This window comes from Pseudomonas sp. URMO17WK12:I6 (assembly GCF_003253625.1).
GTDB lineage: Bacteria > Pseudomonadota > Gammaproteobacteria > Pseudomonadales > Pseudomonadaceae > Aquipseudomonas.
The window spans coordinates 282,205-339,875 of record NZ_QKYZ01000003.1; the positions used below are offsets into that span (position 1 = coordinate 282,205).

The 57,671-nt window shown below is 60.8% G+C and carries 43 protein-coding genes and 2 pseudogenes (2 of these 45 only partly in view); 21 read left to right on the top strand and 24 right to left on the bottom strand.

What is annotated here, in order from left to right; translation table 11 throughout:
• From F475_RS07300 to F475_RS30220, 7 genes are all read right to left on the bottom strand, one after another.
• Positions 1–1,610: the 5' portion of a VWA domain-containing protein gene (locus F475_RS07300; protein ID WP_111453554.1), read on the bottom strand. It extends 127 nt beyond the left edge of the window; only the first 1,610 of its 1,737 coding nucleotides appear in the window; it begins with the start codon at positions 1,608–1,610; the stop codon falls past the left edge of the window.
• Positions 1,607–2,701, bottom strand: a complete 1,095-nt coding sequence (locus F475_RS07305) for a VWA domain-containing protein (protein WP_064618194.1) — start codon at positions 2,699–2,701, stop codon at positions 1,607–1,609. The genes F475_RS07300 and F475_RS07305 overlap by 4 nt, the downstream gene beginning before the upstream one ends.
• A complete protein-coding gene (locus tag F475_RS07310) occupies positions 2,694–3,188 on the bottom strand; it encodes a DUF4381 domain-containing protein (protein WP_019579298.1) in 495 nt (164 codons plus the stop codon). Before F475_RS07310 ends, F475_RS07305 begins: the two co-directional genes overlap by 8 nt.
• Complete coding sequence (locus F475_RS07315) at positions 3,185–4,129, bottom strand: DUF58 domain-containing protein (protein WP_018926162.1); 945 nt, start codon at positions 4,127–4,129, stop codon at positions 3,185–3,187. The genes F475_RS07310 and F475_RS07315 overlap by 4 nt, the downstream gene beginning before the upstream one ends.
• 5 nt (positions 4,130–4,134) lie before the next feature.
• A complete protein-coding gene (locus F475_RS07320; protein WP_007941298.1) occupies positions 4,135–5,094 on the bottom strand; it encodes a MoxR family ATPase in 960 nt (319 codons plus the stop codon).
• A gap of 247 nt (positions 5,095–5,341) precedes the next feature.
• Positions 5,342–5,695 carry a hypothetical protein gene (locus tag F475_RS07325; protein WP_086946140.1) on the bottom strand — a complete coding sequence of 118 codons (354 nt, stop codon included), beginning with the start codon at positions 5,693–5,695 and terminating at the stop codon, positions 5,342–5,344.
• Positions 5,696–5,816: 121 nt separating this feature from the next.
• On the bottom strand, positions 5,817–6,236 hold the full coding sequence (locus tag F475_RS30220) for a hypothetical protein (RefSeq protein WP_138867709.1): 420 nt from the start codon (positions 6,234–6,236) through the stop codon (positions 5,817–5,819).
• On the opposite strand from F475_RS30220, the gene F475_RS07330 reads away from it, so the two are divergent.
• A complete protein-coding gene (locus tag F475_RS07330; protein WP_018926160.1) occupies positions 6,211–11,118 on the top strand; it encodes an NAD-glutamate dehydrogenase in 4,908 nt (1,635 codons plus the stop codon). The two genes, F475_RS30220 and F475_RS07330, sit on opposite strands and share 26 nt — an antisense overlap.
• Positions 11,119–11,221: 103 nt before the next feature.
• Here F475_RS07330 and F475_RS07335 read toward each other — a convergent pair whose 3' ends face one another.
• The 3 genes from F475_RS07335 to F475_RS07345 form a co-directional block, all read right to left on the bottom strand.
• Positions 11,222–11,641, bottom strand: a complete 420-nt coding sequence (locus F475_RS07335) for a cupin domain-containing protein (RefSeq protein ID WP_018926159.1) — start codon at positions 11,639–11,641, stop codon at positions 11,222–11,224.
• Positions 11,642–11,815: 174 nt separating this feature from the next.
• The gene (locus F475_RS07340; protein WP_018926158.1) at positions 11,816–12,109 is read right to left on the bottom strand and encodes a putative quinol monooxygenase; all 294 of its coding nucleotides are present in this window, start codon (positions 12,107–12,109) and stop codon (positions 11,816–11,818) included.
• A 123-nt stretch (positions 12,110–12,232) separates the two neighbouring features.
• Positions 12,233–13,666: a PLP-dependent aminotransferase family protein gene (locus F475_RS07345; RefSeq protein ID WP_018926157.1), complete on the bottom strand. Its 1,434-nt coding sequence runs from the start codon at positions 13,664–13,666 to the stop codon at positions 12,233–12,235.
• Positions 13,667–13,873: 207 nt separating this feature from the next.
• Between F475_RS07345 and F475_RS07350 the strand changes: the two genes are divergently transcribed.
• The 3 genes from F475_RS07350 to F475_RS07360 all read left to right on the top strand — a co-directional run bounded on the left by F475_RS07350 (position 13,874) and on the right by F475_RS07360 (position 16,018).
• Positions 13,874–14,314, top strand: a complete 441-nt coding sequence (locus F475_RS07350; RefSeq protein WP_111453555.1) for a carboxymuconolactone decarboxylase family protein — start codon at positions 13,874–13,876, stop codon at positions 14,312–14,314.
• A gap of 92 nt (positions 14,315–14,406) precedes the next feature.
• A complete protein-coding gene (locus F475_RS07355; RefSeq protein ID WP_111453556.1) occupies positions 14,407–15,393 on the top strand; it encodes a LysR family transcriptional regulator in 987 nt (328 codons plus the stop codon).
• 106 nt (positions 15,394–15,499) lie between these two features.
• Positions 15,500–16,018, top strand: a complete 519-nt coding sequence (locus tag F475_RS07360) for a GNAT family N-acetyltransferase (protein ID WP_018926154.1) — start codon at positions 15,500–15,502, stop codon at positions 16,016–16,018.
• A 1-nt stretch (position 16,019) separates the two neighbouring features.
• Here F475_RS07360 and F475_RS07365 read toward each other — a convergent pair whose 3' ends face one another.
• Positions 16,020–16,712, bottom strand: coding sequence for an aspartate/glutamate racemase family protein (locus F475_RS07365; RefSeq protein ID WP_064618188.1), 693 nt, complete (start codon positions 16,710–16,712; stop codon positions 16,020–16,022).
• A 78-nt stretch (positions 16,713–16,790) separates the two neighbouring features.
• Between F475_RS07365 and F475_RS07370 the strand changes: the two genes are divergently transcribed.
• Together F475_RS07370 and F475_RS07375 are read left to right on the top strand one after the other, a co-directional pair.
• Positions 16,791–17,567, top strand: a complete 777-nt coding sequence (locus tag F475_RS07370) for a helix-turn-helix domain-containing protein (RefSeq protein WP_111453557.1) — start codon at positions 16,791–16,793, stop codon at positions 17,565–17,567.
• A 70-nt stretch (positions 17,568–17,637) separates the two neighbouring features.
• Positions 17,638–18,132: a hypothetical protein gene (locus F475_RS07375; RefSeq protein WP_064618184.1), complete on the top strand. Its 495-nt coding sequence runs from the start codon at positions 17,638–17,640 to the stop codon at positions 18,130–18,132.
• A gap of 111 nt (positions 18,133–18,243) precedes the next feature.
• On the opposite strand, the gene F475_RS07380 is transcribed toward F475_RS07375, so the two are convergent.
• Positions 18,244–18,465 (bottom strand): cbb3-type cytochrome c oxidase subunit 3, encoded by a 222-nt coding sequence (locus F475_RS07380; protein WP_111453558.1) that lies wholly within the window; start codon positions 18,463–18,465, stop codon positions 18,244–18,246.
• Between the two features lie 15 nt (positions 18,466–18,480).
• A pseudogene (ccoN, locus tag F475_RS07385) lies at positions 18,481–19,909 on the bottom strand (cytochrome-c oxidase, cbb3-type subunit I).
• 264 nt (positions 19,910–20,173) lie between these two features.
• Between ccoN and F475_RS07395 the strand changes: the two are divergent.
• From F475_RS07395 to F475_RS07410, 4 genes are all read left to right on the top strand, one after another.
• On the top strand, positions 20,174–21,847 hold the full coding sequence (locus F475_RS07395) for a nitrite/sulfite reductase (protein WP_111453559.1): 1,674 nt from the start codon (positions 20,174–20,176) through the stop codon (positions 21,845–21,847).
• Positions 21,844–22,338, top strand: coding sequence for a DUF934 domain-containing protein (locus tag F475_RS07400; RefSeq protein ID WP_018926147.1), 495 nt, complete (start codon positions 21,844–21,846; stop codon positions 22,336–22,338). Before F475_RS07395 ends, F475_RS07400 begins: the two co-directional genes overlap by 4 nt.
• A gap of 86 nt (positions 22,339–22,424) precedes the next feature.
• A complete protein-coding gene (locus tag F475_RS07405) occupies positions 22,425–23,393 on the top strand; it encodes a hypothetical protein (RefSeq protein ID WP_105342081.1) in 969 nt (322 codons plus the stop codon).
• Positions 23,394–23,513: 120 nt separating this feature from the next.
• Positions 23,514–24,185, top strand: coding sequence for a DUF3313 domain-containing protein (locus F475_RS07410; protein WP_018926145.1), 672 nt, complete (start codon positions 23,514–23,516; stop codon positions 24,183–24,185).
• 59 nt (positions 24,186–24,244) lie between these two features.
• Here F475_RS07410 and F475_RS30420 read toward each other — a convergent pair whose 3' ends face one another.
• A complete protein-coding gene (locus F475_RS30420) occupies positions 24,245–24,382 on the bottom strand; it encodes a hypothetical protein (RefSeq protein ID WP_018926144.1) in 138 nt (45 codons plus the stop codon).
• Positions 24,383–24,641: 259 nt separating this feature from the next.
• On the bottom strand, positions 24,642–25,067 hold the full coding sequence (locus F475_RS07415) for a YciI family protein (RefSeq protein ID WP_019579276.1): 426 nt from the start codon (positions 25,065–25,067) through the stop codon (positions 24,642–24,644).
• Between the two features lie 191 nt (positions 25,068–25,258).
• On the opposite strand from F475_RS07415, the pseudogene F475_RS07420 reads away from it, so the two are divergent.
• The 8 genes and pseudogenes from F475_RS07420 to F475_RS07455 all read left to right on the top strand — a co-directional run.
• A pseudogene (locus F475_RS07420) lies at positions 25,259–25,546 on the top strand (polyketide cyclase); the annotation flags it as partial.
• 149 nt (positions 25,547–25,695) lie between these two features.
• The gene (tpx, locus tag F475_RS07425; protein WP_018926141.1) at positions 25,696–26,196 is read left to right on the top strand and encodes a thiol peroxidase; all 501 of its coding nucleotides are present in this window, start codon (positions 25,696–25,698) and stop codon (positions 26,194–26,196) included.
• A gap of 180 nt (positions 26,197–26,376) precedes the next feature.
• On the top strand, positions 26,377–27,693 hold the full coding sequence (locus tag F475_RS07430; RefSeq protein ID WP_111453561.1) for an MdtA/MuxA family multidrug efflux RND transporter periplasmic adaptor subunit: 1,317 nt from the start codon (positions 26,377–26,379) through the stop codon (positions 27,691–27,693).
• On the top strand, positions 27,690–30,794 hold the full coding sequence (locus F475_RS07435; RefSeq protein WP_111453562.1) for an MdtB/MuxB family multidrug efflux RND transporter permease subunit: 3,105 nt from the start codon (positions 27,690–27,692) through the stop codon (positions 30,792–30,794). Before F475_RS07430 ends, F475_RS07435 begins: the two co-directional genes overlap by 4 nt.
• Positions 30,791–33,898, top strand: a complete 3,108-nt coding sequence (locus F475_RS07440) for an efflux RND transporter permease subunit (RefSeq protein WP_111453563.1) — start codon at positions 30,791–30,793, stop codon at positions 33,896–33,898. Before F475_RS07435 ends, F475_RS07440 begins: the two co-directional genes overlap by 4 nt.
• On the top strand, positions 33,895–35,376 hold the full coding sequence (locus F475_RS07445) for an efflux transporter outer membrane subunit (protein WP_111453564.1): 1,482 nt from the start codon (positions 33,895–33,897) through the stop codon (positions 35,374–35,376). The genes F475_RS07440 and F475_RS07445 overlap by 4 nt, the downstream gene beginning before the upstream one ends.
• Positions 35,377–35,637: 261 nt before the next feature.
• Positions 35,638–37,773, top strand: a complete 2,136-nt coding sequence (locus tag F475_RS07450; protein WP_111453565.1) for a bifunctional diguanylate cyclase/phosphodiesterase — start codon at positions 35,638–35,640, stop codon at positions 37,771–37,773.
• Positions 37,774–37,966: 193 nt separating this feature from the next.
• Complete coding sequence (locus F475_RS07455) at positions 37,967–38,713, top strand: SDR family oxidoreductase (protein WP_018926135.1); 747 nt, start codon at positions 37,967–37,969, stop codon at positions 38,711–38,713.
• A 75-nt stretch (positions 38,714–38,788) separates the two neighbouring features.
• Here the strand turns inward: F475_RS07455 and mapR are convergent, their stop codons facing one another.
• From mapR to F475_RS07470, 3 genes are all read right to left on the bottom strand, one after another.
• Positions 38,789–40,198 (bottom strand): GntR family transcriptional regulator MpaR, encoded by a 1,410-nt coding sequence (mapR, locus tag F475_RS07460; protein ID WP_018926134.1) that lies wholly within the window; start codon positions 40,196–40,198, stop codon positions 38,789–38,791.
• A 169-nt stretch (positions 40,199–40,367) separates the two neighbouring features.
• The gene (gene ccoG / locus F475_RS07465) at positions 40,368–41,798 is read right to left on the bottom strand and encodes a cytochrome c oxidase accessory protein CcoG (RefSeq protein ID WP_111453566.1); all 1,431 of its coding nucleotides are present in this window, start codon (positions 41,796–41,798) and stop codon (positions 40,368–40,370) included.
• Positions 41,799–41,993: 195 nt separating this feature from the next.
• Positions 41,994–42,227, bottom strand: a complete 234-nt coding sequence (locus F475_RS07470) for a DUF3203 family protein (protein ID WP_018926132.1) — start codon at positions 42,225–42,227, stop codon at positions 41,994–41,996.
• A gap of 279 nt (positions 42,228–42,506) precedes the next feature.
• On the opposite strand from F475_RS07470, the gene F475_RS07475 reads away from it, so the two are divergent.
• From F475_RS07475 to glgB, 3 genes are all read left to right on the top strand, one after another.
• On the top strand, positions 42,507–44,504 hold the full coding sequence (locus tag F475_RS07475) for an alpha-1,4-glucan--maltose-1-phosphate maltosyltransferase (protein ID WP_111453567.1): 1,998 nt from the start codon (positions 42,507–42,509) through the stop codon (positions 44,502–44,504).
• Between the two features lie 178 nt (positions 44,505–44,682).
• A complete protein-coding gene (gene treS / locus F475_RS07480) occupies positions 44,683–48,024 on the top strand; it encodes a maltose alpha-D-glucosyltransferase (RefSeq protein ID WP_111453568.1) in 3,342 nt (1,113 codons plus the stop codon).
• 2 nt (positions 48,025–48,026) lie between these two features.
• Entirely contained in the window at positions 48,027–50,258 is a 2,232-nt protein-coding gene (glgB, locus tag F475_RS07485) for a 1,4-alpha-glucan branching protein GlgB (protein WP_111453569.1), read from the top strand.
• 108 nt (positions 50,259–50,366) lie between these two features.
• On the opposite strand, the gene F475_RS07490 is transcribed toward glgB, so the two are convergent.
• The 6 genes from F475_RS07490 to F475_RS07515 all read right to left on the bottom strand — a co-directional run.
• Positions 50,367–51,431 carry an autotransporter outer membrane beta-barrel domain-containing protein gene (locus tag F475_RS07490; protein ID WP_111453570.1) on the bottom strand — a complete coding sequence of 355 codons (1,065 nt, stop codon included), beginning with the start codon at positions 51,429–51,431 and terminating at the stop codon, positions 50,367–50,369.
• 426 nt (positions 51,432–51,857) lie between these two features.
• Positions 51,858–52,658 (bottom strand): endonuclease/exonuclease/phosphatase family protein, encoded by an 801-nt coding sequence (locus F475_RS07495; protein WP_018926127.1) that lies wholly within the window; start codon positions 52,656–52,658, stop codon positions 51,858–51,860.
• Positions 52,659–52,909: 251 nt separating this feature from the next.
• On the bottom strand, positions 52,910–53,668 hold the full coding sequence (locus F475_RS07500; protein ID WP_018926126.1) for a PIG-L deacetylase family protein: 759 nt from the start codon (positions 53,666–53,668) through the stop codon (positions 52,910–52,912).
• 286 nt (positions 53,669–53,954) lie between these two features.
• Complete coding sequence (glgX, locus tag F475_RS07505; protein ID WP_018926125.1) at positions 53,955–56,111, bottom strand: glycogen debranching protein GlgX; 2,157 nt, start codon at positions 56,109–56,111, stop codon at positions 53,955–53,957.
• A gap of 93 nt (positions 56,112–56,204) precedes the next feature.
• Positions 56,205–56,546 (bottom strand): DUF2934 domain-containing protein, encoded by a 342-nt coding sequence (locus F475_RS07510; RefSeq protein ID WP_111453571.1) that lies wholly within the window; start codon positions 56,544–56,546, stop codon positions 56,205–56,207.
• Positions 56,547–56,567: 21 nt separating this feature from the next.
• A protein-coding gene (locus F475_RS07515; protein WP_111453572.1) for a malto-oligosyltrehalose synthase crosses the window boundary here: on the bottom strand, positions 56,568–57,671 show its final stretch. 1,683 nt of this gene lie beyond the right edge of the window; the window shows 1,104 of its 2,787 coding nt (coding positions 1,684–2,787); the start codon falls outside the window, past its right edge; the stop codon is at positions 56,568–56,570.

Genomic DNA, 57,671 nt, shown 5'->3' on the forward strand with positions numbered 1-57,671 from the left:
AGCATGTCGCTGGCGGGGCGCCGTGGTGGCGTGGTGCTTTGTTCATCCCCCAATTCGCTGTCCGGAACTTCATTGGCGCCCGATTGCGGTGGTGCCGTGGGCGGCTGCTCGGCGTCCGGCGTGGCCTGTTGGGCGTCGGTTTTCGGCTCGCCATCACTCGGCTGGGTGGCGCTGCCCGGTGGCGGTTCCTGAGGCATGGTTTCGGTTTCGCCCTCGGCGGTTTTGTCCGGCTCGACGGGCGGTGTAGCGGTTTTCTGCTTGAGCAGCGTTTCCACCAGTGCCTTGTTGGTCAGCGCCGGGCGCAGGTCTGGCTGAAGCTCCAGCGCTTGCTCATAAGCATCCAGCGCCGCTTCCAGTTCACCGCTTTTGGCCAGTGCGTTACCCCGATTGTAGTGGGCGTGGGCGTCGTTGCCTTGGGCAAACCGCTGGGCGGCGCCACTGTAGTCGCCGGCTTCATAGAGCGCCACACCTTGCCATTGCGGGTCTTCGAAATGCTGCGCGGCTTCGGCAGGGCGCTTTTGTTTGAGCAAGTGCAAACCCTGCTGATCGGGCCGCAGCCACAGGTCTTCGAAATCGAAGGCGTAACTCGGTTGCGGCAGCAGGAACAGCAGCGGCAAGCAGAACAGCCAGCCGCGACGCCCGGCACAGGCGGCCAGCAATAATAACGGCAGCAGCAGCCAGTAACCCTGATCGGCCCAGGTGTCGAGGCGCAACGTCTGGCCGTCGTGGCGCAGGTCCCGTGGGCCGTCGAGCAGGCCGAGGTCGCGCAGGTCGGCATCGTCCAGGCGTGCCTGGGCGTAACCTCCACCCAGGCCATTGGCAAAGGCTTTCAGGCTGGGGCCGTCCAGATGCGGCACCAGAATCGCGCCCTGATCGTCCTTGAGGAAACTGCCGTCGTCCTGTGCGACCGGCGCACCTTCGGCGGTACCGATGCCGAGCATCAGAAATTGTGTGGACTTGGCGTCCAGCGCCTGACGAATCCCTTGGCGTTCGTGTTCCGTCAGCGACGAACCGATCAGCAGGATTCGCCCCTGGCCAAGGGCTCCCTGATCCAGCAGCGTCAGGGCCTTGGCCACCGCCAGATCGGCGCGATGACCGGCCTGGGGCATCAGCGACGGCTTGAGCGCATCCAAAAGATTGCGGCTGGTCGACAGGTCATCCGACAGTGGCACCAGCGTATGGGCGCTGCCGGCGTAGACGACGATGGCGGTCTGCGCGTCGCTGCGGTTTTGCAGCAGATCCAGCAGTTTGCGCCGGGCCTGTTCCAGCCGGTTTGGCACCACGTCGGCGGCAAGCATTTCCGGGGTCAATTCAAGCAGCACCACCAGCGGGTCAGCGGGTTTCTGGCCGGTTTGCTCAACGCGTTGCCAGCTCGGCCCCAGCAGGGCCAGCACGGTCAGCACCCAGGCCAGGCCCAGGGCGACCCACGGCAGTTTGCTCTCGCGACCGCTGCCACCACTGAGCAAGGCGGCATGGAAGGCCGGTGGCAGAATCATTTGCCAGCGACCCGCGCGCTTCTGCCGGTGCCAGAGTTGCCAGAGCAACCAGCCCAGCAACGGCAGCAATAGCAGCCACCAAGGGCGGAACCAGTATGGCCAGAGAGCGATCATCGGCGCCTCCGCAGACGCAGGCGTTTGAGGCGCTGACGCCAGTCGGGCAGTTGCGTATGCAGAAACCGCTCTTTGGTAAACAGCTTCTTGGTGAATAGACGTTGCAACGGGTTATCCGGCCAGCGCTCACGGATCACCAGCAGCATGCTCAACAGCAGCGCCATCGCCAGAGGCCAGTGATACAACGCCTGGGCCGGACGGGCCTGCGTAGGTTGCTGGGCTACCGGTTCCAGTTTGTCGAGGGTGGTCTTGATCGCCTGCAATTCCTGGCCGTCGCGGGCGCGGAAATACTGGCCTCCGGTGGCTTGGGCAATGGCTTTCAAGGCCGGCTCGTCGAGGTCCAGGCTCGGGTTGATGCCCAGGAAGCCCAGGGTGCCGCTTTGTTCCGGGTCGGCGCCAATGCCGATCGGGTAGATTTTTACGCCTTCATTCGCCGCCAGGCGTGCGGCGGTCAGCGGATCGATTTCGCCGCCATTGTTGGCACCGTCGGTGACCAGAATCAGCACGCGGCTTTGTGCCGGGCGTTGGCGCAGGCGTTTGAGGGCCAGGCCGATGGCGTCGCCGATGGCGGTGTTCTTGCCGGCAATACCGATTCGCGCTTCGTCGAGCCAGACACGCACGGTATGGCGGTCGAAGGTCAGCGGCGCTTGCAGATAGGCCTGGCTGCCGAACAGGATCAACCCGACCCGGTCGCCATCGCGACTTTCGAGAAAATCACCGAGCAAATGTTGCACCAGTGACAGTCGGCTGACGTCTTCGTCCTGCCACTGCATGTCGGGGAAGTCCATTGAGCCGGAGACGTCCACCGCCACCAGCAAATCGCGGCCACTGGCGGCAATCGGTAGCGGTTCGCCGAGCCATTGCGGGCGCGCCGCGGCGATCAGCAGCAATAGCCACATCAGAATGAACGGGGCTTGCTGGCGCCAGGTCGGCAGGTTGGCCCGGGCGCGGCGGCGAGCGAGGCCTTCGAGGTCGCTGAGGAAGCTGACCTTGAGCGCCGGTTCGCCACTGTCGGCCACCGGCAACAGCACCCGCATCAGCCACGGTAGCGGCAGCAGGGCGAAAATCCACGGCCAGGCGAACTCAAACATGTTTGCGAATCCAGGTGTCGACGGCTTGAGTCAGGCCGGCGATGGCCTTGTCGTCGAGTTTGCATTCGGGCTTGTAGGCACCTTCCACCAGCACCATCCAGCGCGTGAGGCCGGCAGCCGGGCAGCGGTTATCAAGGAACGCCAGCCATTGGCGGCCGTTGAGGGTGTGGCTCTGGCTGTAGGGGTAATGGTTGCGGCACAGGCGTTTGAGCAAACCGTTGAGTTGCTGCAGCCAGGCACCGGCCGGGGCGCCGTCGTAGGGTTTGGGCATCAGCGCGAGTTCGGCCAGGGCGGCGAGGCGCACCGGGTCCAGCGGTTGTTCAGCGCGCACGACAGGGCGCTTGTCCGGAATGAAGCGTCGCAACTGCCATACGCCGAAACCGATCAGCGGCAGCAACAACAGCAGCAGCCACCAGCCCGGTGCCGGCGGCCAGAAGCCGATCGGTGGCGGGGAAATCAGCGGTTGCAGTTGATCGAGGCTGCTCATCGACCTTTCCCCGGACGTTGTGGGTTCAGGTATTCACGCAATTGCTCGACCATTTCGCTTTGGGTGCTCAACGGCATCAGCAACACCCGCAGCTTCTGCGCCAGCAGCTCCCAGCGGTCAATGCGTGCTTCCGCTTGGGCGCGATAGGCCTGGCGCAGGTCGAAATTCAAGGTGTCGAGTTCCAGTTGCGCGCCGTGTTCGGCAAAACGAAGCAGGCCGGCGGCGGGCAGGGCGTGATCCAGCGGGTCGGACACCGGCAGCAGCAACAGGTCGCAATGGCGCGACAACAGGCTCAGTTGCTGCTCGGCACTGTCGGACAAGGCGCGTTCGTCGCAGATCACAATCACCAGGCTGCCGGGGCGCAGCACTTCCCGGGCGCGGCGCAGGGCAATGCCGAAGGCATCGCGGTCCGGTTCGCGCTCGGTGTGCAGCGATTGATTGACCCGCACCAGCCGGTTGAGCAGTTGCAGCAGGCTCTGCTTACTGCGTCGCGGCTTGATTTCGTAATGCTCGTTGTCGCCGAACACCAGCCCGCCGACCCGGTCGTTATGCCCCAGCGCGGCCCAGCCAATCAGGCTCGCGGCCTGGGCGGCCAGCACCGACTTGAACATCAACCCGGAGCCGAAAAACAGCCGACGGCTCTGTTCAACCATGATGAAAATCGGTCGTTCGCGCTCCTCATGGAACAGCTTGGTGTGCGGTTCCTGGGTCCGGGCGGTGACGCGCCAGTCGATGCTGCGCACATCATCGCCGGCCTGATAGACCCGCACCTGATCGAAGTCCACCCCGCGCCCGCGCAGTTTGGAGTGGTGCAGGCCGATCAGCGGGCTGCGCTGGCTCGGCGTGGAAAACAGCTGCACTTCGCGCACGCGATGGCGCATCTCGATCAGCTCGGCGAGGCTGATGCGGATGCCTGGCTCGGGCGGCAGAAGGGTGTTCATCGGGGTCAAGCGACGGCTACGACGTCGAGAATCCGCTGGACCACCCGGTCCTGGTCGATGCCAGCGGCTTCGGCTTCAAAGGAAAGAATGATGCGGTGACGCAACACATCGAACAGCACCGCTTGAATGTCTTCCGGGCTGACGAAGTCGCGACCGGCCAGCCAGGCGTGGGCCCGGGCGCAACGGTCGAGGGCGATGGAACCGCGTGGACTGGCGCCGTAGGCGATCCATTCGGCCATTTCCGGGTCGAACTTGGCCGGGATCCGCGTGGCCATGACCAGTTGCACCAGGTATTCCTCCACGGCGTCGGCCATGTACAACCCGAGGATTTCCTTGCGCGCGGCGAAGATCGCCTGCTGGCTGACCCGGCGTTCAGGTTTGGTTTCGCCGTGCAGTGCTTCGCCACGGGCCTGTTGCAGAATCCGTCGTTCGACGGTGGCGTCGGGGAAGCCGATTTTCACGTGCATCAGGAACCGGTCGAGCTGGGCTTCGGGCAACGGGTAGGTGCCTTCCTGCTCGATGGGGTTTTGCGTGGCCATGACCAGAAACAGCGGCGACAGCTCGTAGGTGCTGCGCCCGACGCTGACCTGGCGTTCGCCCATGGCTTCGAGCAGGGCCGACTGGACCTTGGCCGGGGCTCGGTTGATTTCGTCCGCCAGCACCAGGTTATGGAAGATCGGGCCTTGCTGGAACACGAAGCTGCCGGTTTCCGGGCGATAGATTTCCGTGCCGGTGATGTCGGCCGGCAGCAGGTCGGGGGTGAACTGGATGCGATGGAACTGTGCTTCGATGCCTTCGGCGAGTTCTTTGATGGCCTTGGTCTTGGCCAGCCCCGGGGCGCCCTCGACCAGCATGTGACCGTCGGCGAGCAAGGCGATGAGCAAGCGCTCGATGAGTTTTTCCTGGCCGAGAATCTGCGTTGAAAGAAAGGTTCGCAGCGCGAGCAGCGCTTCACGATGTTCCATCGATGACTGTTCCTGGAAAGGGTGACCGAAGACGTTCGAATAACGCCAGGGCTGGGGGCGTTACTTTAATCCATCGCGGGGGGCGCCGACTAACGGCATTTTGTAGAAATGTGCGGATTAACGCTCGTTCCCACGCTCTGCGTGGGAATGCATCACCGGACGCTCTGCGTCCCGCTTTAAAATCGTGACGCAGAGCGTCACAGGCTGCATCCCCACGCAGAGCGTGGGAACGATCACTAAACCGCCATCAGATTTCGCTGATGTAAGTACCAATCCCATTGAGGATGTTCTGCAAGGTTTCTTCCACCTCAGCCAGATCGCTGGCATCGGTACTGTGCAGGATTTCCAGCGAATCATTGCCACCCAGCGCATCGGCGTCCACGGCGGCGATTTCGATCAGCAGACGGTCAGGGCTGAGGGTGACTTTCACGCCATCCAGGGCCGAAGGCTTGTCGTGGAAGATGATCTCCAGCTCGTCCTCGTCCGGAAAGCGGCTCATCAGGAACATTTCGCCCTCGGCACTGGTGCAGCAGAGCATGGCCAGATTGTCTTCTTCGTCATCGCACGGGTTGACGATCAAGAGGTCGGTTGTGATTTGCATGGGAAAAATCCTGGCTCGGCGAGCGTTGTGAACACAACAAACGGCAATTCTGCCAGCCCTCGGGAATTTCTGCTTGGCTGAGTGTCTGAGGATGTGTCGTGAACATCCGATGCATCTCGAGTCATTTCTGGTACGAAGGTGCCGTAAAACCGGGCATAAAACGCCCATTTTTCTGCACGGCTGCTAGTGTTGTTCGAGGCGCATGCCACGAGTTACGTGCCGATGACCGAATATGTCGCAGCGCTGCAAGCACGGCCCTTGCCGCACTGGTTAAGCTGCGCAACGGATGAGCACCCGTAAAGGCATTGACGATGGCTGCGATGGTAGCCCCGCCAGTCGTTTTTGCAGATGCCCATTCAATGGAAGGTGAATGTGACCTGAGTGTCTCGTCCAGCTTCACCCAACTGTCGTCCTGTTTCCTCTGCCCGAGAATCAGGAACAGGGTGACGGATTGCCCCGAAAGGGGTTTGCACGCGACGCTTCCATCAATAACAAGCCCAAGCGGAGTACCACAGATGGCGTTCTTCACCGCAGCCAGCAAAGCCGACTTCCAGCACCAACTGCAAGCGGCACTGGCGCAGCACATCAGTGAACAGGCACTGCCACAAGTGGCGCTGTTCGCCGAACAATTTTTCGGCATCATTTCCCTCGACGAGCTGACCCAACGTCGGTTGTCCGACCTCGCCGGTTGCACCCTTTCTGCATGGCGCCTGCTTGAGCGCTTTGATCACGCTCAATCGCAAGTGCGTGTCTACAACCCCGATTACGAACGCCACGGCTGGCAGTCGACCCACACCGCGGTCGAAGTGCTGCACCACGATCTGCCATTCCTGGTGGATTCGGTGCGTACCGAGCTGAACCGTCGCGGCTACAGCATTCATACCCTGCAAACCACTGTGCTGAGCGTGCGTCGCGGCAGCAAGGGTGAGCTGTTGGAAATCCTGCCGAAAGGCACCCAGGGTGAAGGCATTCTGCAAGAATCGCTGATGTACCTGGAAATCGACCGTTGCGCCAACACGGCCGAATTGAATGTCCTGACCAAAGAGCTGGAGCAGGTTCTCGGTGAAGTCCGCGTTGCGGTCGCCGATTTCGAACCGATGAAAGCCAAGGTCCAGGAGCTGATCGAAGGCATCGACAATAGCCAGTTCGCCATCGACGCCGAAGAAAAATCCGAAATCAAGAGCTTCCTGGAATGGCTGGTGGGCAACCACTTCACCTTCCTGGGCTACGAAGAGTTCGTGGTGGGCGAGGATCAGAACGGCGGTCACATCGACTATGACCAGAGCTCGTTCCTCGGCCTGACCAAGCTGCTGCGCGCCGGCCTGACCGTCGATGACCTGCGCATCGAAGACTACGCCGTCAACTACCTGCGTGAACCGACGCCGCTGTCGTTCGCCAAGGCGGCACACCCAAGCCGTGTCCACCGTCCGGCCTACCCGGACTACGTGTCGATCCGCCAGATCGATGCCAACGGCAAGGTCATCAAGGAATGCCGCTTCATGGGCCTGTACACCTCGTCGGTGTATGGCGAAAGCGTGCGGGTCATTCCTTACATCCGTCGCAAGGTCGAGATCATCGAGCAGCGCTCGGGCTTCCAGGCCAAGGCTCACTTGGGCAAGGAACTGGCCCAGGTACTTGAAGTGTTGCCTCGCGATGACCTGTTCCAGACGCCGGTGGATGAGTTGTTCGCTACCGTGATGTCGATCGTGCAGATCCAGGAACGCAACAAGATCCGCGTATTCCTGCGCAAAGACCCGTACGGTCGTTTCTGCTACTGCCTGGCCTATGTGCCGCGTGACATCTACTCCACCGAAGTGCGCCAGAAGATCCAGCAAGTGCTGATGGATCGTCTGAAAGCCTCTGACTGCGAGTTCTGGACCTTCTTCTCCGAATCCGTGCTGGCCCGTGTGCAGCTGATTCTGCGGGTCGACCCGAAGAACCGTCTGGACATCGACCCGGTTCTGCTGGAAAAAGAAGTGGTGCAGGCCTGCCGCAGCTGGCAGGACGACTACGCCAGCCTGGTGGTCGAGAGCTTCGGCGAAGCCCAGGGCACCAACGTGCTGGCCGACTTCCCGAAAGGCTTCCCGGCTGGTTACCGCGAGCGCTTCGCCGCCCACTCGGCTGTGGTCGACATGCAGCACCTGCTGAGCCTGAGCGAAAAGAATCCGCTGGTGATGAGCTTCTATCAGCCGCTGGGTCAGGTATCGGGCCAACGTGAGCTGCACTGCAAGCTGTATCACGCCGACACGCCGCTGGCGTTGTCCGATGTGTTGCCAATCCTGGAAAACCTCGGCCTGCGCGTACTGGGTGAATTCCCGTATCGCCTACGCCACAACAGCGGTCGCGAGTTCTGGATCCACGACTTTGCGTTCACGGCTGCCGAAGGCCTGGAACTCGACATCCAGCAACTCAACGACACCTTGCAGGACGCTTTCGTCCACATCGTGCGTGGCGATGCAGAGAACGATGCGTTCAACCGTCTGGTACTGACCGCCGGCCTGCCATGGCGCGACGTGGCGCTGCTGCGCGCCTATGCCCGTTACATGAAGCAGATCCGTCTGGGTTTCGACCTGGGTTACATCGCCAGCACCCTGAACAACCACACCGACATCGCTCGCGAGTTGACCCGGTTGTTCAAAACCCGTTTCTACCTGGCGCGCAAGCTGGCCAGTGACGATCTGGAAGACAAGCAACAACGCCTGGAACACGCGATTCTGAGCGCACTGGACGATGTTCAGGTGCTCAACGAAGACCGCATCCTGCGTCGTTACCTGGACCTGATCAAGGCGACCCTGCGGACCAACTTCTATCAGACCGATGCTCACGGTCAGAACAAGTCCTACTTCAGCTTCAAGTTCAACCCGCACCAGATTCCAGAGCTGCCGAAGCCGGTTCCGAAGTTTGAAATCTTCGTTTACTCGCCGCGCGTCGAAGGCGTGCACCTGCGCTTCGGCAACGTGGCTCGCGGCGGTCTGCGCTGGTCCGACCGTGAAGAAGACTTCCGCACCGAAGTCCTGGGCCTGGTAAAAGCCCAGCAAGTGAAGAACTCGGTCATCGTGCCGGTGGGGGCGAAGGGTGGCTTCCTGCCGCGTCGCCTGCCACTGGGCGGCAGCCGTGACGAGATCGCGGCCGAGGGCATCGCCTGCTACCGCATCTTCATCTCGGGCCTGTTGGACATCACCGACAACCTGAAAGACGGTGCGCTGGTACCGCCGGCCAACGTCGTGCGCCATGACGACGATGACCCGTACCTGGTGGTGGCGGCGGACAAGGGCACTGCGACCTTCTCCGACATCGCCAACGGTATCGCCATCGACTACGGCTTCTGGCTCGGCGACGCGTTCGCATCTGGCGGTTCCGCCGGTTACGACCACAAGAAAATGGGTATCACCGCCAAGGGCGCGTGGGTCGGCGTACAACGCCACTTCCGCGAACGCGGTATCAACGTCCAGGAAGACAGCATCACCGTGGTGGGCGTCGGCGACATGGCCGGTGACGTGTTCGGTAACGGCTTGCTGATGTCCGACAAGCTGCAACTGGTCGCAGCCTTCAACCACCTGCACATCTTCATCGACCCGAACCCGGAGCCTGCCAGCAGCTTCGCCGAGCGTCAGCGCCTGTTCGACCTGCCGCGTTCGGCCTGGTCGGATTACGACACCAGCATCATGTCCGAAGGCGGCGGTATCTTCTCCCGTAGCGCGAAGAGCATTGCCATCTCCGAGCAGATGAAAGAGCGCTTCGACATTCAGGCCGACAAGCTGACCCCGACCGAACTGCTCAATGCCTTGCTCAAGGCACCGGTAGACCTGTTGTGGAACGGCGGTATCGGCACGTACGTCAAAGCCAGCAGCGAAAGCCACGCCGATGTCGGCGACAAGGCCAACGATGCACTGCGCGTGAACGGTAACGAACTGCGCTGCAAGGTTGTGGGCGAGGGCGGTAACCTCGGTATGACTCAGCTGGGTCGCGTCGAGTTCGGCCTCAATGGCGGCGGTTCCAACACCGACTTCATTGACAACGCCGGTGGCGTGGACTGCTCCGACCACGAAGTGAACATCAAGATCCTGCTGAACGAAGTGGTTCAGGCCGGCGACATGACCGACAAGCAGCGTAACCAGTTGCTGGCGAGCATGACCGACGAAGTCGGTGGCCTGGTGTTGGGCAACAACTACAAGCAGACCCAGGCATTGTCGCTGGCGGCCCGTCGCGCGTTGCCACGGATCGCTGAATACAAGCGCCTGATGAACGATCTGGAAGCCCGTGGCAAGCTGGATCGCGCCATCGAGTTCCTGCCGTCGGAAGACGCGATCAACGAGCGCGTCGCGGCAGGCCATGGCCTGACCCGTGCCGAGCTGTCGGTGCTGATCTCCTACAGCAAGATCGACCTCAAGGAGCAGTTGCTGGGCTCCCTGGTGCCGGACGACGACTACCTGACCCGTGACATGGAAACCGCTTTCCCGCCGACGCTGGTCAGCAAGTTCTCTGCCGCCATGCGCCGTCACCGCCTGAAGCGCGAAATCGTCAGCACCCAGATCGCCAACGATCTGGTCAACCACATGGGCATTACCTTCGTTCAACGGCTCAAAGAGTCGACCGGCATGAGCCCGGCGAACGTGGCCGGCGCTTACGTGATCGTGCGTGACATTTTCCATCTCCCGCACTGGTTCCGTCAGATCGAAGCCCTGGATTATCAGGTCTCGGCCGACGTACAACTGGAGCTGATGGACGAGCTGATGCGTCTGGGCCGTCGCGCTACGCGCTGGTTCCTGCGTGCCCGCCGCAACGAGCAGAACGCCGCCCGTGACGTCGCGCATTTCGGTCCGCACCTGAAGGAGTTGGGCCTCAAGCTTGACGAACTGCTCAGTGGCGAGATTCGCGACACCTGGCAGGCTCGCTATCAGGCGTACGTCGAAGCCGGTGTGCCGGAGTTGCTGGCACGCATGGTGGCTGGCACCACGCACCTGTACACCCTGCTGCCGATCATCGAGGCTTCCGACGTGACCGGCCAGGATCCAGCAGATGTGGCCAAGGCCTACTTCGCCGTGGGCAGTGCGCTGGACATCACCTGGTACCTGCAACAGATCAGCGCCCTGCCGGTTGAAAACAACTGGCAAGCCCTGGCCCGTGAAGCGTTCCGCGATGACGTCGACTGGCAACAACGTGCGATCACCATCTCGGTCCTGCAACAGGGCGACGGCACCCAGGACGTGGAAACACGCCTGGAGCTGTGGATGGAGCAGAACGAAGGCATGATCGAACGCTGGCGCGCCATGCTGGTGGAAATCCGTGCCGCCAGTGGCACTGATTACGCCATGTACGCGGTGGCCAACCGTGAATTGCTGGATGTCGCGTTGAGCGGTCAAACGGTAGTACCTGCCGTTATCACCGCTACTGCGGGTGCCGAGCTGGAACCGGCTGCCTGATTGAGCGTTGAATGAAAAAGCCCCGTCTCGAGAGAGACGGGGCTTTTTTTTTGCCTGACGGTTTTTTTTGGGGGGGGCTGGTCGGGCCTCTTCGCCTCAGCGATCAGTTCTGCAAAGGAATCAACACTTTCTCATCCGGGGCCAACACCATGAACACCAACAGCTTGGCGGGTTGGGTGGCGCTGGCATTTTTCGAGACCAGATGTTCCGAACCGGCCGGCTCATACCAGAATTCGCCAGCCTTGTAGGTAATCGCTTTTTCGCCTTTGACTTGAGAAGTGATCTCCCCCGAAAGCACATAGGCCATGGCCGTACCCTGGTGTTTATGGGCAATGGAAGATTGGCCCGGCTGGTAATCGACTTCGATCATCAAGGCTTTTTTGCCAGGTGCGTTTTTTAGCATCTGATCTTGCAGGATGGTGACATTTTCCGAAGGGGCGGCGGTTTTGTCGGCGAATGCCGAGGCTGAAACGCTCAGGGCCAGGGCGGTGAGAGAGGCGGCAAAAAAACGAAGTGCATTCATGGTGGATTACCTGTGGTGGTGAGTCGTCAGGGACCACGGTAAGCCGCGCCGTCGGGCAATCAAACGGCCAATTTGCCGGAAGGTGAGGGGACCAATCACTGATGTTACGTTCCCCGTAGCAGCAGCCTCGCAGGCTCGACAGCTGCTACGGGGCTGCGATCTTTTGATCTTGTTTTAGACGATAGGAAAGCTGTTGAAGTCGACGGCATTGGCCAGTCGGCTGTCGATCAGGCCGATAAAGCCTTGCACTTCGGGGCGATTGAAATGCGCTTGCATGGCCGCCTCCGATTGCCAGCGGGCGCTGACCGTCCAGCGGGTGTCGTCTTCGGGGCAGCGGTCGACCATATAGCCGTCACAGCCCGGAAGTTCGCGCAGGGTGTCGACAATCTTTTGCAGTTGTTTGCCCAGTTCGTCCGAGCGACCGGCGGCAGCTCGTATCTTTACGGTGTTGAACACTTGGTTGGACATTACTCACACTCCTGAATCAGGCCGGACGAATCCTGCTCATTGAGGGATAACGCTCATGCAGGATAGGCCTGCCTCCTTGGGCCGCCAATAGCCAATCACCGGATAAAACCGCAGACCAATCCCTCAACCAACCTGCTGCAAAATGTCCCGCAAACGGTCCAGGGCGATGTCGATGTCCAGGGTTTCGATCGCCCCGAATCCCAGGAAAAGCCCGGCCCGTGGCGTTTGCTGGTAAAAAAAATCGTCCAGGGTATAGAGCCCCACTTCGACTTTTTTCGCGAGTTCGATCACCAATGGAATATCGACCGGCACCTTGCACAGTACCGCCATGTGAAACCCGGCCGTGGTCGGCACCGCTTCGAACCATGGCGAAAGGTCGCCCGCCATCCTCGCCAGGATCCGTTCGCGGCGCCCGGCGTAAATCGTGTGGCAACGCCGGATGTGCTTGAGCAGACAGCCTTCGGCGATGAACTTGGCCAGCGCCCATTGGGGCAGGGTGGAGGTGTGCCGGTCGGTGAGTTGCTTGGCGCTGATCACCGCTTCGAGAATCGCCGGCGGCAAAATCGCATACCCCAGCCGCAACTCCGGCAACAGGGTCTTCGAGAAGGTGCCGACGTAGGCGACGATGCCGCGTTCATCCAGGCTTTGCAGCGAGTCGGTGGGCCGTCCTTCATAGCGGAACTCGCTGTCGTAATCGTCCTCGATGATGATCGCCCCCAGTTCGTGGGCCCGCTCCAGCAGCGCCAGCCGACGCTCGTGGCTCATGGGCATGCCCAAGGGGAACTGGTGCGAGGGGGTGACATAAATCAGCCGCGTGCCGTCGGGAATGTGCTCGACCTGGATGCCTTGCGCATCGACCGGCACGCCGACCACCGTTGCGCCATGAGTCCCGAACAACAGGCGCGCCGGAGGATAACCGGGGTCCTCCATGGCCACGAGGCTGCCCGGTTGGGTCAACACCCGGGAAATCAGGTCCAGCGCTTGCTGCGCGCCATTGCACACCACCACGTCTTCGTCCCGACAATTGACCCCGCGGGAAAATGCGATGTGCTGTGCGATTGCATTGCGCAGCGCCGGCAGGCCTTCGGGCTGGCTGTAGAAACCCTTGGAGCCGGCGATCTGGCGCAAGGCATGGGAGGTACAACGGCGCCAGTCGTCCTGCGGAAATTGGCCCTTGCTGGTTGCACCACCGATAAAGTCGTAGCGCAGCGAGCCTTCCAGCGTCGGGTGGCGCAAGAACGTCGGCAACTTGCGCCAGCTCTCGATGACATCGAAGCTGGCCAATTCCGAATGGCTCTGTTTACGGACGACTTTTGCCGCCCGGGCATTGACGTAGGTGCCTTTGCCGATCACCCCGGTGAGGAAGTTTTCGTAGGTCAGTTGCGCATACGTGTCGGAAATGGTCTTGCGCGAAATCCCCAGTTGTTCGGCCAGCAAACGGCTGGGCGGCAGCTGCGTGCCGGCTGCCAGGCGCCCGGATTCAATGGCGCTGCGCAGTTGCCGGTACAGCTGGCCTGCCAGATCCTTGCGGCCGTTGATGACAACGTGAAGTTCCATACCGGCGGGGCTCCTGGGCGATTGTGAGGCGACTGTGCGTCGCGCCAGATTACCTGCATGAGTGACTGCACAGAAGTTGTGTGGGTGAAAAACCGGCGATTGGTCTTCTGTCGGGCGGTCCATGGCTTTTTCGCTGAATTGGCTCTGTAACGCTCGTGCATCAGCGCCTAACGTGGAGATACCGATTCGCGCCACGAGGCCGCCGCCATGACCGTTCGCCTGGATTACTACAGCGCATCGCCCAAGGCGATGAAAGCCATGATCGCCATGGAGGCCTTGACCCGTGATCTGAGCATCGAACCGGCGTTGCTGAACCTGATCAAGATCCGCGCCTCGCAGCTCAATGGCTGCGCCTTCTGCACCGACATGCACTCGGTGGACGCGCGCCGCTTCGGCGAGACCGATCGGCGGCTGTATGCGATCGTGGTCTGGCGCGACAGTGGCTTCTTCAGCCCTCGGGAGCGGGCGGCCCTGGCCTGGACCGAAGCAGTGACCCTGCTCGCGCAAAGCCATGTGCCGGACGATGTTTATGCACTGGCCCGGGAGCAGTTCGGTGAAGGGGAACTGGTCGACCTGACGATGGCCATCAGCGCCATCAACAGCTGGAATCGCCTGGCGGTGAGCTTTCGGCAAACGCCCAGCGGTTGATTATTGGTTTGGTTTTTACCCGTTTGTCACATCAGATTCATGAACGATCAGCAGGATGAAACGGTCAAGGACAGATCGACAGGGAGTCATCGATGTCATTCATGGAATCCGCCGGGCGTCAGGGCGTGGCCGAGTACCGTTCGCCCGTAGAACACAGCAACGCCTCTCACGCACGGATAGCCGGAATCGATCCGGTGTTACTGCTGGCCTTCAGGGTCAGCGCCCGCTGTGGCTGTTTCATGCAAGCGGCCCGCAGTCTCAACATCAAGTCGACCCAGTTGCGTAAACAATTGGCGCAACTTGAAGCACAACTGCAGCGCTCGCTGTTCTGCCACTCGGGCAATGGCTTTGCCCTCAGTCGTGACGGGTTGCAGCTTCAGGCGCAGTTGATGGCCTTGGCCCGTGAGCGCGATTTGCCAGTGATCGAACAGCCGTTGGTGCGCCTGGCTGTGGCCGAGTCGATCCTGCACGACATCCTCGGTCGCGACCTGGTCGCGCTGCTACGGCGCAACGCCAGTGTGCGCCTGGACATCATTTCCCTCGACAGCGAGTTGTCCCTGCGGGCGATCAGCGCCGATGTGGTGGTGTGGCTGGCGGGCACCGATTCGCCATCGCCCGGCCCCAGTTTCGCCATCAGCGAGCCCCAGCGTCTGGCACGGCTGGACTATCTGCCGCACATTGCCAAACGTTACTCGCGGGTCGCGGCCCGCCCGGACAGCCTGGGTGACCTGGCCGACTTCATGCTGGTGCAATGGCAGCACGACCGCCAGGTCGAGACCTTTGGGCCGTGGAACCGTCTGGTGGAGCAGCGCCTGGCGGGGGTGGTGCAGTTGCATTCCTATGAGTTGATGCTGGAGATGATCCGTTGCAGCGCTTGCATCGGTTTGTTGCCGCACTACATGAGCCGATTCGATCGAGGGCTGCTGGCGTTGCCCGGGCTGTTCAACCAAACGATGCAGCGCCAGGTGTGGATGGCGGTTAATGCCGACTCCCGAAATGAGGCCGAGGTGCAGGGAGTTGTCGAGCTGATCCGCAATACCTTCAACGAGCGGCGGGAGTGGTTCGAGCAGCTCGACTGAGCTTCTGGCAAGAACACTTATGTGGCTAGGGGGCTTGCCCCCTCGCCACATAGGTTTGCACCGTTATAGAGTAAGCGGCCATGTACGCATCAAGGACGAAACTTTCATGCCCGCCGACTCCGTCATTACCCTCGAACGCTTCAACGAATCCCACATCGAGGGTGTCACCGCCCTCTACAACGACCCGGCTGTGGCCCGTCAGGTGCTGCAGATGCCGTTTCAGTCCACCGAGGTCTGGCGCCAACGCCTGATGGCGGACAATGAACGGGCGGTGAAACTGGTGGCGCTGCACCAGGGAACGGTCATCGGCAACATCGGTCTGGAACAGTTTTCGCGAGTTCGCCGCAGCCACGCCGGCAGCTTCGGCATGGGTGTCGCCGTGGCTTGGCAAGGCAAGGGTGTCGGTTCGAAGCTGCTGGCGGCGGCGCTCGATGTCGCCGACAACTGGATGAACCTGCAACGGGTCGAACTCTCGGTGTACGCCGACAACGAAGCGGCCATCGGCCTGTACCGAAAATTCGGCTTCGAGACCGAAGGCCTGTTCCGCGACTATGCCGTGCGTGACGGTCGCTTGGTCGATACCCTGAGCATGGCGCGCTTGCGTCGCACGCCCAAGGAAGGTTGAGTTAGTCGCCCAAGGCAAACGCCACCGCCGCCTGCGCATGCAGTTCGGTGGTGTCGAACAAGGGCAGGGCGCTGTGCTCGGGTTTGATCAGCAGGCCGATCTCGGTGCAGCCGAGGATGATCGCCTGGGCGCCGCGTTCGGTCAGCGCTTCGATCACCCTTTGATAGACCTGGCGCGACGCCTCGCTGATGACCCCGACGCACAACTCGTCATAGATGATCCGATGCACCGCCTGACGCTCTTCAGCCTCCGGCACCAGCACCGTCAGGCCCTTGGCCGTCAGACGTGCCTTGAGAAAGTCCTGCTCCATGGTGAATGCAGTACCGAGCAGGCCCACCCGCAGCGCACCGGCGTCCAGCGCCGCCTGAGCGGCCGGGTCGGCAATGTGCAGGAACGGAATATCAATCGCAGACTGAATCTGCCCGGCCACCTTGTGCATGGTGTTGGTACACAACACCACGCAGTCGGCGCCGCCAGCCTCCAGGCGTTGCGCGGCATCCACCAGAATCGCCGCCGCATCGTCCCAGCGCCCGGCATGTTGGGCCTGTTCGACAGGGCCGAAGTCGACGCTGTACATTAGCAATTTCGCCGAACGCAACGGCCCGAGGCGGTCGCGTACCTGCTGGTTGATAAGACGGTAATACTCGGCGCTGGACTCCCAGCTCATGCCGCCGATAAGGCCGATGGTGCGCATGTCATGCTCCTGTGAATGGCAAACCCTTGCGAGAGAGTGTCCAGTGGATCCTTGTTCCGATCTATCAGGAAATTTCACATGCCCGGTGTGCTGAGCGAGAACCTGTTGGGCGGCAGACTCTGCCTGCAACTTTTGCCCCGTGCGCCGTACAGCGCGCGGGATCCGGCGCAGTCACAAACCCTCGGGGTGACGCTGGAACGTCAGCAGGGCGTGCATGCGATCGATTCTGACCGGCGGACGGATTTCGATACCTGGCCGGGCGTATTGGCGTACACGCCGGTCGGCGTGGAGGTGTTTTCCGAATCGGCCAGCGGTGGCGAGTATCTGCTGATGCGGCTGGACGAACAGTTCGCCAGCGAACAATTACCCAGTGTCGCCCACCGTGTGCAGTCTTGCGGCAATCGACGTGCGCTGACCATCGCACGTGAGATTCGTCGTCAGTTGCTCGCCACGCAGCCCGACCTGCTGGCGCTTGAGCAATGTGCCGCGGCGCTGGTTGGCGTCGCGGGTTCGATAACCGATACAACGCAGCGTGCCACGCCCAAGGCCTTTGCCCGAGTCATGGAACAGATCGCCGAGCAGTTCCAGCACCCCCTGACGCTGGAACAATTGGCTGTCACCTATGGGCACAACGAACTGCGCTTTCTGCGCGATTTCACCCAGGCTATTGGCCTGACGCCTCACGCCTACCTCATTGAAGTGCGGCTTCAGGCCGCACGCAGGCTGATCGAGCGCACGGCTCTGCCCTTGGCCAGCATCGCTCTGGATGTTGGCTTCGCCCATCAGTCCCACATGGGCAGTGCCTTTCGCAAATACCTGGCCATGACCCCCAGCCAGTACCGCTCGCGCTTTTAGTCGTACGCCGGCAGCGCGCATCTGCCATGCTCAAAGTCCGCAGCACCGCTTCAACCAAAGGAACACCGCAATGGACGACGTACAGCAACTGGGCGAGATGCTTCGCCACTACGCAGAAAGCGAAGCGCACAAGAAGCAACTGTTTGAAGCGCAATCGGCCGTGTGGGCGACGCGCATCGGGGAGTTGTTCGATCAGATCCAGCAGTGGCTGGCACCGGTCCTGGCACCGAACCTGCTGGAAGTGAGCCGCGAGGCGTATGTCGCATCCGGGCCGAGTGTGCCGGTGGAGACGTCGACGTTCAAGACCGAGAAACTGAGCGTCGTTATCGCCGGCAAACCGGTGGAGTTTGTGCCGGACGTGATGGGCGTTGGTGGGCAGATTTCCCTTGCCGTGATGGGGTTGACCGCGGCGCGCTATGGCAGTATTTCGCTGGTGTGCCTGCCACCGTCCAGCGCCTGGCAATGGCGCAAGACCAACGGCCTGAAAGACCCGGACACGTTTGCCTTCGATGCAAACTTTTTGGCGCAGCAACTGCAGAGCCTGATTCCCCGCGAGCGCAACTGACGCGATGATCGTTTCCATGCTCCGCGTGGGAATGCAGCCGGGACGCTCTGCGTCCCATTGGAACGCGGAGCGTCCCTTGAGGCATTCCCACGCAGAGCGTGGGAACGATCATCAAACTTCTAGGTTGCCCCAGCCAGGTTTCAACTCTTGCGGCGCTACCGCTTTCACTCTCTTGCCGGTAGCCAACTCCACCCGCCGCGCCACCTCGGGGTCATCGGCAAACGGAATCAGGCTGGCATCGTCCAGGCTCTCGGGCGTCTGCTGTTTCAAGCAGTATTCGATCGCCAGCCAAAGCCCCAGCGCGCCCAATAGATTCAATGCCATTTCGATCATGTCAGGCTCCTTGCCTCAGGCATACTGCGCTTCAAGTTCGGCCATCTTCACATCCGCAACCCGCACCGTACGCCACACGTTATACGCCATCAGCAGCATGCCGCTGAGGAAGAACACCCCGCCGACAAACCGCACGATGAAGCCCGGATGACTGGCCTGCAACGCCTCGACGAACGAGTAGGTCAGCGTGCCGTCGTCGTTGATTGCGCGCCACATCAAGCCCTGGGTGATGCCGTTGACCCACATCGAGGCGATGTACAGCACGGTGCCGATGGTCGCCAGCCAGAAGTGCAGGTTAATCAGCGGCACGCTGTGCATTTGCGTGCGGCCGAAGACTTTCGGAACCATGTGATAGATTGCGCCGAAGGTGATCATCGCCACCCAACCGAGGGCGCCGGCGTGCACGTGGCCGATGGTCCAGTCGGTGTAGTGGGAGAGGGCATTGACCGTCTTGATCGCCATCATCGGCCCTTCGAAGGTCGACATGCCGTAGAAGGCCAGGGACAGCACGAGGAAGCGCAGGATCGGGTCGGTACGCAACTTATGCCAGGCCCCCGACAGCGTCATCATGCCGTTGATCATACCGCCCCAGCTCGGCGCCAGCAGAATCAGCGACATCGCCATGCCCAGGGACTGCGCCCAGTCCGGCAGTGCGGTGTAGTGCAGGTGGTGGGGACCGGCCCAGATGTACAGGGTGATCAGCGCCCAGAAGTGCACGATCGACAAGCGATAGGAATACACCGGCCGACCCACCTGTTTCGGCACGAAGTAATACATCATCCCGAGGAACCCGGTGGTGAGGAAAAAGCCCACCGCGTTGTGCCCGTACCACCACTGCACCATGGCGTCGGTGGCCCCGGAGTACACCGGATACGACTTGAACCAGTCCACCGGAATCGACAGATGATTGACCACGTGCAGCATGGCGATCACCACGATGAACGCGCCGAAGAACCAGTTGCCGACGTAGATATGCTTGGTCTTGCGGCGCACCATGGTGGTGAAGAACACGATGGCATAGGCGAGCCAGACCACCGTCATCCACACCGCGCCGAAGAACTCGATCTCGGCGTATTCCTTGGTGGTCGTGTAGCCCAGCGGCAGGCTGATCAGCATCACCACGATCACCGATTGCCAGCCCCAGAAGGTGAATGCAGCGAGTTTGTCCGAGAACAGCCGAGCCTGGCAGGTGCGCTGCACGGCGTAGTAACTGGCGGCGAATTGCGCGCTGCCGGCAAAGCCGAAAATCACCAGGCTGGTGTGCAGCGGACGCAAGCGGCCGAAGGTGGTCCACGGCAGGTCGAGGTTCATCTCGGGCCATACCAGTTGCGAGGCGATCCATACCCCCATCGCCATCCCGACGACGCCCCATACCACGGTTGCCACGACGAATTGGCGGACGACCTTAGTAGTTATAGGCCAGTCCGATTGTTGCTGTGCTCATGGTCAGTTCTTCCACGGTTGCAAAGTCTTGCCAGGCCACCCGGTCTGGCATGCGATGAACTGTAGAAACCCTGCCGGAAACAAAACAGTCTCAGGAAACTTTCATTTATACGGATCAGATACGGGGCACGCCTGCGGCCATCAGTCGCGTCCTGATACGGTTTTTTAGTGTTTAGCTGAATCTGTAACGTGCTGTGCCGCAGGTTCATAGTCGCTACCTCGAGAGCGAGCCGCAGAGCCCGATCAATCCTGATGAGGTAGCCACATGTATCAATACGATGACTATGACCGGGCCCTGGTGTTCGAGCGTGTTGCGCAGTTTCGCGATCAGGTCGAACGTTTCATGGCCGGCGAATTGAGCGAAGAAGAGTTCCTGCCCCTGCGTTTGCAGAATGGCCTGTATATGCAAAAACACGCCTACATGCTGCGCGTGGCGATTCCTTACGGCACCCTCGGCGCACAGCAGATGCGCACCCTGGCGAGCATTGCCCGGGACTACGATCGTGGTTACGGCCACTTCACCACCCGGCAAAACATGCAGTTCAACTGGATCGAACTGGCCCAGGTCCCGGACATCCTCGAACGCCTGGCCCAAGTGGAAATGCACGCGATCCAGACCTCCGGCAACTGCGTGCGCAACATCACCACCGAAGCCTTCGCCGGCGTTGCGGCGGACGAGCTGATGGACCCGCGTCCGCTGGCGGAGATCCTGCGGCAATGGTCGACCATCAACCCGGAATTCCTGTTCCTGCCGCGCAAGTTCAAGATCGCCATCTGTTCGGCGAAACAGGACCGCGCGGCGATCATGATGCATGACATCGGTCTTTATCTTTATTGCGACGACAGCGGGCAAATGCTCTTGCGGGTGATCGTTGGCGGCGGGTTGGGGCGTACGCCGATTCTCGGTCTGCAGATTCGCGAAGGCTTGCCGTGGCAGCATTTGCTGTCTTATGTCGAGGCGGTGCTACGAGTCTACAACCGCCACGGACGGCGCGATAACAAGTACAAGGCGCGGATCAAGATTCTGGTCAAGGCCCTGGGGATCGAAGCGTTCGCCAAGGAAGTGGAGGAGGAGTGGCAACACCTCAAGGACGGCCCGGCGCAGTTGACCGACGTCGAGTATGAGCGTGTCGCCAGCGCCTTTGTGCCACCCGATTACCGTTCACTGGCCGGCACCGACCTGGACTTCGGCACGCGCCTGGCCGAGCACCCGGCGTTCGCCCGTTGGGTGGCGCGCAACGTTCAGCCGCACAAGGTGCCGGGTTACGCCAGCGTGGTGCTGTCGACCAAGCCGGGTATCGCCGCGCCGCCGGGGGATGTCACGGCCGAACAAATGGAAGCGGTGGCGCTATGGTCCGAGCAGTTCGGTTTCGGCGAAATCCGCATCGCCCATGAACAGAACATCGTCCTGCCGGACGTGCCCAAGGCAGACCTTTACGCGCTGTGGTGCCTGGCCTGCGAGCAAGGCCTGGGGAGTGCCAACATCGGCTTGCTGACTGACATCATCGCTTGCCCCGGCGGCGACTTCTGCGCCCTGGCCAACGCCAAGTCGATCCCCATCGCGCAAGCGATTCAGGCGCGTTTCGACGATTTGGATTACCTGCATGACCTGGGCGACATCAGCCTGAACATCTCCGGCTGCATGAACGCCTGCGGCCATCACCACATCGGCAACATCGGCATTCTTGGCGTCGACAAGAACGGCAGCGAGTGGTACCAGATCACCCTCGGCGGCGCCCAGGGCAAGAACAGCGCGTTGGGCAAGGTCATCGGCCCGTCCTTCAGTGCCGCCGAAGTGCCCGATGTGATTGAACGGATCATCGGCACATTCGTGCGCTACCGCGAGAGCGAAGAACTGTTCGTCGATACCCTGGCGCGCATCGGTCTGGAGCCATTCAAGGAACGGGTTTATCCAAAGGTGCTGGAGGTGTCGGCATGAACAATCTGCTGCGTTTGCGAGAGGGCGGTGCCGAGTGGGTGCGCGATGACCCGTGGCAGTTGATTCGTGAAACGACCGGTGAACCGCCGGCCGGGCCGCTGATCCTGCCGTTACCCCAGTGGCTGGCCCTTAACGCCGACACCACAACCGCGCTCGAAGGTGTCTGGCTCGGTCCTGACGACGAAGTGACAAATCTGATTCCGTGGTTCCCCGACCTGCCGCTGATTGCCCTGGACTTCCCGAGTTTTCGCGACGGACGTGCCTACAGCCAGGCCTATCTGTTGCGCACGCGATTCGGATGGCAAGGCGAATTGCGCGCGATTGGCGATGTGCTGCGCGATCAACTCAGCCACATGCGCCAATGCGGTTTCGACAGCTTTGCCGTGCGTGAAGACAAGTCTGCCGAAGATGCGCTGAAGGGACTGGCGGGGATGAGCGTGTTGTATGGGCGTTCGGTGATCGAGCCGCGGCCGTTGTTTCGGCGGCGGTAGGGCATCGAGATCTTTTGCTTGGGCCAATGATGGCATTTTGATAGAGTCCGCGTCTCATAAGGAGTTGGTGAAGAAAGGAGTCTGGTTTGGGCGCAGGCAAGAAGATTTTAGGGTTGATAGCGCTGTTGCTGATGGCGGCCCTGTGGGGCAGTTATTTTTATGTGTTCAAAGAGAACCGTAACGGCCAGCTCGGGGATGCGTTCGACAGCTACGCCTGGTGCGGCACGCCGCCGGCCAGCGATAGCGGCGGGTTGGGCAAGGATCAACTGTCGCTGCGCATCACCAACAACGTTCGCGGCGAGTTCATGCTCTCGGGGGCGGTTGTCGTTTCCGAGCGAACCTTTGATCGCTACGACCTGGGCCGCAACGAACTGCGGCTGCGCATGGAGCCGCTACAGTGGTCCTACGGCGTTGCGCCGATTTTCATGGAACAGGTCAAGATCAAACCCCTGAGTCGTAACCTGTCTTCGGTCAACAAAAGTGCCTACGCCGAACTTGAGTCCCGGCCCATCGACGTCCAGGGGCGTGCGACCGATTTTCCGTTCGACACCTACCGCTACGGTTACAAACCGGTGTTGTACTACCTCAAGGGTAACGAGCGCGTCGACCTGCGTTTCAAAAACGTCACCACCAGCATGCAGATGTCCAACACCTTTACGCCGATCCAGAAGTACAACCGTGTCGAGTACATCAACGAGAAAAATTCGCTGATCAGTGAGCAGGACTACAAGCCCTACGGCGCCAACGAATGCGCGTTCAGCGTCGAGCGCAAGGGCTCGTTCAAGGTGATTGTGTTGCTGTTGTTGCTGGTGATGTGCCTGCCGCTGCTGCACGTGTTCTATCGCGACGAGCCGGGCATCGACTTTCTCGCGACGCTGGTGAGTATTGGCGCGATCCGGGTGTTCCTGGTGGGGCCGTTGAACGATTTCCAGTTGTACACCATCGATTTCCTGTTCGGCGCGGTGATCATCCTGGTGGGTACGGTGTCGTTGATCAAGGCGATGCGGGCCAATAGCCGGCGGGAGTTGGCAGCGAAAAGCGGGTCTTCGTGGTGATTATCGCGACCGTGGCGAGAGCTGAAAATTGTGATTTTCGATACAAAAGCGCCGGGCATTAGCTATACCTGTAACTCTCGTAGGCAATACCGTTGCCGTCCTTCTGACAGGAGTTAAAGCATGAAGCTTGCGTTAATGATGAGCACACTGTGCATCGCCTCTCTCGGGGTGGCGGGTTGCGCCAGCAAAGTCGTCGAGCCAGACCAGTACTCCGGCTTTCTCAAGGACTACAGCCAGCTCAAGGAAGCCAAGTCGCCATCGGGCGCCGTGGTGATGCGCTGGGTCGATCCCAAACTCGACGTCAACAAATACACCAGTGCCTACATCGAGCCGACTCAGCTCTATCCCAAACCGCAACCGACAGCGAAAATCCCTCAGACCACGTTGAACGGCATCACCAGCTACTACGATCAAGCGCTCAAGCGCGAACTGGGTAAATCCCTGCCACTGGCCAGCGGCCCCGGCCCAGGCGTTATCGTGGTGCGTGCGGCGATCACCGCCGTCAGCAGCAAGACCGAAAGCCTCAAGCCATATGAAGTGATCCCGATCGCCCTGGTGGCAGCGGCCGTCACCACCGCCAGCGGTGCTCGCGATCAGCAAACCGATCTGGCCACCGAAGCGGTGTTTCTCGATGGCGGCACCAACAAAGTCATCGCCCAGGTGGTGCGCAAGGGCACCGGCAAACCGCTGGAAAACGAAGCTCAGGTGATGAAAGCCGATGACGTGAAAAACGTGATCGATGGCTGGGCTTCGGACATGAATCAGTCGTTTGTAAAATTCAAGTCCAAGTAACGCGGGTTCATTGTTCGCCCAAGATCGTTCCCAGGCATGGGAACGATCAATCCCCTTGGCTATTCCCCCGGGATGTCGGCCGGTATGACAGTGAGCGCAACCGGCGCCGCATGACTTTGCATTGTCTGGGCACCGACACCACAACTGGCGAAAAGCGCCATCAGGCTGAATCCCGCAACGCGAAGCAAACCTTTCATAGACGTTTCCTCATTTTCCGAAGATGACATTCGGTATGGCCTGCATGAAGGCTTTTTTTTACTCTAGCAGGTGGTTGTCGCGTCAACGGGTTTGCTTGTTGAATTGAAGGTCCATTCGCGGGCAAGCCGCGCTCCCACAGGTATTGAGTGAGCCTTGGCTAATTTGCCAACCACAATCACCTGTGGGCATGGACTTGCTCGCGAAGAAGGATTGTCAGTCAACATCATTGTTGAATGCTGAGTCGCGTGTGGGTGTGCTTCAGTGCTTCTTCGCCTGTGCCCGCACGCGCTCTTCCTGCTCACGCAGTTCCGGGGTGAACTCGGCACCGAAATCTTCGGCCTCGAACACCTGGCGAATCTCGATCTCGGCCTCTGTACCCGGCATCGGGTTGGGGCAGCGCTTGACCCACTCGATCGCTTCTTCTTTCGACTTCACCTGCCACAGCCAGTAACCGGCGATCAGCTCTTTGGTTTCGGCGAACGGGCCGTCGATCACTGTGCGTTTATCTCCCGAGAAGCGCACACGGGCACCTTTACTGCTGGGCTGCAGGCCATCGCAATCGATGAGGATGCCGGCCTTGGCCAGTTCCTCGTTGTAATTGCCCATTGCGGTCATCAGTTCTTCGCTGGGCATCACGCCGGCTTCGGAATCGGGGCTGGCTTTTACAATGATCATGAATCGCATGGTCTTGTCTCCGTTGAAGTTGAGTGATTCATTGCATAGTCGAATGGGCGTGACTTGAATCGACAATGCACCTAAACAAAAATTGTCCTTTTCGTTTTAGTCGATGTTGTAGAGAACAGATGTATTTTCGACATCCTCCTCGCGATCAAATATTCCTGTGAGACCCATCCAACGACCAACGGAAGGTGCCCCCCCAGTTCCGCTTCAGGCACTGGATGTTCAACCTGATCCCGTCGAACTGGACGGTGGTGATCCGGGAGGTCGGCGATACGCATTTCATCGATGAAATGCTCAAGGGGCCGCTGCGCGTCTTTCGTCATGAACATCGGGTGGCGGCGGGAGAGGGCGGTACGCTGTACACCGACCGCGTGACCTATGCGGCGATTGGCGGTGCTTTGACTGAAGGGCTGCTGGTGAATGCCTGCATGCGGCGGATTTTCGCGGCGCGGCACCGCAATATGCTGCGGTTGCTCGGGTAGTGCACGTGCATCCAGCCCTGTGGAATTGCAGGTTTGCCTCTCCCGCTACTCATGACAATTTGTGTTTTTGCATAGGTCCCCGGCTCATTTCGTGGTTAACTTCGGCCTCGTCAAAATTCTCTACATCAACGTTCAGAAGGACTCCGTTCATGGCTCAAGTCACTCTTAAAGGCAACCCGGTTCAAGTCAACGGCCAACTGCCACAAGCCGGTTCCCAGGCGCCAGCCTTTTCCCTGGTTGCCGGCAATCTGTCCGACGTGACCCTGGCGAGCTTCGCCGGCAAGCGTAAAGTGTTGAACATCTTCCCAAGCGTCGACACCCCGACCTGCGCCACCTCCGTGCGCAAGTTCAATGCCCAGGCCAATGACGTGGCCAACACCGTGGTGCTGTGCATCTCGGCTGACCTGCCGTTCGCCCAAGCCCGCTTCTGCGGCGCCGAAGGCCTGGAAAACGTACAGAACCTGTCGACCCTGCGCGGTGCCGAGTTCAAGGAAAACTACGGCGTGGCCATCGCCGATGGTCCACTCAAAGGCCTGACCGCCCGTGCCGTCGTGGTTCTGGACGAAAACGACAAGGTCCTGCACAGCGAACTGGTCAAGGAAATCGCTGAAGAACCGAACTACGACGCAGCGCTCGCCGTTCTGAAGTAAGCAAAGTTTTACAATTGTTAACGGCCTGGCCCTGTCCAGGCCGTTTTCATTTGTGCTTCAGTGTTTTAGCTATACCTCCTGTTCCGTAAGCCAAAGGTAAATTGCCGGTAAAGGCGCTTTGCTTAATACCCGCCAGTGCTTATCGTTCAGCCTCCCGTAGAAAAAAAGCGCACGCGCCCAATGGTTGATCATTCCATGCAATCCTCCGCTTCCCGCAATCCTCGTCGCTGGCTGTTCGGCCTGCTTGTCCTGTTGGTCATCGTCGGCCTGTGCTGGAAGTTCTGGCCCGCTGGCAGCAGCCCGAAGGAGGGCGCAGGGCAGAAAGCCGTTGCCGGGCATACCGGCCGGTCGGGGGGGATGCGTCCGGGATTCGGCGGGGCGACGGGACCGGTTCCGGTGCGCGTGGCGCCGGTGGTCAAAGGCGATTTTCCGCTGTATTACAAGGCGCTGGGCACGGTCACGGCGCTGAACACCATCAATGTGCGCAGCCGCGTCGGTGGCGAACTGGTCAAGGTCTATTTCGAAGAAGGGCAGATGGTCAAGGCGGGTGACCTGCTCGCCGAGATCGATCCACGTCCTTATCAGAATGCCTTGCTCCAGGCCGAAGGCACCTTGCTGCAGAATCAGGCGCAATTGAAAAACGCCCAGGTCGACGTCGAGCGTTATCGTGGCCTGTACCGCGAAGACAGTATCGCCAAGCAAACCCTGGACACCGCCGAAGCGCTGGTCGCCCAGTATCAGGGTACGGTCAAGACCAATCAGGCGGCGGTCAACGACGCCAAGCTCAATCTGGAATTCACCAAGATCCGCGCTCCGATCACCGGGCGTGTGGGTCTGCGGCAGCTGGACGTCGGCAACCTTGTGGCGGCCAACGACACCACGGCGCTGGTGATCATCACCCAGACCCAACCGATCAGCGTGGCGTTTACCTTGCCGGAAAACAGCCTGGACACCGTGCTGACCCGCTATCGCACCGGCGCCAAGCTGCCCGCCGAAGCCTGGGACCGCGGCGACACCCAATTGCAGGCCACCGGCGTGTTGCAGAGCCTCGATAACCAGATCGACGTCACCACCGGCACCCTGAAATTCAAAGCCCGCTACGAGAACCGCGATCAAGCGCTGTTCCCCAATCAGTTCGTCAATGTGCATCTGCTGGCTGACACCCTCAAAGACGTGGTGCTGGCGCCCTCGGCGGCGATCCAGTTCGGCACCAACGGCACATTCGTCTATGCGCTGGACGGCGACAAGAAGGTCACCATCCGTCAGTTGAAAGTCGGCGCCAGTGACGGGGAAAACACCGTGATCACCGAAGGCCTGGCCGTTGGTGATCGGGTGGTGCTGGAGGGCACCGACCGCCTGAAGGACGGCAGCGAAGTGGAAGTGGTCAACGACAGCAAGGATGTGCCGACCACCCCGACCGAACATCTGCAAGGCAAATCGGCGGCGACCCCAGGCGAGCCGGCGGCCACCGACAAGGCGAAAAAGGGCGGCGCATGAACATCTCGCGGCTGTTCATCCTTCGCCCGGTCGCCACGACCCTGAGCATGCTGGCCATTATTCTGGCCGGTGTGATCGCTTATCGGCTGCTGCCGGTGTCGGCATTGCCCCAGGTCGATTACCCGACCATCCGCGTCATGACGCTCTATCCCGGCGCCAGCCCGGATGTCATGACCAGCGCCGTGACTGCGCCGCTGGAGCGTCAGTTTGGCCAGATGCCCGGCCTGACCCAGATGGCCTCGACCAGTTCCGGTGGTGCCTCGGTGCTGACCCTGCGGTTCAGCCTCGACATCAACATGGACGTCGCCGAGCAGCAGGTGCAGGCGGCGATCAACGCAGCGACCAATTTGCTGCCCAAGGATCTGCCCGCGCCGCCGGTGTACAACAAGGTCAACCCGGCGGATACCCCGGTGCTGACCCTGGCCATCACTTCCAAAACCATGCTGCTGCCCAAGCTCAATGACTTGGTCGACACCCGTATGGCGCAGAAAATTGCGCAGATCAGCGGCGTCGGCATGGTCACTATTGCCGGCGGTCAGCGTCAGGCGGTGCGGATCAAGGTCAACCCCGAGGCCCTGGCGGCCAACGGCCTGAACCTGTCGGACGTGCGCACCTTGATCGGTGCCTCCAACGTCAACCAGCCCAAAGGCAACTTCGACGGCCCGACCCGGGTGTCGATGCTCGACGCCAACGACCAGCTGACGTCGCCCAAGGACTACGCCAACCTGATTCTGGCCTATAAAAACGGCGCGCCGTTGCGGCTCAAGGACGTGGCGGAAATTGTCGATGGCGCCGAGAACGAACGCCTGGCGGCATGGGCCAATGAAAACCAGGCCGTGCTGCTGAACATCCAGCGTCAGCCCGGCGCCAACGTCATCGAGGTGGTCGACCGGATCAAGGCCTTGCTGCCGAGCATCACCGACAACCTGCCGGCCGGCCTCGACGTCACGGTGCTCACCGATCGCACACAAACCATCCGCGCCTCGGTCACCGACGTGCAACACGAACTGCTGATCGCCATCGCCCTGGTGGTGATGGTCACGTTCCTGTTCCTGCGGCGAGCCAGTGCCACGATCATTCCGTCGGTGGCGGTGCCGCTGTCGTTGATCGGCACCTTCGGCGTGATGTATCTCGCCGGGTTTTCGGTCAACAACCTGACCCTGATGGCCTTGACCATCGCCACCGGTTTTGTGGTGGACGATGCGATCGTCATGCTGGAGAACATTTCCCGCTTCATCGAAGAGGGCGACAGCCCGCTGCAAGCGGCGCTCAAGGGCGCCAAGCAGATCGGCTTCACCCTGATTTCCCTGACGCTGTCGTTGATCGCGGTGCTGATTCCGTTGCTGTTCATGGCCGACGTGGTGGGGCGTTTGTTCCGCGAGTTCGCGATCACGTTGGCGGTGGCGATTCTGATTTCGCTGGTGGTGTCCCTGACCCTGACGCCGATGATGTGCGCGCGGTTGCTCAAGCGTGAGCCCAAGGAAAAGGATCAGGGCTGGTTCTACCGCTCCAGTGGCGCGACCATCGACTGGATGATCGCCGCCTACGGGCGCAAGTTGCAGTGGGTGCTCAAGCATCAGCCGCTGACCTTGCTGGTGGCCATCGGCACGCTGGCATTGACCGTATTCCTGTACATGGTGGTGCCCAAGGGCTTCTTCCCGGTGCAGGACACCGGGGTGATCCAGGGGATTTCCGAGGCGCCACAGTCGATTTCCTTCGCGGCGATGAGCGAGCGCCAGCAGGAATTGGCCAAGGTGATTCTGGCTGACCCTGCGGTCGAAAGCCTGTCGTCCTATATTGGCGTCGACGGTGATAACTCGACGCTCAATAGCGGCCGGTTATTGATCAACCTCAAGTCCCACAGCCACCGCAACCTGAGCGCCACCCAAGTCATTGCCCGCTTGCAACCGGAGCTGGACAAGCTGGTTGGCATTCGCCTGTTCATGCAGCCGGTGCAGGACCTGACCATCGAAGATCGGGTCAGCCGTACGCAGTACCAGTTCAGCATGTCGTCGCCGGATGCCGAGTTGCTTGGCTTGTGGAGCGGGCGTCTGGTCGAAGCCCTGGCGCAACGGCCGGAACTGACCGATGTCGCCAGCGATTTGCAGGACAAGGGTTTGCAGGTTTATCTGGTGATCGACCGCGATGCGGCGTCGCGGGTTGGCGTATCGGTGTCGAACATCACTGACGCGCTCTACGACGCCTTCGGCCAGCGGCAGATTTCCACCATTTACACCCAGGCCAGCCAGTACCGCGTGGTGCTGCAATCGCAGTCCGGCGAGAAGATCGGCCCCGATGCGCTGAACCAGATTCACGTCAAGACCACCGATGGCGGGCAAGTGCGCCTGTCCAGCCTGGCGCATGTCGAGGAGCGTCAGGCGCAGCTGGCGATCACCCACATCGGCCAGTTCCCGGCGGTGATGATGTCGTTCAACCTGGCGCCCGGCGTGGCGCTGGGGCATGCGGTGCAGATCATCGATCAGGTGCAGAAAGACATCGGCATGCCGATTGGCGTGCAGACCCAGTTCCAGGGCGCGGCCGAAGCGTTCCAGGCGTCGCTGTCGAGCACCTTGCTGCTGATTCTGGCGGCGGTGGTGACCATGTACATCGTGCTCGGCGTGCTCTACGAGAGCTACATTCACCCGATCACCATCCTCTCGACCTTGCCCTCGGCGGCGGTCGGCGCCTTGCTGGCGCTGCTGTTGAGCGGTAATGACCTGGGGATGATCGCGATCATCGGCATCATCTTGCTGATCGGTATCGTGAAAAAGAACGCGATCATGATGATCGACTTCGCCCTCGAGGCTGAACGTAATCAGGGCATGGACCCGCAGGCTGCGATCTATCAGGCGGCTCTGTTGCGCTTCCGGCCGATTCTGATGACCACCCTGGCGGCGTTGTTCGGCGCGGTGCCGCTGATGCTCGCCACCGGCTCCGGCGCGGAATTGCGCCAGCCGCTGGGTCTGGTAATGGTCGGTGGCTTGCTGGTGAGTCAGGTGCTGACGCTGTTTACCACACCCGTTATCTACTTGTACTTCGACCGCCTCGGACGGCGCTGGGGCCGTAAGGACCAGTCCGTGGACCCGGTAGAGCAGCCATGAACCTGTCCGGACCTTTCATCAAGCGCCCGGTCGCGACGATGTTGCTGAGCCTGGCGATCATGCTGCTGGGCGGCGTGAGTTTCGGCCTGTTGCCGGTATCGCCGCTGCCGCAGATGGATTTCCCGGTGATCGTGGTCCAGGCGAGCCTGCCCGGTGCGAGCCCGGAGGTCATGGCCTCAACCGTGGCCACGCCGCTGGAGCGTTCCTTCGGTACCATCGCCGGGGTCAACACCATGAGCAGCCGTTCCAGCCAGGGCTCGACCCGGGTGATTCTGCAGTTCGACCTGGACCGCGACATCAACGGCGCGGCGCGGGAAGTGCAGGCGGCGATCAACGCCTCGCGCAACCTGCTGCCCAGCGGAATGCGCAGCATGCCGACCTACAAGAAGGTCAACCCATCGCAAGCGCCGATCATGGTGCTGTCGCTGACCTCGGATGTGCTGGAAAAAGGCCAGCTCTACGACTTGGCCTCGACCATTCTGTCCCAGAGCCTGTCCCAGGTGCAGGGCGTAGGTGAAGTGCAGATCGGCGGCAGTTCGTTGCCGGCGGTGCGCATCGAGCTCGAACCCCAGGCGCTCAACCAGTACGGCGTGGCACTGGACGATGTGCGCACCACCATCGCCAACGCCAACGTGCGCCGGCCCAAGGGCTCGGTCGAAGACGGCCAGCGGCTGTGGCAGGTCCAGGCCAACGATCAGCTGGAAAAGGCCAAGGATTACGAGTCGCTGATCATTCACTACGCAGACGGCGCAGCCCTGCGATTGAAGGATGTGGCCAAGGTCAGCGACAGCGTCGAGGACCGCTACAACAGCGGGTTCTTCAACGATGACGCGGCAGTCTTGTTGGTGATCAACCGCCAGGCCGGCGCCAACATCATCGAGACGGTCAACGAGATCAAGGCGCAGTTGCCGGCATTGCAGGCGGTGCTGCCGGCCAGCGTCAAGCTGAACCTGGCGATGGACCGTTCGCCGGTGATCAAGGCCACCCTGCACGAAGCGGAAATGACCCTGTTGATTGCCGTGGCGCTGGTGATTCTGGTGGTGTTCCTGTTCCTCGGTAACTTTCGCGCCTCTTTGATTCCGACCCTGGCGGTGCCGGTGTCACTGGTGGGCACGTTTGCCGTGATGTACCTCTACGGCTTCTCCCTGAACAACCTGTCGCTGATGGCGCTGATTCTGGCCACCGGGCTGGTGGTGGACGATGCCATCGTGGTGCTGGAGAACATTTCCCGGCACATCGACAAGGGCGTACCGCCGATGAAGGCCGCGTACCTCGGGGCGCAGGAAGTCGGCTTCACGCTGCTATCGATGAACGTCTCGCTGGTGGCGGTGTTCCTGTCGATCCTGTTCATGGGCGGGATCATCGAAAGCCTGTTCCGCGAGTTTTCCATCACCCTGGCGGCGGCCATCGTGGTGTCGCTGCTGGTGTCGCTGACGCTGACGCCAATGCTTTGTGCGCGCTGGCTCAAGCCGCATACGCCGGGGCAGGAAAACCGTTTGCAACGCTGGAGCCAGCGGGCCAATGAGTGGATGGTCGGCAAATACGCCACCAGCCTCGACTGGGTGCTGCGTCATCGCCGACTGACCTTGCTCAGTCTGTTCGTGACGATTGGCGTAAACATTGTGCTGTATGTTGTTGTTCCTAAAACATTTCTTCCCCAGCAAGACACCGGCCAGCTGATCGGTTTCGTGCGTGGCGATAATGGCCTGTCGTTCAGCGTGATGCAGCCGAAGATGGAAACCTTCCGCCGCGCCGTGCTCAAGGACGACGCGGTGCAAAGCGTTGCAGGGTTCATCGGTGGCAACAACGGCACCAATAACGCGTTCATGCTGGTGCGGCTCAAGCCGATCAAGGAACGCAACCTGTCCGCGCAGAAAGTCATCGAGCGTTTGCGCAAGGAAATGCCCAAGGTGCCCGGTGCGCAATTGATGCTGATGGCTGACCAGGACCTGCAATTCGGCGGCGGTCGCGAGCAAACCACCTCGCAGTACTCCTACATCCTGCAAAGTGGCGATCTCGGTGCGTTACGCGAGTGGTATCCGAAAGTCGTTGCCGCCTTCAAGGCCCTGCCTGAGCTGACAGCGATTGACGCCCGCGAAGGCCGTGGCGCCCAGCAAGTGACGCTGATCGTCGATCGCGACCAGGCCAAGCGGCTGGGCGTGGACATGAACATGGTCACGGCGGTGCTGAACAACGCCTATAGCCAGCGGCAGATTTCGACGATCTACGACAGCCTCAACCAGTATCAGGTGGTGATGGAGGTCAATCCGAAATACGCCCAGGACCCGGTCACCCTGAACCAGGTCAAAGTGATCACTGCCGACGGCGCGCGAATTCCGTTGTCGACCATCGCCCACTATGAGAGCAGCCTGGAAAACGACCGGGTCAGCCACGAAGGCCAGTTCGCTTCGGAAAGCATCGCCTTCGACATGGCCGAAGGGGTGACGGTGGAGCAGGGCTCGGCAGCCATCGAACGAGCGATTGCCAAGGTCGGCCTGCCGGAAGACGTGATCGCGAAAATGGCCGGCACCGCCGACGCCTTCGCCGCCGCACAGAAGAGCCAGCCGTGGATGATTCTCGGCGCGCTGGTCGCGGTGTATCTGGTGCTGGGTGTGCTGTATGAAAGCTACATTCATCCGCTGACCATTCTTTCGACCTTGCCATCGGCCGGGGTCGGCGCGCTGCTGTCGATCTATGTGCTGGGCGGTGAGTTCAGCCTGATCTCCTTGTTGGGGCTGTTCCTGTTGATTGGTGTAGTGAAGAAAAACGCCATTCTGATGATCGACCTGGCGCTGCAACTGGAACGGCACCAAGGCCTGGAGCCGCTGGAATCGATCCGCAGCGCCTGCCTGCAACGGCTGCGACCGATTCTGATGACCACCCTGGCGGCGATCCTCGGTGCCTTGCCGCTGCTGCTGAGCCGCGCCGAAGGGGCGGAAATGCGTCAGCCGCTGGGCCTGACCATCATCGGCGGGCTGGTCTTCAGCCAGGTGCTGACCCTTTACACCACCCCGGTGGTTTACCTCTATCTCGACAAACTGCGCCATCGTTTCAACCGCTGGCGTGGGGTGCGTACCGATGCTGCTCTGGAAACTCCGCTATGACTGACCGTTCGCTTCTCAACCTGGCTGCACCGCTGATCACGGCCCGAGGCTCGCGTTTGCTGAGCCTGTCGCTGTGCGTGGCGATGCTCAGCGCCTGCGCCATCGGCCCGGATTACCAGCGCCCGCAAGCCGCCGCACCTGCGCAGTACAAAGAGGCGGCCGGCTGGCGTCAGGCCAACCCCAGCGATTCGTTGGCGCGTGGTGCCTGGTGGGAGCTGTATGGCGATCAGCAGCTCAACGGCCTGATCGAAAAGCTCAACAGCGCCAATCAGACCGTTGCCCAGTCCGAGGCCCAGTACCGTCAGGCCCAGGCCTTGGTGCGCAGTGCCCGTGGGGCGTTTTTTCCGACGGTGGACCTGACCGTCAGCAAGAACCGCTCCAGCCAGGGCACCGGCAGCAGCAGTTCGAGCCTGAGCAGTTCGTCCAGCGGCATCCGTGACACTTACTCGGCACAGGCCGGGGTCAGTTGGGAAGCCGATATCTGGGGCAAATTGCGTCGAGGCCTGGAAGCCGACACGGCCAACGCCCAGGCGAGTTTTGCCGACCTGGCGGCGATGCGCCTGAGCCAGCAATCGGAGCTGGTGCAGAACTACCTGCAATTGCGGGTGATCGATGAGCAGAAACGCCTGCTGGAAGCGACAGTCGAGGCCTATCAGCGCTCGCTGAAAATGACCGAAAACCAGTACCGCGCCGGAGTTTCCGGCAAGGATGCGGTGGCCCAGGCCACCACTCAGCTCAAAACCACCCAGGCGGAGATGGTCGACCTGATCTGGCAGCGCGCGCAGTTCGAGAACGCCATCGCCGTGCTGATCGGCCTGCCACCGGCCGAATTCAGCCTGGCCGAAACCAAAGACATCCCGGCGTTGCCCCAAGTGCCGCTGAGCCTGCCTTCACAGTTGCTGGAACGCCGTCCGGACATCGCCTCCGCCGAACGCTCGGTGATGGCCGCCAACGCCAACATCGGCGTGGCGAAGGCGGCCTACTACCCGGACCTGACCCTGAGCATGAACGGCGGCTATAGCAGTAGCACTTACGCCAATTGGATCAGCCTGCCGAACCGTTTCTGGTCGGTCGGCCCACAGCTGGCCATGACCCTGTTCGACGGTGGCCAGCGCTCGGCGGAAGTCGATCGCAGTGAAGCGGCCTACGACGAGACTGTCGCCAAATACCGCCAGACCGTGCTCGATGGTTTTCGCGAGGTAGAAAATTACCTGGTGCAGCTCAAGGTGCTGGAAGACGAAGCGGTCGTGCGCCAGGAAGCTCTGGATGCGGCGCGCGAATCCCTTCGCTTGACCCAGAATCAGTACAAGGCCGGGTTGATTGCCTATCTGGATGTGGTGGTGGTTCAGGCCACGGCGCTGAGTAACGAGCGCAACGTGTTGAGCTTGCTGCAGAGCCGGCTGATTGCCAGCGTGCAGTTGATTGCCGCGCTGGGCGGTGGGTGGGATGGGCAGCTTCAGGTGAGTGACAAGCAATAACCCCATTCTGTGTGGCGAGGGAGCTTGCTCCCGCTCGGCTGCGAAGCAGTCGCAAACCGATTGATGCGTTTTGACTGAATGTACGCGTGAGCATCTTTGGGACGGCTTCGCCGTCCAGCGGGAGCAAGCTCCCTCGCCACAATGATCTTGATGGCTTTTTGATTACTTTGTGAGTGCGTTCGTCCGCGGAATCAGTACAATCGCCGGCTTTGCTCCCCCGAGAACAAACACAGTATGGCGGGGGCTGTTGCGAGAAATCCCATGCTCATTGGTAGTTATTCCCTTACGCTGGTTTTCATATCGCTGTGCGTGGCGATACTGGCCTCTTATACCGCGCTTGACCTCACCGGACGCATCGCCACGGCCAAGGGCCGAGCGGTGCATTTATGGACGGCGGGCGGCGCTTTTGCGATGGGCATCGGCGTGTGGTCGATGCATTTCATCGGCATGCTTGCGTTCACATTGCCGATCGACCTGGGCTACGACACCACCCTCACGGCACTGTCGCTGTTGATCGCGGTGCTGTCTTGCGGCTTTGCCCTTTGGCTGGTCAGTCAGCCACGGCTGCCGGCCTGGCAACTGGCGTTCGGCGCGCTGGTCATGGGCGCGGGTATCAGCGCCATGCATTACACCGGCATGTCCGCCATGCGCATGCAGCCGGGCATCGATTACGACCCGACTCTGTTTGGCGCGTCGCTGCTGATTGCCGTCGGCGCGTCGGGCGCGGCGTTATGGATCGCTTTCCGCCTGCGCCAGCACACGCCGCATGTTCGCCTGTTTCGTGCAGGTGCTGCAGTCATCATGGGCATTGCCATCGTCGGCATGCACTACACCGGCATGGCCGCGGCGCGCTTTGCCGACGGCAGTTTCTGTGGTGCGGCGGTCAGCGGTTTGAACGGCAAGGGGCTGGACAGCCTGGTGCTGATCACCACCTTGGCGATATTGAGCATCGCCTTGCTGACGTCGATCCTCGATGCCCGCCTGGAGGCTCGCACCGCGGACCTCGCCCACTCGCTGACCGTGGCCAACCGTGAACTCACTCAACTGGCCTTGCACGACACCCTGACCGGCTTGCCCAACCGCATGTTGCTGGCCGACCGTATCGATCAGGCCATATCGAAAGTGCAGGAGCAGGGCAGCTGTTTTGCGTTGATGTTCATTGATCTGGACGGCTTCAAACCGGTCAACGATGCGTTCGGCCATCACATGGGCGACCAGCTATTGCGTGAAGTTGCACTGCGCCTGCGCGAAGACCTGCGTAGCCAGGACACCCTGGCGCGGATCGGCGGCGACGAGTTCGTGTTGCTGGTGCGCCTGAACGAGCCGAACGATGCGCTGAGCCTGGCGGAGCGTCAGGTCGGGTTGATTGCGCGCTCGTTCCGGGTCGCCGAACATGACTTGCAGATTTCCGCCAGTGTCGGCATCGCGCTCTATCCGGGCAACGGTCAGACGGCCGATGAGTTGCTGATGAACGCCGATGCCGCGATGTACCACGCCAAAGGCGCCGGGAAAAACGGTCATCGCTTCTTCGACGCCTCGATGAACAGCAACGCGCGCAAACAGCTGCAATTGCTCCAGGACTTGCGCAGTGCCGTCGATCAGCAACAGTTCAAGCTTTATTACCAGCCCAAATTCGACGCCGGTCATGGCCGACCAGTGGGCGCCGAGGCGTTGCTGCGCTGGGAGCATCCGACCTTGGGCCTGCTGCAGCCGGACACGTTCATTGACCTTGCGGAGAAGACCGGGCTGATCATTCCGATTGGCGAGTGGGTGCTCAACGAGGCCTGTCGGCAGATGCGCGAGTGGTACGTGCTCGGTTACACCGATTGGCGTATCGCGGTGAACCTCTCGGCCTTGCAATTCTGCCACGCGGGGCTGGTGCAGAGCGTTGCCAAAGCCCTGGCCACCCATCATCTGCCGGCCAACAGCCTGACCCTGGAAATCACCGAAACCACCGCCATGAGCGACGCCGATGCGAGCATGACGGTGTTGCAGGAGCTGTCGGAAATGGGCGTCGACCTGTCCATCGATGACTTCGGTACCGGCTATTCGAGCTTGATGTACCTCAAGCGCCTGCCGGCCAATGAACTGAAGATCGACCGGGGTTTCGTCCGCGATCTGGAGCACGACAGCGACGACGCGGCCATTGTCTCGGCCATCGTCGCCCTTGGCCAGGCGCTGGGCCTGCGGATCGTCGCCGAAGGGGTGGAAACCGGCGTCCAGCAAGACTTCCTGACCCAGCTGGGCTGCGACTCGTTGCAGGGCTACCTGCTCGGGCATCCGCTGCCGGCCGATCGCTTCATGGTCGACATTCACCGAGCGGAACAGGTTGGGGACGTCGTACCTGTAGCAGCTGCCGAGCCTGCGAGGCTGCGTTCGGCGGCGAAGCCGTCGTAAACCCTACATGCAAGGTTGTACCGACACACCGCGATAGCCCATTTCACGACGGCTTCGCCGCCGAACGCAGCCTCGCAGGCTCGGCAGCTGCTACAAGATGTACCATGCCCCTTGATGTGGACCCATGCAAAACCCGCCAATGGCGGTTATTCTTGGCCCCGACTGCTTACGCTAGGAACGGGGGAAAGCCAGCATGGACAAAGTTATCGTCATCACCGGCGGCAGCCGTGGAATCGGCGCCGCCACGGCCCTGTTGGCCGCCGAACAAGGTTATCGGATCTGCATCAATTATCAGTCCGACGAACAGGCGGCGCTCAGTGTGCTGGAGCAAGTCCGCGCACGCGGTGCCCAAGCCATCGCCGTGCGTGCCGACGTCAGCATCGAAGACGAAGTGATCGCTCTGTTTCATCGGGTGGACACCGAACTGGGTCGGGTCACCGCGCTGGTGAACAACGCAGGCACCGTCGGGCAAAAGTCGCGGATCGACGAAATGTCGGAATTCCGCATTCTGAAAATCCTCAAGACCAACGTCCTGGCGCCGATCCTCTGCGCCAAACACGCGATTTTGCGCATGTCGCCCAAACACGGCGGGCAGGGCGGCAGCATCGTCAACGTCTCCTCGGTCGCCTCGCGTTTGGGTTCACCCAACGAGTACGTGGATTACGCCGCGTCCAAGGGGGCGCTGGACACCTTCACCATCGGCCTGTCCAAGGAAGTGGCGGGCGAGGGGATTCGCGTCAATGCGGTGCGTCCGGGTTACATCTACACCGATTTCCATGCATTGAGCGGCGATCCGGACCGGGTCAGCAAACTTGAGTCGGCGATTCCGATGGCCCGCGGTGGGCGGCCGGATGAAGTGGCGGAGGCGATTGTGTGGTTGTTGTCGGATAAGGCGTCGTATGCGACCGGGACTTTCGTCGATCTTGGTGGTGGGCGGTAAAGATCAGAAGCAAGATCAAAAGATCGCAGCCTTCGGCAGCTCCCACGCGCCTGTGGGCGCCGCGATCTTTTGCTGTTAAAAGGACCTGACAATCCGCCCCAACGTCTCCATCGCCTTCTCCGAATCCTCGGTCCACGGGCTGCCATAATTCAACCGAATACAATTCCTGAACCGCTGGGTCGGTGAAAAAATCGGCCCCGGTGCAATGCTGATCCCCTGCGCCAATGCCATCTGGAACAACTTCAATGAATCCATCTGCGGTGGCAGTTCCAGCCACAGGAAGTAACCGCCGGCCGGTTGGCTGACGCGGGTCTGGGCCGGGAAGTAGCGGGCGATGGCGGCGAGCATCGCACTTTGCTGTTCTTCCAGGGCGTAACGCAGTTTGCGCAGGTGCCGGTCGTAGCCGCCGTGTTGCAGGTAATCGGCGATAGCGGCCTGGGCGGGCATCGAAGCGCACAGCGAGGTCATGAGTTTCAGCCGTTCGATTTTCTGCGCATAGCGCCCGGCGGCGACCCAGCCGATGCGGTAACCGGGGGCCAGGCTCTTGGCGAACGAACCGCAATGCATCACCAGCCCTTCGGTGTCGAACGCCTTGGCCGGTTTCGGCGCCTGTTGGCCGTAATAGAGCTCGGCGTAAACGTCATCCTCGATCAGCGGCACCTGATGGCTGCGCAACAACTCCACCAGTTCCTGTTTCTTCGCCTCGGGCATGGTCGCGCCCATGGGGTTCTGGAAACTGGTCATGCACCAGCACGCCTTGATCGGGTGCCGTTCCAGGGTCTGGGCGAGTACGCCGAGGTCGATGCCGTCTCGCGGGTGGACGGGGATTTCCACGGCTTTGAGCTTCAGCCGTTCCAGCACTTGCAGGCTGGCGTAAAAGGCCGGGGCTTCGATGGCCACCAGATCGCCAGGCTCGGTGACGGCTTGCAGGCACAGGTTCAGCGCTTCCAGCGCACCGTTGGTGATCAGCAGTTCCTCCATCGGCAGCATCAGCCCGCCGACCATGTAGCGCAGGGCGATTTGCCGACGCAGTTGCGGGTTGCCCGGCGACATGTCGGTGACCACCATGCGCGGGTCCATCTCCCGGGAAGCACTGGCCAGCGAGCGGGACAAGCGCTGCAGCGGGAATAGCGTGGGGCTGGGGAAGGCCGAGCCGAAGGGCACGGTGGTGGGGTCCTTGATCGAGTCCAGCACTGAGAACACCAGTTCGCTGACGTCGACTTCGGTGGACTCGTTGACCTGGCTGCTGATCACCGGCTCCGAGAACGGGCTTGGTGCATGCGCATTGACGAAGTAGCCGGAACGCGGTCGCGCGCGGATCAGGCCGCGACGTTCGAGCAGGTAATAGGCCTGGAACACTGTGGACGGGCTGACGCCGTAGGTCTGGCTGGCGTAGCGCACCGACGGCACCCGATGGCCGGGGCCAAGTACGCCGGAGCGGATCAGTTCAGCGATATCGTCGGCGAATTTTTCGTAGCGTTTCATCGAGTGCCCGATTTGGAGTTATTCATGTAGTGCGCTGTTGTGGCGAGGGAGCTTGCTCCCGCTCGGCTGCGTAGCAGTCGTAGATTTTCAGGGGCGCTTCGCACCCCAGCGGGAGCAAGCTCCCTCGCCACAGAGGACCGCATCCGACAAAGGATTGCATCTTAAAGGCTCAGCGGTTCATCGGTGCAACAAACCGGCTCTTGGCCACGCTATAGATGTCCGGCTCATCGCTGTCGACAATCTTGAAGCTGATTGTCTGCGAGCTGCTGCTCGGCCGTTCCGTGGTCATCGCCACCGACACCGGTACATCGACTATTTCACCGGGGGCCAGGCTCAGTTCGGTCTTGCCTTGCAACTGGAAGCCGTCGTCGTCGACCAGTGTCAGACGGTACTCCTGACGTTGCTGGGTCTTGTTGATGACCTTCAGGCTGTAGATGTTTTCGATCTGACCTTCACTGTTCTCGCGGAACAGGCCACGGTCCTTGCTCACGTCCAGCGACACCATCGGCCGCTCCACCAAGGCCAGGGCGAAGGCGCCGATCATCACCAGCAGCACCGCGGTGTAACCGATCAGGCGCGGGCGCAGCAGGTGGGTCTTGCCACCCTGCAATTGATGCTCCGAGGTGTAGCTGATCAGCCCTCGGGCGTAGCCCATTTTGTCCATGATCGAATCGCAGGCGTCGATGCACGCGGCGCAACCGATGCATTCCATCTGCAAGCCATCGCGGATGTCGATGCCGGTCGGGCAAACCTGGACGCACACCTGACAGTCGATGCAATCGCCCAGTCCGACCTCGGCGGGTTTCACTTCACGTTTGCGCGGGCCACGGTTTTCGCCGCGAGCCACGTCGTAGGAAATGGTCAGGGTGTCCTTGTCGAACATCACGCTCTGGAACCGTGCGTATGGACACATGTGCATGCACACGGCTTCACGTAGCCAGCCAGCGTTGATGTAAGTGGCACCGGTGAAAAACAGCACCCAGAACAGGCTGACACCGCCGATTTGCAAAGTCAGCAGCTCTTCGGCCAGGGGCCGGATCGGTGTGAAGTAGCCGACAAAGGTCAGGCCGGTGAGCAGGCTGATCGCCAGCCACAAGGTGTGTTTGGCCGAGCGGCGGAGCAGTTTGTTCAGGCCCCAGGGCGCGGCTTGCAGCTTGATCCGCTGGTTGCGCTCGCCTTCGGTGATCTTCTCGCACCACATGAAGATCCAGGTCCAGGAGCTCTGCGGGCAGGTGTAACCGCACCAGACCCGGCCTGCGAACACGGTGATCGCAAACAGACCGAAGGCGGCGATGATCAGCAGCGCCGACAGCAGAATGAAGTCCTGGGGCCAGAAGGTCGCGCCGAAGATGTGGAATTTGCTTTCGGACAGGTCCCAGAGCACCGCCTGGCGGCTGCCCCAGTTCAGCCACACCGTGCCGAAGAACAGCAGAAATAGAAACCCCGCGCCGCTCATGCGCAGGGTGCGGAACAGGCCGGTGAAGCTGCGGGTGTGGATCAGGTTGTCGCTGGACTTGGCCTTCATCTTTGGGCGCGAAGGCTCAATGTTTTTTATAAATGAGGCAGGTTCAACGGTTCGGACGGGGATTCTATCGCTCATGGTCTTTCGCTCATCAGCCTCCATCAGGCCTGAGCACTATGACCAGCGATCTGTTTGCATAACAGACTCAGCTAACGCAATAAAAAGCGGATCAGATGGGCTGCCCACACCCGCCTGCGACAACTTGATGCACCCGCAAGGGCGGGCTGCAAGTACCTATGTCAGGCGCTGGCGGGGTGTGTTGATGCGGGTCAGTCAAATCACCGAATCACTGTTCGTGGCCTTCAAATGCCGACGACCGTCCACGGCGCCTGCTACGGTCAATGCGTCGGCTTCTGCTTCGGTGATGTAGAAGCGCTGGCCGTCGAGTTCCACTGCCGACATGGATTTTTCCTCGTCAGTGATTATGGTGATATCAGGGCAAAGGCGAATTTCTTCGCCGTTTTCGGTGATGAAGAAGCAGGTCTGGTTGTCGATGCGCACGGTCATGGAGGAGGCCTTTTTGCGGATTCATTAAGTGTTAGGGCGCATTTGCCGGTGATTGTTCTGTGCAACCGATAGATGGCGTGAGTCGTGCTTAAGTTGGTTGACCCGTGCCCGGGGGATTGATTCCTCGAAGGACCTGGCAAGTCCCTCTGAACTTTGCCGGCGCCTGTGGCTCGGAACTTATGTGAGTTCATGCCGGTGCATTCATATCGGGGCAGACTGCTTCGTGTGAATGATGACCATGCACAAGAGCGTCCTTGGGGCGTAAAGGAGAGATGCTCGATGACTGCAGAGAAACCCACAGAATTGAGCTACAACCCGCATATACCGCTGTCCCAGGCATTGTTGCTGCCGCGGATCGTAATTGAAAACACCATGCCGACCCTCGATGGCGGGCAATTTGCCGTTAAAGCCGTGGTCGATCAGGACGTGGTGGTGACCAGCAAAGTGTTTGCCGACGGTCATGACAAACTGGCCGTGCGCATCCGTTGGCGTGCCGAAGGCGACGACACCTGGCAGAGCGAGGTGATGGCCGAGTTGGGCAATAACGGCTGGCAGGGCCAGTTCCGTGTCAAGAAGCAGGGCCGCTATGCGTTCTGTATCGAAGCCTGGATCGATCAGTACGCCAGTTTTTGTTATGAGCTAAAAAAGAAGCACGGGGCCTGCATGTCGGTCAGCCTGGAATTGCAGGAAGGGCGCCTGCACGTCAAGCAGGCAGCGGAACGCAGTGAAGGCCTCCTCAGCGAGCAGCTGGCGGCGTTGCACCATGAGTTGTCCGGTCTGCTCGAAACCGAGCAGGTTGCCTTGTTTCTGCACCAACGCAGCGCGGACTTGATGGCCCAGGCCGATCATCGTCCCTTCGTGAGCCTGAGTCCTGAATTTCCGGTGGACGTGGAGCGGGAGTTGGCGCAGTTCGCCAGTTGGTATGAATTGTTTCCGCGCTCGATCACCGATGACCCGGCCCGCCACGGCACTTTCAATGACGTGCACACACGGCTGGCGATGATCCAGGACATGGGCTTCGACGTGCTGTACTTCACGCCGATCCACCCGATCGGCCGCAGCTATCGCAAAGGCCCGAACAACTCGTTGACCGCCGGCCCCGACGACCCGGGCAGTCCTTACGCCATCGGCAGCGAAGAAGGCGGGCATGAGGCGATTCACTCGGAACTGGGCAGCCGCGAAGACTTTCGCCGGCTCGTCGCGGCGGCCGCCGAACATGGGCTGGAAGTGGCCCTCGACTTTGCGATTCAGTGTTCCCAGGATCACCCTTGGCTCAAAGAGCATCCGGGCTGGTTCAACTGGCGCCCGGACGGCACGATCAAATACGCCGAGAACCCGCCGAAGAAATATCAGGACATCGTCAACGTCGATTTCTATGCCGTGGATGCGATTCCCAGCCTGTGGGTTGAATTGCGGGACATCGTGGTGGGCTGGGTCGAAGAGGGCGTGAAGCTGTTTCGCGTTGATAACCCCCACACCAAACCGTTGCCGTTCTGGCAGTGGTTGATCGCCGATGTGCGGGCGCTGTACCCCGAGGTGATTTTTCTGGCGGAAGCCTTTACCACGCCGGCGATGATGGCGCGCCTGGGCAAGGTCGGTTACTCCCAGAGCTACACCTATTTCACCTGGCGCAACACCAAGACCGAACTGGCGACCTATTTCACCGAACTCAACGAGTCGCCATGGCGTGAATGCTACCGGCCGAATTTTTTCGTCAATACGCCGGACATCAACCCGGCATTCCTGCATGACTCCGGGCGCCCCGGTTTTCTGATTCGCGCGGCGCTTGCGACCATGGGTTCCGGGTTATGGGGCATGTATTCGGGCTTCGAGCTGTGTGAAGCGGCGCCGGTGCCGGGCAAGGAGGAGTACCTCAATTCCGAGAAGTACGAGATCCGCCCGCGGGACTTCAACGCGCCGGGCAACATCATTGCCGAAATCGCCCAGCTCAACCGCATCCGCCGACAGAACCTGGCGCTGCACACGCATCTGGGCCTGAAGGTCTACAACGCCTGGAACGACAACATTCTGTATTTCGGCAAGCGCAGTGAGGATGGCAGCAATTTCATTCTGGTGGCCGTCAGCCTCGATCCGAATAACGCCCAGGAAGCGAATTTTGAATTGCCGCTGTGGGAAATGGGCCTGCCCGACGATGCCAGCACCCAAGGCGAAGACTTGATGAACGGTCACCGCTGGACCTGGCACGGCAAGTACCAGTTCATGCGGATCGAACCGTGGCATCTGCCGTTCGGGATTTGGCGGATTACCGCTTCTTGACTGTGGCGAGGGGGCTTTTGTGGCGAGGGAGCTTGCTCCCGCTGGGTCGCGCAGCGGCCCCAGACAATATGTCAGTCACACCTCATTTGCAGGTTTTACGACTGCTTCGCAGCCGAGCGGGAGCAAGCTCCCTCGCCACAGGTCCGGCGGTTTTATTCGAATTAAACAGGAGTTTCAAATGGCGAAGAAACCCAGGTCAGCCACCTTCATCAAAGACCCGCTCTGGTACAAGGATGCGGTGATCTACCAGGTTCACGTTAAGTCTTTTTTCGACTCCAACAATGACGGGATCGGCGACTTTCCCGGCCTTATCGCCAAACTCGATTACATTGCCGATCTGGGCGTCAACACCATCTGGCTGTTGCCGTTCTACCCCTCGCCACGACGCGACGATGGCTACGACATCGCCGAGTACCGTGGCGTGCACCCCGACTACGGCACCCTGGCCGATGCCAAACGCTTCATTTCCGAAGCCCATAAACGCGGTCTGCGGGTGATCACCGAACTGGTCATCAACCACACCTCGGACCAGCACGCCTGGTTCCAGCGCGCGCGCAAGGCCAAGCCCGGCTCGGCGGCCCGCGACTTCTATGTCTGGTCCGATAACGATCAGAAATACGACGGCACCCGCATCATCTTTCTCGACACCGAAAAGTCCAACTGGACCTGGGACCCGGTGGCCGGTCAGTACTTCTGGCACCGCTTCTATTCCCACCAGCCGGACCTGAATTTCGACAACCCGCAAGTGATGAAAGCGGTGCTGTCGGTGATGCGCTACTGGCTCGACATGGGCATCGACGGCCTGCGGCTGGACGCGATCCCGTACCTGATCGAGCGCGACGGCACCAACAACGAAAACCTCCCCGAGACCCACGACGTCCTCAAGCAGATCCGCGCCGAGATCGACGCCAATTACCCCGATCGCATGCTGCTGGCCGAGGCCAATCAGTGGCCGGAAGACACTCAGCTGTATTTTGGTAACACCGACGCCAAAGGCCAGAACGGCGACGAATGCCACATGGCGTTTCACTTCCCGCTGATGCCGCGCATGTACATGGCGCTGGCCCAGGAAGATCGTTTCCCGATCACCGACATTCTGCGCCAGACTCCGGAAATCCCTGCCAACTGCCAGTGGGCGATTTTCCTGCGCAACCACGATGAATTGACCCTGGAAATGGTCACCGACAAGGAGCGCGATTACCTGTGGAACTACTACGCGGCCGACCGTCGGGCGCGGATCAACCTGGGGATTCGCCGGCGTCTGGCGCCGTTGATGGAACGCGATCGTCGTCGCGTGGAGCTGCTCAACAGTCTGTTGCTGTCGATGCCCGGCACGCCGACCCTGTATTACGGCGATGAAATCGGCATGGGTGACAACATCTACCTCGGCGACCGCGACGGTGTGCGCACGCCGATGCAGTGGTCGATCGACCGTAACGGCGGCTTCTCCCGCGCCGACCCGGCCAGTCTGGTGTTGCCGCCGATCATGGACCCGCAGTATGGCTATCTGTCGGTCAACGTCGAAACCCAGGCCGGCGACCCTCATTCATTGTTGAACTGGACCCGGCGCATGCTCGCGATACGCAAGCAGTCCAAGGCCTTCGGTCGCGGCACGCTGAAGATGCTGTCGCCGAGCAATCGCCGGATCCTGGCTTACACCCGTGAGTTCACCGGCGCGGACGGCAAGCACGAGATCATTCTGTGCGTGGCCAACGTGTCCCGCAGCGCGCAAGCGGCGGAGCTGGATTTGTCGGCGTATGTCGGCATGGTTCCGGTGGAGATGCTCGGCGGCAACGCGTTCCCGCCCATCGGTCAGTTGAATTTCCTGCTGACGCTGGCGCCTTACGGGTTCTACTGGTTCGGCCTGGCGGCGGAAAATCAGATGCCGAGTTGGCATGTGGAACCGGCGCAAAGCCTGCCGGACTTCACCACCCTGGTGCTGAAGAATCGTATGGAAGAGCTGCTTGAAGCACCGTCCCGCGCCACGCTGGAGCAGGCCATTCTGCCGAGCTGGCTGCAGAATCGCCGCTGGTATGCCGGTAAGGACGGCACCATCGACAGCGTCAACCTCGCCTACGGCGTGCGCTTCGGCGACCCGCAGCATCCGGTGCTGTTGAGTGAAATCGACGTCACCAGCGCTGGCCAGACCAGTCGCTATCAGTTGCCATTCGGCTTTATTTCCGAGGAGCAGGTTGGCGCGGCCTTGCCCCAGCAGTTGGCGCTGGCCAGGGTTCGGCGCGGTCGTCAGGTCGGCCTGATCACCGACGCCTTCAGCCTCGACAGCTTTGTTCATGCAGTGTTGCAGGGCATGCAGGCCAGTACGGTGTTGCCCTCGGACGGTGGCGAGATCCGTTTCGAGCCTACTGATGAATTGGCCAAACTGGGGCTGAGTGCCGAGTCGCAGGTGCGTTACCTGTCTGCCGAGCAATCCAACAGTTCGGTGGTGATCGGCGCCAGCCTGGTGCTGAAGTTAATCCGCAAGGTCGCGTCAGGGGTGCACCCGGAACTGGAAATGAGCGCGTACCTGACCCATGCCGGTTTCAAAAATATTTCGCCGCTGTTGGGAGCGGTGATTCGTCGCGATGCGGCGGGCGAGGACACGCTGTTGATGATCGCCCAAGGTTACTTGAGCAATCAGGGCGACGCGTGGGAATGGACCCAGAACAACCTCGAACGGGCGCTTCGTGACGAGCTCGCCGATGCCGTGTCCGAGCAGGAACAGCACTACAACGCCCTCGGCGAGTTGAAGGATTTTGCCGGCATGCTCGGCCAGCGTCTGGGGGAAATGCATCAGGTGCTGGCGACCCCGAGCGTCAACCCGGACTTTGCCCCACACATCATGAGCCAGAAAGATGCCCTGGCTTCGGCCAAGGACGTGGCGGCGCAGCTGGAGCATGCACTGAAGCTGCTCAAGCAACATCAATCCGAACTGAGCGCGACGGACCAGACATTGGTCAGCCGCTTGCTGGACAACAAGAAAGCCATCCTCGGACATATCCAGGAGCTGGGCAAAAAGGCCGCTGGCGGCTTGCGTATCCGCGTCCATGGTGACTTGCACCTGGGGCAAGTGCTGGTGATCAAGGGTGATGCTTATCTGATCGATTTTGAGGGTGAACCCGCGCGGCCGCTGCATGAGCGCCGTGGCAAACACAGCCCCTATAAAGATGTCAGCGGGGTGTTGCGCTCCTTCGATTATGCCGCGGCGATGGCGATCAACGTGCACAACGTCGATAACACGGCGGATGCTCAGGCGGCGCGTCAAAGGGTTGCCGAGCGTTATTTAAGAGAGGCGCGACAATCATTTGTCGACGCTTATCGGCTGGCGGCAGCTAGTCTTGCTCATGCATGGCAAGATCCTGAAGGCGAGGATGCTGCGCTGGCGTTGTTCGGTCTGGAGAAGGCGGCTTACGAAGTGGCCTATGAGGCTGAAAACCGCCCCACTTGGCTACCGGTGCCGTTGCACGGTTTATATGGATTATTGAGTGGGCTTAAACCCTTTTCCGATCTTGGTGGAGAGTAGTCATGAGTTTCTCGAACAAGGAACAGGGGCACGTTAAAGAGGCGCTGCTGCCCAAAGCGCGGGATATCGACGCATTGGTACGCGCCGAACATCAGGATCCCTTTGCAATTCTCGGCCCGCACGGCGATGGCGCCGGCGGGCAATTCATTCGGGCCTATCTGCCGGACGCCTTGAGCGTTCAGGTGGTGGACAAGGCGTCCGGGGAAGAACTCGGCAGCCTTGAGACGACCCAGACTCCGGGACTGTTCGTCGGGCACTTCGAGCAGGCCCGGCCCTATTTATTGCGAACCCGTTGGGCCGGCGGCGAGCAACTGGCCGAAGACCCCTACAGCTTTGGCCCGTTACTCGGCGAGATGGACTTGTACCTGTTCGCCGAGGGCAATCACCGGGATCTGAGCAGTTGCCTCGGCGCGCAGTTGAAGACGGTCGATGGCGTGGAGGGTGTGCGCTTCGCCGTGTGGGCGCCGAACGCCAGAAGGGTCTCGGTGGTCGGCGATTTTAACGTCTGGGACGGTCGTCGGCATCCGATGCGCCTGCGCCATCCCACTGGGGTCTGGGAGTTGTTCATCCCGCGCCTGCAAGCGGGGGAGGCCTACAAATACGAAATCCTCGGCGCCCACGGCATTCTGCCGCTCAAGGCCGACCCGATGGCTCTGGCCACCGCGCTGCCGCCGGATACCGCATCAAAAATCGCCTCGCCGCTGAAAGTCGACTGGCAGGACCAGGACTGGATGCTGTCCCGCAGCGAGCGTCAGCGAACCAGTGCACCGCTGTCGATCTATGAGTTGCATGCCGGTTCCTGGCAATGCGAGCTGGATGACCTGGGCGAAGTCGCCCGTCAGTACACCTGGCCTGAACTGGCCGAGCGGCTGATTCCGTACGTCAAAGAGCTGGGTTTCACCCACATCGAACTGATGCCGATCATGGAACATCCATTCGGTGGCTCCTGGGGTTATCAATTGTTGTCGCAGTTTGCCCCGAGCGCCCGTTACGGCTCGCCGGATGAGTTCGCCGCTTTCGTCAACGCGTGTCACCAGGCCGAAGTCGGCGTGATCCTTGATTGGGTGCCGGCGCATTTCCCGACCGATGTCCATGGCCTGGCGCAGTTCGACGGCACCGCGCTGTACGAATACGGCAACCCGATGGAGGGCTTTCACCAGGACTGGGACACGCTGATCTACAACCTGGGCCGCACCGAGGTGCACGGCTACATGCTGGCGTCGGCGCTGCACTGGCTCAAGCATTTCCATGTCGATGGACTGCGGGTCGACGCAGTGGCGTCGATGCTGTATCGCGATTACTCGCGCAAGGCCGGCGAATGGGTGCCCAACCGTCACGGCGGTCGGGAAAACCTGGAAGCCATCGATTTCCTGCGTCATCTCAACGACGTAGTGGCGCTGGAAGCACCGGGCGCACTGGTGATTGCCGAGGAATCCACCGCGTGGCCGGGTGTCAGCCAGAGCACACAACAGGGCGGGCTGGGTTTTGCCTATAAGTGGAACATGGGCTGGATGCACGATTCGCTGCATTACATTCAGCAGGATCCGGTGTACCGCGCCCATCATCACAACGAACTGAGTTTCGGCCTGGTGTATGCCTGGTCCGAGCGTTTCATCCTGCCGATTTCCCACGATGAAGTGGTGCACGGCAAGCATTCGCTGATCGACAAGATGCCTGGCGATCGCTGGCAGAAGTTTGCCAACCTGCGGGCTTACCTGAGTTTCATGTGGACCCATCCGGGCAAGAAACTGTTGTTCATGGGCTGCGAGTTCGGCCAGTGGCGGGAGTGGAATCACGATCAGCAGCTGGACTGGTACTTGCTGCAATATCCGGAACACCAGGGTGTGCGCAAGCTGGTCGGCGACTTGAATCGGTTGTATCGCGAAGAACCTGCCCTGCACGATCAGGACGATGTACCGCAGGGCTTCCAGTGGTTGATCGGCGACGACGCGATCAACAGCGTTTATGCCTGGCTACGCTGGAGCAAGGAGGGCAGGCCGGTATTGGTGGTGGCCAACTTCACCCCGGTGCCGCGTCAGTCCTACCGCGTCGGCGTGCCGTTTGCCGGGCGCTGGGTCGAGTTGATCAACAGCGACGCCGACACCTATGCCGGGTCCAATTACGGTAACGGTGGCGGGGTGTTCACCGAGGAGGAACCGAGCCATGGGCAGGCACTTTCCCTGGTGTTGAATTTGCCGCCGTTGGCGGTGTTGATTCTGCGACCGGAGGGTTGATCGAAAAGATCGCCGGCTTCGCCGGCTCCTACAGGATCGGGTCGCCCCAGGTGGGCGGGACAACGTTGAACCGTAGGAGCTGCCGAAGGCTGCGATCTTTTGATTTTTTTACCAACGCATCCGCACCCCAAGGCTGCCAATCAACCCGTTCAAATCATTTTCAACCACATTGCTGCTGTAGTCGGCGCTGACATACAGGCTGACCGAAGGCGTCACTCTGGCCACCAACCCCAGACCCACGTCTACTGTCGATGAATTGCGACTGCTGCTGATTTTGTCGACCTGATCCAGGCTCACTGTGTTGCCCGTGTACACCGTGTGCCACAAATTGGTCCGCACATAGGGTTCGACCGGCAGGCCGTTGATATCGTAATTGCCTTTCAAGCGTGCACCGACCCGACCGCTCCAGGAGGTCAGGTCGCTGGACGAGGCGTTGCCTGACCCGGCATATGGCGTATCCAGCGTGATGCGTTGATTGATCAACTGCGCCTGGGGTTCAACCACCCAGTTGTCGCCCAGGCCAATCGGGAAACCACCTTCCACCGACACTGTCATCGCGCTGCCTTCGGTGGTTTGTCGCACGCCCTGGTCGTTGCGGCTAAAACCGCTGACCCGGCCGCCGCTGGCCGTCAAGTCGACGTGCCAGCCTTGCGCCCCGGTCAGGCTCCAGTAGGCACCCAGGCTTTGGCCTTGAAGGTTGAGCGTGTCATGGCTGGGGTCGGCGAGGGCGCGGCTGGTCAGCAGGCCGTTGTCGTTGCCCTGGAATTGAGCGGTGCCGCCGATCAGTCCGACCCGCTGGATACTACCGCTGTTGCTTTGCACGGTCAGGAGTGCCGGGCCTTTGAATTCGCTGGCTCCGGGGATCGTGCCCTGGGTCAGATAATCGGTTTGTGCCTGCCGCGACGTCGGGCCATAGGCGTGATCCCAGGCCAAGGGCGCGGCGTCTTCGATCGTCAGGCGTGAGCTGGGTAAGTCTGAGTTGACGCGTAAACGGTCAGGATATGTGGCGACGCCGAAGGGCAAGGTAATTGTCGGTAGTTGCTGGCTGTACCAGGGCGTTGTTTCGTCCTCGGAAGACGACGCTCGCACCTCCATGGATGAGCACAGCAGGAGTGAACCGGAGACGACGCAAAAAGTGAATTTTATCTCTTGTGGGGTGAATGAAGTTCTCATGGAGGTCTACCTTGCAATCGCATGCGTATCTCGCTGTGGCGTCTCTCCTACCCCGAATGAGGGGCGACCGAATGGATTGAGGCAAGGTCCGACCCGCCCGTTTTACGGGTGTCTGGAGGCTTGCCCCTGATGGATTTCCGGGGGTAGTAAGGACTAGCTAAGAAGACCGATGACGCTGCGTCAAGAAAATGGCCGATAAGTGGTACGGCTATTTCAGACTCTGTAAGTGACTGATTATTGGCGCCGATCTAAGTTGTTGTTTGTACGAAAAATCATCCTGAAAGGTGCAATCCAGACGTATTGGGTAGTGGGCTATCGGTTGCGTGACGGATGAACAGTGCAAAATCCATGAGCAAGTCCGTGACGTGATTACTGTCATTTTTTCTGCTTCAGGCTGCAGTTCTTGGCGCCTGTCGTTTGACGGTGTTACAGGCGTACCTCCACTGCCAGCGGCAAATGGTCCGACAGGTGCGTCCAGGGTTTGTAGCCGAGTATGCGCGGCTCATGACTGCTGGCATTGCGCAGGTAGATGCGGTCCAGGCGCAGCAGGGGAAACCGTGCCGGGTACGTTTTCGCCGGGCGGCCGTGGTGGCGTTCGAACGCTTCATGCAGGTAGTCGCGTCGGGCGAGGGTGGCATTGCCTTGCAACTGCCAGTCGTTGAAGTCGCCGGCAATGATGACCGGGGCGTCCTCTGGCAACGATTCGAGTAACAGGCAGAGCAACTGCAGCTGGAGTTGTCGATGGCTTTCCAACAGGCTCAGGTGCACGCAAATGGCATGCACTTCGGCATGGCCCGGCACATCCAGCACACAGTGCAGCAAGCCGCGCCGCTCGGGGCCGGTGATCGAGACATCGAGGTTGCGAAATTCGCGGATCGGGTATTTCGACAGCAGGGCATTGCCGTGATGGCCGTCGGGGTAGACCGCGTTGCGACCGTAAGCGAAATCGCTCCACATGCTGTCGGCCAGGAATTCGTACTGCGAGGTCGGTGGCCAGTCGTTGTAACGGGAAGAATGCCGGTCATGCTCACCGACCACTTCCTGCAGAAACACCAGGTCCGCCGACGTACTGCGTACCGCTTCGCGCAGTTCCGGGAGGATGAAACGTCGGTTGAGGGCGGTGAAACCCTTGTGAGTATTGACCGTCAGTACTCTGAGTCGGCGAATCGCCGGGGGCGTGTTCGATGGCACTGATTCGACGGCTTGGCGTTCGGCATCGTGGGTCACGTTCACTCCTCTGAATCAGGGCTGCTGTATGTATGCGACTGATGCGTGGGCGAGCAGTTCAAACACATTCACCACACCCGTAGCAGCTGTCGAGCACCGCGAGGCAGCGTTCGGTGTGGGCCGCATTCGGACGTAGCCGTCGTGAATCCGGCTGACGCGGTTTGCCTGATGCACCGTAAGTTCCGGTTTTACGACGGCTACGCCGCCGAACGCAGCCTCGCAGGCTCGGCAGCTGCTACGAGCGAGTCCGATCAGACAAACACAATTTCATACGGCAACCGCATGCGTTCCAGAATCACTCGTGGCAGCAGCGGGGCGATGCCGATCGCCGGTTCGCCGTCGAGCTGGCTGGCGTAGGCATAGGTGGCGTGGCTTTTGCGCGCGACAGTCCAGGTGTCGAGGCGTAGCTTACGCGCGCGATGCCAGGGGATCAGCCCGTGCTCGCGCATCGGCCAGTGCCAGGCCCAGACCGGTATTTCGTTGAGCGTCGCCCCGACCAGGGCGGCAGCCCTGGCGCTGGCCCGGCCGACAGCGTCGTGGTCGACGATGCCGTCTTCGCGCCAGGTGGTGAACACCACATCGCCGGGGCGCAGGTAGCGGACGATGAATTGGGTCAATTCAGACTCTCGCTCGGCCAGAGCGTTGTCGGTGAAGCCGCCGCGAATCCACTTCAGGCTGTGCATCGGCAAGCCGAGTCGACGCAAGGCTTCGACACTTTCCTGGGGGCGGAACACGCTCAGGCGCTTTTCCGACCACTGACGCGACCCCGGATGGCTGGCGCTGCCGTCGGTGATCGAGATCAGTTGCAGAGGATGACCAAGGGAGCACAACAGTTGCAGCAGGCCACCGCAAGTCACCACTTCATCGCCGGGATGCGGGGCGATCACCACCGCGCGAGCTCCAGCAGGGACCAGTGTTTCGGTGTTGATGACGGGGATGTTGTCCAGTTGTGGGGCGCTGTTCCAGATCTGCGCAGGCAAGCTGTTTTCGCTGATGGAAACCGGTCTCATAGGCGCTACGTCCTTGTTCTGTCTGGCCCTCAGTCGTGCGCAATGCTTACGGGAGCAAGCCTGGCAGACCCGTGAAGGCGGGTAGATAGCAATGTGCGGCGCTCCGAACCCTGGATTGCCGCGTTCAAAGTATTGCTCATGAAACGCTATTCGTCGCCTCAGCCTTTGGTCTGATGCGTTTTTTTTAACCCAGGCTGTGTCAGGCTTCGCAAAAAGTCACCGAAACCGTCCCTTGGTAGCAGCTGCCGAGCCTGCGAGGCTGCTACAGATATTATGGTGATCACTCTCACTCTTCTTCCTCATGCTGCAGTTCAAACAACAGCAGCGAACGGCCAGTAACCGAATATTGGCGACCAAATTCAAAGCGTTCCTGGCCCCGAATCGACGGTTGATTGGTATCGATCATGCAAGTCCAGAAACCACCGTCAGGCACTTCCGGCAGCAGGAAGTTGACGATGTCATGGTGCGCGTTGACCACCAGCAGCAGGGTTGCGTCGGCACCCTTGCGGCGAATGCCGGTTTCCTGGGCGCGGCCATCGAGCAGTATGCCCATGCAGCGACCGTGGCCTTCTTCCCATTGCTCATTGGACATTTCGCTGCCGTCCGGGGCCAGCCAGGTCACGTCCTTGACGCCGATGTCCTCGTTGTAATTACCCACCAGGAAGCGCCCGCGCCGAAGGATCGGATAGGCCAGGCGCAACTTGATCAGGCGTTTGACGAACTTGAGCAGCGCCTTGCCGTCTTCGCTCATGTCCCAATTGACCCAACCGATCTCGCTGTCCTGGCAATAAGCATTGTTGTTGCCTTTCTGGGTGCGGGCGAACTCGTCGCCGGCCACCAGCATCGGCGTACCCTGGGACAGCAGCAGCGTGGCGAAGAAGTTGCGCATCTGCCGCAGGCGCAGGGCATTGATCTCGGGATCGTCGGTGGGGCCTTCGACGCCGTGGTTCCACGACAGGTTGTTGTTGCTGCCGTCCTGATTGTTCTCGTCGTTGGCCTCGTTGTGCTTGTCGTTGTACGACACCAGATCGTTGAGGGTGAAGCCGTCATGGGCGGTGACGAAGTTCAGCGAAGCATACGGTCGACGGCCGCGCTGGTTGAACATCTCACCGGAGGCGGTCATGCGGCTGGCGAAGTCGGCGAGCTGGCCGTCGTCACCTTTCCAGAACGCGCGCACGGTGTCGCGGAATTTGTCGTTCCATTCGACCCAGCCCGGCGGGAAGTTCCCGACCTGATAACCGCCGGGGCCACAGTCCCAGGATTCGGAAATCAACTTCACCTGACGCAGCACCGGGTCCTGGCGACAGGCGACGAGGAAGCTGTGCCGTTCGTCGAAGCCGTCATGGTAGCGGCCGAGGATGGTTGCCAGGTCGAAACGGAAACCGTCCACGTGCATTTCCGTGGCCCAGTAACGCAGCGAGTCAGTGACCATTTGCAGCACGCACGGGTGGCTCAGGTCCAGGGTGTTGCCGGTGCCGGAATCGTTGATGTAGTAGCGTTTGTCGTCGGGCCTCAAGCGGTAGTAAGAGGCGTTGTCGATGCCGCGCATGGACAGGGTCGGGCCTTGTTCGTTGCCCTCGGCGGTGTGGTTGTAGACCACGTCGAGGATCACTTCCAGATTGGCGTCGTGCAGGTGCGCGACCATCTCCTTGAACTCGGCGATCTTGCCGCTGGCCAGGTAGCGCGGGTCCGGGGCAAAGAACGCAATGCTGTTGTAACCCCAATAATTGGTCATGCCTTTGTGCAGCAGATGCTGGTCGTTGACGAAGGCATGGATCGGCAGCAACTCCACAGTCGATACGCCGAGCTTGCGGATGTGTTCCAGCACGTCATCGACCATCAACCCGGCGAAGGTGCCGCGCAGGTTCTCGGGAACGGCGGGGTGAAGCATGCTGAAACCGCGTACGTGAGTCTCATAAATGATCGTCTTGTCCCATGGCACGCTGACCCGATGGTCATGGCCCCAGGTGTGGGCCGGGTCGATCACTTTGCACTTGGGCACGAAAGGCGCGCTGTCCCGCTCATCGAAACTGAGGTCGGCGTCGGGGTGGCCGATGGTGAAGCCGAACAACGCTTCGGACCATTTCAATTGGCCGACCAACTGTTTGGCATAGGGGTCGATCAGCAGTTTGTTCGGGTTGAAGCGATGACCGTTGGCCGGGTCGTACGGCCCGTACACGCGATAGCCGTAGATCAGCCCCGGATGGGCGTCGGGCAAGTAGCCGTGGTAGGTCTCGTCGGTGTATTCCGGCAGCTCGATGCGCTCAAGTTCCACCTCACCGGCATCGTCGAAGATGCACAGTTCGACCTTGGTCGCGTTAGCCGAAAACAGCGCGAAATTGACCCCCAGGCCATCCCAGGTCGCGCCTGGCGGGAAGGGCAAGCCTTCACGGATTCGCGAGGCCTCGTGAGGTTCGGGCGCGGTTTTCTTTGGACTGGTCATAGCTGCTCCTGCAACGGTATTTTTCGAGGGCGAATGCGCTCTCGGTGGCGAGCGGGCTCGCCACGAAGTCAATCAGGACAAGACAGTGAAGCGTCAGACCTCGGGTGGTTTACGCGCGGTGCGCGGCTTTTTCACGGTGGTTTTTTCGCCCGGCGGGATCACTGCCGAAGCGGCAGCGGGTTTGGCTTTGGGCTTGGCGCGGGGTTTGGTTTCGAGGCCCTTGCCATTGACCAGCTTGCCGTCGGGCTTGCTGGCCGCGGGCTTGCTTGCGGTTTTGCTGCTGCTCGCTTTGGCTGGTTTGCCGGGCGCCAGGGCTTCGGCCTCGGCGAGTTTGCAGGCCATCTCCCAATGGCGGGCTTCCTGGCCCTCGGGTTTTCCTTCGGATTCCCAGATTTGATAGGCAAATTCGCGAATGCGTTTTTCGTCGGTACTCATCGCAATGCTCCTGAACTGAACTCAAGTTTGGGTAAAGAGATTGACCGGGAAATCCCCCAGCGCGGCGCCGACCATCAGCTCCTTGTGTTTTGTGACTGCGACGCTGGTAAAAAGTCCCTTCAGATTTTCTTCGGTGGCGGTGAACGGCAATTTGATTCGGGTATCGCCCCACAGCGACGCGTCAATCCGGGGGGCGGCACTGTTTTCCAGCAGTCCGGCACAACGTATCGGTACGGTCACGATTGCCAGTTTTCCCTGCCATTCTCGAGCAAACGCCAGTACCCGGTGAGCCTGGCTGCCAATCACTTCAAGGGCTTGGTAAGTGCCTTTTTGAAACAGTTCGGCATACTCGGCACGCCGGTTCAGCGCCCGGGCGATCAGGGTTTGCTTGATGCGCCCGTCACGCCAGTTCGCCAACAGAGCGGGCAGGTCAAGCGGTAGGTGCATGGCCTGCTGACGGCTGACGTAATCCACCGGCCGGCGGTTATCCGGATCGACCAGGGTGAAGTCCCAGAACTCGTTGCCCTGATAGAGATCCGGCACTCCCGGCACGGTCATTCGCAGCAAGGTTTGCGCCAATCCATTCAGTGCACCCGGGACGGCAATGCGTTGAGCGGCTGCCTCGATGGCCGCGCGCAATGGCTGACCTTCGGGGCTCAGCAGCAGGCGTTCGAGAAACCCGTGGGTCGCCTGTTCATATGCCTCGTTTGACGCGCTCCAGCTGCTTTGCAACTTGGCTTCGCGCAGGGCTTTGCGTTGCCACTGCCAGAGGCGTTTGGCGTAGTCCTCGAGCGCAGGTTGATCGTCGCTACACAATTCCAGTGGCCAACTGCCGAGGATTGCTTGATAGAGAATCAGCTCGTCGCCCGCCGAGGGCGCGCCGGGGTCGCTGCGCAGTTCGCCCGCGAGGGTTCGCCAGTGCTCGACCTGTTCGGCGTACCAGGCGCTGCGCTCGCTTAACACCGCCAGCCGCGCGCGGGTGTCTTCACCTCGTTTGTGGTCGTGGGTCGCGGTGGCCAGCAGGTTGTCGGGGAACTCGGCGAGGCGATTGGCGCAGGCGGCATGAAAGTCGGCAACCGGGGCGCTGAACTGCTCGGTGTTGTAGCCGACATCGTTGCGCGACAG

Excerpts from the sequence above, each read along its gene's own strand:
- F475_RS30420 (WP_018926144.1), bottom strand. The coding sequence starts at position 24,382 with ATGAAAGGTTTGCTTCGCGTTGCGGGATTCAGCCTGATGGCGCTTTTC.
- F475_RS07325 (WP_086946140.1), bottom strand. The coding sequence starts at position 5,695 with ATGCAAATCACAACCGACCTCTTGATCGTCAACCCGTGCGATGACGAA.
- F475_RS07400 (WP_018926147.1), top strand. The coding sequence starts at position 21,844 with ATGAACAATCTGCTGCGTTTGCGAGAGGGCGGTGCCGAGTGGGTGCGC.
- F475_RS07350 (WP_111453555.1), top strand. The coding sequence starts at position 13,874 with ATGACCGTTCGCCTGGATTACTACAGCGCATCGCCCAAGGCGATGAAA.
- F475_RS07380 (WP_111453558.1), bottom strand. The coding sequence starts at position 18,465 with ATGATCGAAATGGCATTGAATCTATTGGGCGCGCTGGGGCTTTGGCTG.
- F475_RS07490 (WP_111453570.1), bottom strand. The coding sequence starts at position 51,431 with ATGAGAACTTCATTCACCCCACAAGAGATAAAATTCACTTTTTGCGTC.
- F475_RS07360 (WP_018926154.1), top strand. The coding sequence starts at position 15,500 with ATGCCCGCCGACTCCGTCATTACCCTCGAACGCTTCAACGAATCCCAC.
- F475_RS07475 (WP_111453567.1), top strand. The coding sequence starts at position 42,507 with ATGACTGCAGAGAAACCCACAGAATTGAGCTACAACCCGCATATACCG.
- mapR (WP_018926134.1), bottom strand. The coding sequence starts at position 40,198 with ATGAAACGCTACGAAAAATTCGCCGACGATATCGCTGAACTGATCCGC.
- F475_RS07375 (WP_064618184.1), top strand. The coding sequence starts at position 17,638 with ATGGACGACGTACAGCAACTGGGCGAGATGCTTCGCCACTACGCAGAA.
- F475_RS07330 (WP_018926160.1), top strand. The coding sequence starts at position 6,211 with ATGGCGTTCTTCACCGCAGCCAGCAAAGCCGACTTCCAGCACCAACTG.
- ccoG (WP_111453566.1), bottom strand. The coding sequence starts at position 41,798 with ATGAGCGATAGAATCCCCGTCCGAACCGTTGAACCTGCCTCATTTATA.
- F475_RS07470 (WP_018926132.1), bottom strand. The coding sequence starts at position 42,227 with ATGACCGTGCGCATCGACAACCAGACCTGCTTCTTCATCACCGAAAAC.
- F475_RS07410 (WP_018926145.1), top strand. The coding sequence starts at position 23,514 with ATGAAGCTTGCGTTAATGATGAGCACACTGTGCATCGCCTCTCTCGGG.
- F475_RS07355 (WP_111453556.1), top strand. The coding sequence starts at position 14,407 with ATGTCATTCATGGAATCCGCCGGGCGTCAGGGCGTGGCCGAGTACCGT.
- F475_RS07450 (WP_111453565.1), top strand. The coding sequence starts at position 35,638 with ATGCTCATTGGTAGTTATTCCCTTACGCTGGTTTTCATATCGCTGTGC.
- F475_RS07315 (WP_018926162.1), bottom strand. The coding sequence starts at position 4,129 with ATGAACACCCTTCTGCCGCCCGAGCCAGGCATCCGCATCAGCCTCGCC.
- F475_RS07395 (WP_111453559.1), top strand. The coding sequence starts at position 20,174 with ATGTATCAATACGATGACTATGACCGGGCCCTGGTGTTCGAGCGTGTT.
- treS (WP_111453568.1), top strand. The coding sequence starts at position 44,683 with ATGGCGAAGAAACCCAGGTCAGCCACCTTCATCAAAGACCCGCTCTGG.
- F475_RS07335 (WP_018926159.1), bottom strand. The coding sequence starts at position 11,641 with ATGAATGCACTTCGTTTTTTTGCCGCCTCTCTCACCGCCCTGGCCCTG.
- F475_RS07510 (WP_111453571.1), bottom strand. The coding sequence starts at position 56,546 with ATGAGTACCGACGAAAAACGCATTCGCGAATTTGCCTATCAAATCTGG.
- F475_RS07435 (WP_111453562.1), top strand. The coding sequence starts at position 27,690 with ATGAACATCTCGCGGCTGTTCATCCTTCGCCCGGTCGCCACGACCCTG.
- F475_RS07320 (WP_007941298.1), bottom strand. The coding sequence starts at position 5,094 with ATGGAACATCGTGAAGCGCTGCTCGCGCTGCGAACCTTTCTTTCAACG.
- F475_RS07310 (WP_019579298.1), bottom strand. The coding sequence starts at position 3,188 with ATGAGCAGCCTCGATCAACTGCAACCGCTGATTTCCCCGCCACCGATC.
- F475_RS07500 (WP_018926126.1), bottom strand. The coding sequence starts at position 53,668 with ATGAGACCGGTTTCCATCAGCGAAAACAGCTTGCCTGCGCAGATCTGG.
- F475_RS07340 (WP_018926158.1), bottom strand. The coding sequence starts at position 12,109 with ATGTCCAACCAAGTGTTCAACACCGTAAAGATACGAGCTGCCGCCGGT.
- tpx (WP_018926141.1), top strand. The coding sequence starts at position 25,696 with ATGGCTCAAGTCACTCTTAAAGGCAACCCGGTTCAAGTCAACGGCCAA.
- F475_RS07445 (WP_111453564.1), top strand. The coding sequence starts at position 33,895 with ATGACTGACCGTTCGCTTCTCAACCTGGCTGCACCGCTGATCACGGCC.
- glgB (WP_111453569.1), top strand. The coding sequence starts at position 48,027 with ATGAGTTTCTCGAACAAGGAACAGGGGCACGTTAAAGAGGCGCTGCTG.
- F475_RS07365 (WP_064618188.1), bottom strand. The coding sequence starts at position 16,712 with ATGCGCACCATCGGCCTTATCGGCGGCATGAGCTGGGAGTCCAGCGCC.
- F475_RS07345 (WP_018926157.1), bottom strand. The coding sequence starts at position 13,666 with ATGGAACTTCACGTTGTCATCAACGGCCGCAAGGATCTGGCAGGCCAG.
- F475_RS07430 (WP_111453561.1), top strand. The coding sequence starts at position 26,377 with ATGGTTGATCATTCCATGCAATCCTCCGCTTCCCGCAATCCTCGTCGC.
- F475_RS07370 (WP_111453557.1), top strand. The coding sequence starts at position 16,791 with ATGCCCGGTGTGCTGAGCGAGAACCTGTTGGGCGGCAGACTCTGCCTG.
- F475_RS07305 (WP_064618194.1), bottom strand. The coding sequence starts at position 2,701 with ATGTTTGAGTTCGCCTGGCCGTGGATTTTCGCCCTGCTGCCGCTACCG.
- F475_RS07440 (WP_111453563.1), top strand. The coding sequence starts at position 30,791 with ATGAACCTGTCCGGACCTTTCATCAAGCGCCCGGTCGCGACGATGTTG.
- glgX (WP_018926125.1), bottom strand. The coding sequence starts at position 56,111 with ATGACCAGTCCAAAGAAAACCGCGCCCGAACCTCACGAGGCCTCGCGA.
- F475_RS07455 (WP_018926135.1), top strand. The coding sequence starts at position 37,967 with ATGGACAAAGTTATCGTCATCACCGGCGGCAGCCGTGGAATCGGCGCC.
- F475_RS07415 (WP_019579276.1), bottom strand. The coding sequence starts at position 25,067 with ATGCGATTCATGATCATTGTAAAAGCCAGCCCCGATTCCGAAGCCGGC.